The organism is Methylosinus sp. R-45379 (assembly GCF_001644125.1).
GTDB lineage: Bacteria > Pseudomonadota > Alphaproteobacteria > Rhizobiales > Beijerinckiaceae > Methylosinus.
Window position 1 is genome coordinate 1 of the sequence record NZ_LUUM01000291.1, and the last position, 57,671, is coordinate 57,671.

Genomic DNA, 57,671 nt, shown 5'->3' on the forward strand with positions numbered 1-57,671 from the left:
GCGAAGGGGAATGGCGGGGTGGGGGTGGAGTTGCTCGCTTGCAGATAGCGTCATACGCTCCACATATGATACGATCCGTCAAAGGAACGGCGACACGCCAGTTTCTCGAAACCGGCAAGTCGAAGTTCTCGGGCCTCGACGCGGAACTGGCGCGCCAGCGTCTGGCGGAACTCGACAGCGCCGCCTCGCTCGACGATCTGCCGCCGCTGCGCAGCGTCGGGCTGCATAGGCTGTCGGGCGACCGCAAGGGCCAATGGGCGATCAAGGTCAATGGGCCGTGGCGAATCGCCTTTCGTTTCGAAGGCGGCGACGCCTTCGAGGTCGAGATCGTCGATTATCATTGAGGTCATTATGGCGAAGAAGGGCGAAGACGTCTTCGAAGCGCCGGTGGGCGGTTTCCGATTCGGGCCGATCCATCCGGGGCGCACGCTGGCGGCAGAACTCGAGGCGCGGGGCTTGAGCGCTCATGCGCTCGCGCTGAAACTGCGCGTGCCGGCCAATCGGATCGGCGAGATCGTCGCCGGCAAGCGCGGCGTGAGCGCGGAGACGGCGCTGCGGCTGGGACGCTACTTTGGAAACAGCGCGGCGTTTTGGATGAATTTGCAGACGAAATATGATCTCGAAGTCGCGGAGCGCGAATTCGGCGAACGCATCAAGGCGGAAGTCGAGGCGGCGTGATCGTCGCCTCGCGCGTTCAGAGCAATTCACGGCCGACTGGCGGCGAATTCATCTAGCCTTTGGTAGCCACAGAGGGATTCGAAGGCGCTTCCGACAGAAGCTCGTCGAGCGCGTAGCGGCGCTCGGCTTTCGGTGAATTGATCGGGTGGTCCGCCTTGCAGGGCGCGCGGTCGCGCTTTCGGCCTCGCGGGGCGGAGCCGTAACGGTCATAGGGCTTGGACATCAGCGACCCTCCGAGCCGGACCCGCCGGCAAGCTCACATCCCGCCCAAATGCTCCGCCACGGCGAAAATATCCTTGTCGCCGCGTCCGCACAGATTCATCACCATCAGATGATCCTGCGGCTTCTGCGGCGCCAGCTCCATGACCTTGGCCAGCGCATGCGATGGCTCCAGCGCGGGGATGATGCCCTCGAGCTTGGAGCAGAGCTGGAAGGCGGCGAGCGCCTCCTTGTCGGTGGCCGAGAGATAGGTCACGCGGCCGATATCGCGCAGCCAGGAATGCTCCGGGCCGATGCCCGGATAATCGAGGCCGGCGGAGATCGAATGGCCTTCGAGAATCTGGCCGTCGTCGTCCATCAGCAGATAGGTGCGATTGCCATGCAGCACGCCCGGCCGTCCGCCCGCCAGCGAGGCGGCGTGGCCGTTCTCGACGTCCAGGCCATGGCCGGCCGCTTCCACGCCGTAAATCTCGACCGAAGCGTCGTCGAGGAAGGGGTGGAACAGGCCGATGGCGTTGGAGCCGCCGCCGATGCAGGCGACCAGCGAATCGGGAAGCCGACCTTCCGCCTCGAGCATCTGCTCCTTCGCCTCATTGCCGATCACCGATTGGAAATCGCGCACCATGGCGGGGTAGGGATGCGGGCCGGCGGCGGTGCCGATGCAATAGAAAGTGTCGGAGACATTGGTCACCCAGTCGCGCAGCGCCTCGTTCATCGCATCTTTCAGCGTGCGCGCGCCGGACTGCACCGGGCGGACCTCGGCGCCCAGCATCTTCATGCGGAAGACATTGGGCTTTTGCCGCTCGACATCGACCGCGCCCATATAGACCACGCAATCGAGGCCGAAGCGCGCGCAGGCGGTGGCGGTGGCGACGCCATGCTGGCCGGCGCCGGTCTCGGCGATGATGCGCTTCTTGCCCATGCGGCGGGCGAGCAGAATCTGGCCGAGCACATTGTTGATCTTATGCGCGCCGGTGTGGTTCAGCTCGTCGCGCTTGAAGTAGATTTTGGCGCCGCCCTCGCCGCCGACCGCCGCCGTGAGGCCGCGCAAATATTCGGTCATGCGCTCGGCGTAATAGAGCGGGCTCGGACGGCCGACATAATGCTTCAGCAGACTGTCCAGCTCGGCCTGGAAGGAGGGGTCGGCCTTGGCCTCCCCATAGGCGCGCTCGAGGTCGAGGATCAGCGGCATCAAGGTCTCGGCGACGAAGCGGCCGCCGAACAGGCCGAAGCGGCCGTTCTCGTCCGGGCCGTTGCGGAAGGAATTGGGGGTCTGCTCGTTCACTGTCGGTCCTCCTCGCCTCGGCTGCGGCGCACTCTTAGACCCTCCGCCGCTCCGATGAAAGCGGCGTAGATCGTCAGACAGATGCGCCGCGCGCCGCCCCGACGAAGGCAGCGATCTTCGCCTCGTCCTTCACGCCGCGCTCGCGCTCCACGCCGGAGGACACATCCACCGCCGGCGCGCCGGTGAGCCGCAGCGCCTCCGCCACATTGGCGGGATCGAGGCCGCCGGAGAGCATCCAGTCGCCGCCGCTATAGCCGCGCATCAGCTGCCAATCGAAGACGGTCCCGGCCCCGCCGGGGACGGCGGCATTCGGCGCGGGCTTGGCGTCGAATAGGAGAATGTCGGCGACCTCTCGAAAGGCCGCAGCGCTGGCGACATCCGCGGCGCCGGCGACGCCGATCGCTTTGATGACCGGCAGGCGGAAGCGCGCCTTCACGGCGGCCACGCGCTCTTGCGTCTCTTTCCCATGCAATTGCAGAAGGTCCGGCGCGAGGGCGGCCACGATGGCGTCGAGCGTGGAATCGCCGGCGTCGACGGTGAGCGCCACCTTGCGGATGCGTCCCTGCGCGACCCGGCCGAGTTCTCGCGCCGTCTCGAGCGTGATGTGGCGCGGGCTCTTCTCGAAGAAGACGAAGCCGGCCATATCCGCGCCGGCGGCGATCGTGGCCTCGAGCGTCGGCAGGGTGGACAAGCCGCAGATTTTGACGATCACGCCGGCCAAGCTTCCCTCTCGCGCCTTCCGTAACGGGGCGGCGACCCTATCATGATCCGCTCGGGCCTGAAAAACGCCATATCCTCGAGGCGAAGTCGCCGCAGCCGGCGATCTCGGCCGCCGGTTTGCGCAGTCGAGCTTTCGTGTTAGACGGAACGTTCCGACGCTGTGTTTCTCGCGCGTCGAAGCCGGGCGGCCTCCGCGCCGCTCTGTCGAAGAGCCGGTCCCTGGAAGGAACAGCTTTCTTGTCCATTCCGCTTCGCTACATCATGTCGATCGGCGGCTATATCCTCCGCCAGCATCTCGCCGGTCGGAAGCGCTATCCGCTGGTGCTGATGCTCGAGCCGCTGTTTCGCTGCAATCTCGCTTGCGCCGGCTGCGGCAAGATCGACTATCCGGACCATATTCTCGACAAGCGCCTCTCGGCGCAGGACTGCCTCGCCTCGGTGGACGAATGCGGCGCGCCGGTCGTCGTCATCGCGGGCGGCGAGCCGCTGCTGCACAAGGAGCTGCCGCAGATTGTCGAAGGCATAATGGCGCGCAAGAAATTCGCCATCGTCTGCACCAATGCGCTGCTGCTCGCCAAAAAGATCGATCAATATAAGCCCAGCCCTTATTTCACCTGGTCGATCCATCTCGACGGCGACGAGGAGATGCATGATCGCGCGGTGAGCCAGACAGGCGTCTACAAGCGCGCCGTCGAGGCGATCAAGCTGGCGAAGTCCAAGGGCTTCCGCGTCACCATCAACAGCACCTTCTTCCAGGACGCCGATCCGGCCCGCGTCGCCGATTTCTTCGACGAGGTGAAGCGCATCGGCATAGACGGCATGACGGTGTCGCCGGGCTATGCCTATGAGCGCGCGCCCAATCAGGCGCATTTCCTCAATCGCGCCCGCACCAAGGAGCTGTTCCGCGGCATTCTGAAGCGCGGCCGCGGCGGACGCGACTGGGCCTTTGTGCAGTCGGGCCTGTTCCTCGACTTTTTGGCCGGCAATCAGAGCTACCATTGCACGCCCTGGGGCAATCCGGCGCGCACCGTCTTCGGCTGGCAGCGTCCCTGCTATCTTCTGGGCGAGGGCTATGTCCCGACCTTCAAGCAGCTGATGGACGAGACCGATTGGGACTCGTACGGCGTCGGCAATTACGAGAAATGCGCCGATTGCATGGTCCATTGCGGCTTCGAGGCCACGGCGGTGAAGGACGCCGTCGCGCGTCCGTGGAAGGCGGCGCTGGTCGCTCTGCGCGGCGTGAAGACGGAAGGCGATTTTGCGCCCGACATCTCGCTCGAGAATCAGCGGCCGGCGCAATATGTCTTCGACAAGAATATCGCGACGCTGTCAGAGCTCCGAGAGGCCGAGGCTAAGGAGCGGGCCGAGAAGACGCCCACAGCGGCCTAAGGTCGCCGAAGATTTGCGGAAGTCCAGACCGGCGAGAATGAGATCGCCGATCTGGCGCGGCTCGCGGGCGAGATCGCGAAACACAGCGCGGAAATCGACGCCGCCGTCCGGCGTGACGGCGGAGGTGGCCAGTGGCGGCAGCGCCCGCGCCGCCGGATCATTGACCACGCGCACCACGGCCAGCGGCAGGCGCCGGCGCTCGGCGAATTCCGCGGCGATATGCGTCTCCATATCGACGACGGCGGCGCCGGTCCTCTTGCGCAGCGCGGCTTTGGCCTTGGGGTCGAGCACGGGCGCCTCGACGCCGGCGATGACGCCCGAGACGATCTTGCCGCCCGAGGCGCCGAGACCTTCGCTCAATATGGACGACAGCTCGGCGCTCGTCTCATAGCGCTTGCTCTCGGCGACGACGGAAGCGCCGATGACGACGTCGCCCGGCCGCAGCGCAGGATCGAGCCCGCCCGCTATGCCGAAGCTGACGACGCCGGCGAGCGCGAAGCCCTGCGTGCGCTCGAGCGCAGCGCGCAGGCCCTCTGTGTCGGCGCCGCTGCAAATCGGCACCAGACCTTCGCCCTCGGCGCAGGCGCGCTCGCTGAGCAGCCCCGTGATGATGAGGAAGCGCGGGGGCTCCACCTCATCCGGGCCGTCCAAGCGACGATTAGAGTCCGGTCTGGACAATTTTGCTGTTGCCCCTTTCGAGGTTACGATAGCGCGCGAGCGCCCAGAGCGGGAAGAATTTCGCGTAGCCGTGATAGCGCAGATAGAAGACGCGCGGGAAGCCCGTGGCGGTGAAGCGCTCCTCCTTCCACAGCCCATCCGCATCCTGATTGGCCTGCAGATAGGCTATGCCGCGGGCGACCGCCGGATGGCCGACCTCGCCAGCCGCCATCAGCGCGAGCACGCCCCAGGCCGTCTGCGAGGGAGTGCTCGGCGCCTTCTCATAGCCGCGATAGTCGAGCTTATAGCTGTCTCCGTCCTCGCCCCAGCCGCCGTCCTCGTTCTGGATCGCGACGAGCCAATCGACGGCGCGGCGCATGGCGCGATGTTCCGGCTTCAGCCCGGCGGCGTTGAGCGCGCAGAGCGTCGACCAGGTGCCGTATATATAGTTCATTCCCCAGCGGCCGAACCAGCTGCCGTCCGGCTCCTGCTCGGCGAGGAGATAATCGACGCCGGCCTTCATGCAGGGGCTGGTCTCGATCGTGTCGCCGAGCTGCGCCAGCATGGAGACGCAGCGGGCCGAGACGTCCGAGGTCGGCGGATCGAGCAGCGCGCCATGATCGGCGAAAGGAATGTGGTTGAGATAATAATATTCATTGTCGGCGTCGAAGGCGCCCCAGCCGCCATTCTTGCTCTGCAGCCCCTCGACCCATTCGCGCGCGCGGGCGATGCGCTCGTCATAGGGACGCTCGGCGCTGCCGGCGTAGGAGCGATCCATCGCCGTCACCACCACGGCGGTGTCGTCGACATCGGGATAATAGGCGTTGGCGTATTGGAAGGCCCAGCCGCCGGGGCGCACATTCGGCCGCTGCACGGCCCAATCGCCCTTCACATCCAGCACTTGCAAGGGCGCGAGCCAATCGAGGCCGGCGCGGGCGCGCGCCTCCTCCTCCTCGCCGCCGACCTCGAGCAGCGTGTGGCAGGCGAGCGCCGTGTCCCACACGGGCGAGACGCAGGGCTGGCAATAGGCCTCGTCTTCCTTGACGACGAGCAGACGTTCGATCGATTCGCGCGCGAGCTTGATGCGCTCGTCATCGGCGGGGACGCCGAGAACCTCATACATCAGCAGGCTGTTGACCATGGCCGGGAAGATGGCGCCGAGACCGTCGACGCCGTTCAGCCGCGCGGTGACGAAAGCCTCCGCCGCTTTTATCGCGCGCTGGCGCGGGCCTTTGGGAAAATAAGGATCGGCGGCGCGCAGCAGCCTGTCGATCGCGCCGAAGATCGCGACCAGCGCCGGATGCTGATGCGCGCCGGTCGGCCATTTCTTCACCTCCTTCGGCGGGGTGGTGAAGAGCTCGCCGATATGCACGCCGAGCCGATTGACCGCCTGCGGCTTCAACGTCTGCAGCACCAGCAGCGGCACGAGGACGGTGCGGCCCCAATAGGAGATCTTGTCGATATGGAAGGGAAACCATTTCGGCAGCAGCATGATTTCCACCGGCATGGCCGGCACGCCGCGCCAGGGGATCTCGCCATAGAGCGCCAGCAGCGCGCGCGTGAAGACATTCGTGCGCGCCGCGCCGCCATGGCTGAGAATCGCCTCGCGCGCGCGTTTCATATGCGGCGCGTCTATGTCGTCGCCGATCATCTTCAGCGCGAAATAGGCCTTCACGCTGGCGCTCATATCGAGGGCGCCGTCGCGGAACAAAGGCCAGCCGCCATGCGCGCCCTGAATGCGGCGCAGATAGGCTGCGATCTTGCCCTCGAGCGCATGGTCGATCGGCTCGTCGCGGAAATGGCGCATCAGCACATATTCGGCGGGAATCGTGGCGTCGGCCTCGAGCTCGAAGCACCAATGGCCGTCGCCTCTGGCGAGCGCGCGCAGCGCGCCGGACGCGCGCGCGATGCTCTGGTCGAGCGCGTCATCGCGCTTCGGCTCGATCGCAAGGGCGACGGTCATATTTTCGCGCTCCTTCGCAGTTCGGTCATCACGATCCCTTCGTCTCTTTTTTCAAAAGAATGGTCTATCCGCGTCACAGACGCGCGACGCGCAGCGCCGGAGCCTCCGCGCCGCTCGGCGGCTTGACGACGATCTCGACGTCCTGCCCCAGCGCCACCAGAAAACGCAGCAGCCGCTCGACCGAGAATTGGCGCAAATCGCCGCGCAGCATTTTGGAGACGTCCGGCTGCTTGACGCCGAGCAGGCCCGCGGCCTCCACCTGCTTGAGGCCGCGCTCCTTCATCAGCCGGCCGATCTTGCCGATGAGCTGCGCTTTGAGCGCATTGTCCTCGCGCGCGCCAGCGGCGGTTTCGTCAGGCTCGGGCGCGTTCATGGGGTCCGGGTCCTCAAAAATGCGGGAGGGGCGCAGCGCGCACCATCAACTCTCTCCTACGGCTTCCGGCTGATTGGTTCGCGCGGCATTTGCCGCCTTCCTTCTCCCCGCTCGCGGGGAGAAGGGGAACGCGCCGAACCGTTCCGCCGGAAGTCGTATCAGAACCGGTTGGTATGGTGATTTGACCATATCGTCAAGCGCCGGATCAGGCTGGCTCATCGCTTGCTACCCGATTTCACGGGTCCGCTCCGGGTCGCACGGAGCGTGGATGTTTGTTCGAAAGGGATCAGCCCATGGACGATCTGTTTGTGATTTGTCGCACAGGCCACATAGAGGACGGTCAAGCCACCGGCTTCGTCCTGATGCGCGCCTATGAGAACGGCGACAGCAATCCGTGGCCGATCATCATCACGCGCAAAGGCAACAACTTCTACGGTTTCGAGAATTCCTGCCCGCATGAGCAGATGCGTCTCGACACTTCGCCCGGCAATTTCCTCGACGAGTCGGGCAATTTCCTCGAATGCGGGCAGCATCGCTCCCAATTCGACCTCGACACCGGCCATTGCTTCATCGGCCCGTGCCAGGGCGGGAAGCTGACGCCGCTTTCGCTCGTGATCGACGACGGCGACGTCTGCATCACCGGCGTGCTGCTGGCCGACGAATGAAGACGGGCGCCGCGCCCGAGAGAGGGGCTCGGGAAGCGAGCGCCCAAGCATAGCCTGGGACTGCGAAAACTGGGGACAGGAAGGATAACCCATGACGGACATGGCGGAACTGCAAAAGCGCAAGCAGCCTCTCAATCTGGCGATCGTCTATGTCGATCCCGACGCCTTCATCGCCAATTATGTGGGCTGGCTGGAGATCACGACCTTCATCACCGCGCTGCGCGCCGGCGATGTGACGGTTCCCGCCGACGGCGTCACGCCCAAGCTCACGGACCAGCAATTGAAGGCCGCCGCGGCGGTCACTTACGGCGGCGATGCGCTATTCGCCTTCTTCATGACGGCGGCGCTCAAGGGCGACAAGGCGGCGGCCGACAAGGTCGAGGCCGCGCTCGTCGAGAGCATGGGCAAGGATTTCCCCGGCGCGACCTCGCTGTGGAGCTTCCGCACGCCGATGGATCCGCCCATCAGCCTCGAGGATCATGTCGGCGCCGCCGGCAAGAAGCTGCTGCTCGGCGACATTCCGCCGCCGCCGCTGCGCGCCAAGGAGAATTGGAACACCGGCATTCGCTTCTTCGAGCAGGCGCGCAAATCCAATTTCGTCCATGAGATCATGTATCCGCTGGCGCTGTGGAGCCGTGAGCGCTGGACGGACACATTGGAGAAGGGCATCTCCTTCCTCACCCATATCGAGGACAATGTCCCCGTGCTGCGCGAAGTGCTCGAGGAAAAGCGCAATGATCAGGCATTCGTCGCCAATTTGCTGCTGAAATTGGCGCCGGCGATCGATCAAGAGCTGACCGAGGATATGGAGGGCTTTCTGCGCTCCCTCGCCCGCCGCAATTGAGCGGGCGTGGGCGCGGCGTATGACGTCCTGTCATACGCCGCCGCTAGCCTCGCCTACTCCCGATTCGCCGCCGGCGACGGGAGATGTGGGGAGGCCGTCATGAATAATTCGCCGCTGCTCGTCTCGGTGACGATAGAGCCCAAGCTCGAACGCGATTGGGAGGAGCTCGTCGAGGCGCTCGCGCGGCTGTCCGCCGGCGCGCCCGGACTGCGCGTCTCCGATCTGGATGTGATCGGCGGAACGCAGGCGCTGCTCGAGGCGGCGAGCGAGGAGGGGCTGCGAGACATTGTCGCGCGCTTCCAGGAGCTGTCGCCCGTCGAGGCGATCATCGGCCCGCCGCGCGTCGCCTATCGCGAGCGCCTGTCGCGGCGCCAGGAAATCGATTTCACCCATAAGCGGCCCGGCCAATACGCCCGCGTGAAGCTCGTCTTCGACACGGATGGCGCGGGCGGCGAGATTTTCGAGAATCGTGCGCCGGAGAGTTCCGTTCCGGCCGAATTCGTCGACGGGGTAGAGCGCGGCGTCGTCTCTGTGGTGGAGAGCGGCGTCATTCTCGGCCGGCCTGTCGTGGAGCTGAAAGCGGCTCTGGTGGACGGCGCCGGCCATGGCTCGGATTCATCGGTGCTGGCCTTCGAGATCGCCGCGCGCGCCGCGACGCGGGAGGCATTGGCCAAAAGCAGCGAATTGCTCGAGCCGATCATGAGCGTCGAGACAGTCGCGCCCAATGACATTGCGGAAGCGGTGATCGAGGATTTGCGCGGCCGGCGCGCGCAGGCTCTGAAGGCGGAGCAGGGCGACGAGACCACGCGGATCACGGCGACCGCGCCGCTCGCGGAATTGCTCGGCTATGGCGATGCGCTGAGCGCGCTGGCCAAAGGGCGCGCGAGCCATAATCTACGGTTCGGCCATTATGCGCCGATAGCGCCCGAGGACGATACGCCCTTCCGCCCCGCGGCGTCCGCCCGGCCCAGCGCCACGGCCTGACGATAAAGATACGCCGGCCCGTAAGCTCCGGGCCGGCGAAAGTCGATCAGCGCGAGTAGAACTCGATGACCAGGTTCGGCTCCATCGGCACCGGATAGGGCACTTCGGAGGGAAGCGGCACGCGCGAGAGCTTGGCCGTCATCTTCTGATGATCGACCTCGTAATATTCCGGCACGTCGCGCTCGGCGAGACCGACTGCCTCGAGGACGATGAGGATCTGCCTGGAGCTCTCCTTCACCTCGACGACGTCGCCCGGCTTCACGAGATAGGACGGAATGTTCACCCGGCGGCCATTCACCTTGATGTGGCCGTGGTTGATGAACTGCCGCGAGGCGAAGACGGTCGGCACGAATTTGGCGCGATAGACCACGGCGTCGAGACGGCGCTCGAGCAGGCCGATCAGATTGTCTCCCGAGTCGCCCTTCAGCCGGATGGCCTCCGCATAATATTTGCGGAACTGCTTCTCGGAGATGTTGCCGTAATAGCCCTTGAGCTTCTGCTTGGCCTTGAGCTGCGTGCCGAAGTCGGAGGGCTTGCCCTTGCGGCGCTGGCCGTGCTGGCCGGGGCCGTATTCGCGACGGTTCACCGGGCTCTTCGGGCGGCCCCAGATGTTCTGTCCGAGACGGCGATCGATTTTATATTTGGCTTCGGCGCGTTTCGTCACTTGCCGGCGTCCTCTTCCTTTTCGCAGCCTCGCAAAAGCGCGAAAACGAGACGCCGCGCCCGGCCTCGGTCAGAGGCGAGCGTCGCCGAACCACGTTCCCGCGCGACGAGGCATGCCTCTCGCGTCAAAAGAACGCGCCCTCCTCTGCCGGAAACCGGCCGACAGGCCGTTCAGGAACGGCCACGGGTGCGGGCCGGCGAAGGTTTCCCCGCGCCGGACCGGGGGTGATTATCCGCGTGAGCGGCGGAAGTCAAGAAAAAGGCCGGCTCGCGAAGCGCGGGCCGGCCGAAAAAGCGAAGCCGAGAGGCGGGGCTCAGGGCCACCAGATCGGCGCGATGCCGTCGCGATAGGGCAGAACCTCGAAGCGGCGGCGGTTCGGCAGCGTCTCCTGCATGAACCAGCTGCGCTGATTGTCCTCCATCGGCTGATAGGCGAAATAGGTGGCTTCCACCATGTAGCGATTGGTCGAGCCGACCGGGACGACCGGGCCGGGATCGAGCCAGCTGCGGCGCGGAACCACCAGCGGCTGGCGCACATAAGGGATGGGGCCGGTCGCCACGACGATTCCCTCCGCGGGAATGAAATGACGATGCGCGGAGCGATGCGTTTTGGCGAGCGCCTCGCCCGCCGTCGCGAGGGCGAGAAGGCAGGCGAGTCCGGCCGACAAACTGACGAAATGACGCATCCTCATCTCCTGATTCCGATATCGACAGGATCATAACCAATCACGTCGCCGGGCGATACCGGCCGTCGCGAATGGCGCCTCATGAAAGCTGAAAGCGGTCCGACGAAAGCGCCGGACCGCCCCTAGGTAGGCGCGCTCAGTGGCGCGCCGCGCGTTTTTTCGCGGCGGGCTTGGCGGGCTCGGCGTCGCTCGCGGGGGCGGGGGCGAGGCAGCCCGGCCCCTCCGTCTTGGGGAAGGAGCGGGCCAGCGCTTTGTTGTCGCCGGCGGGCAGATAATAGATGCGGTCGAGCAGGCAGCCCATGGCGCGGCGGTCGATCGGCTTGGCGCCGGCGCCGCAGGCGATGCCGGCGATCTCCATCGACAGGCTGGCGTTGACGAGGCGCATGGCGAGGCAGGTGCGCTCGCCCGCCGCCGCGGCCGCGACGCCGCCCTCGCGCAGCGACAATTTGATCTCCGCCGCCTCGAAGGCGCCGGCGCGCGTCACCAGCGGCGTCGGCTGGCCGATGCGGACGACGCCGAGACCGGCCTGGGCGGCGTGGCGCGCCACATCGAGGAAGAAGTCGGAATTGCCGAGCTTCTCGCCGGCGGGCTGCAGAATATCGAGCCGCAGATAGGGCCGGCCCGTGTCGAAGGCGCCGAAGGCGTGCGTTTCCTGGCGCCCGCCCGAAGGAAGCGGCTGATCGAAGGTGATCCGCGGATCCTTGTCGATCTCGGGCGCCTCGAGCCGGAAGGCGGCGACGCGTTCTGCGGCGGCCGCAGGCGCAGACGTGGACGCGTAGCTGGGCGCGGCGCTCGCCTTTGGCGCAGCGGCCGGCGCGGTCGCGGCCTCCTGCTGCGGCGTGCGGACGAAGGCGAGCGAGGCCAGCAGCACCAGAAGCGCCGCGACGCCCATCGACACTGCGGCGAGATTGCCGAGCGGACGCGCCCTCAGCGGGCCGGAGCCATAGGGGAGGTCATCGCCGGAAACCGACAAACTCATGACGCTACTCCAACCGCCCGTCTCGAGCGGGCTTTACACATTACGATCGGGCCAAATGTCCCGGAAAGGACTTATCTGGCCCTGAACATTGGCGTTAAGCGTAAACATTCCGTTGAACATAGTCGCGTTTTCGCTTTTCGACGCGCCGCGGGCGTGGTTGCGCGCGGCGCGCTGCGGCCTCGGGCCAAACTTCGGCCAAGAAGCTCCGAAAGAGAGAGGAGGTCAGATACGAAGATCAGCGCGACACGAGGTCGCTCTTACCCTGCAATATCGAGGAAATAGCATGAAGATTCTCGTAACGGCGGCCGTCGTCACCTTGGTCTCTTTTCCGGCATGCGCCGAAAAGGTCGCCGTCGGCTGCCAGCTGGTGTCTCAATACAGCGAAGATCAAGTCGGTTATCTTCTGGGCGAGGCGCGCTCGGTTATCGGCGATCAGGAGACCAATCGCATCTATGGGCATTACGTCAGCCTGCGCAGCGCCTGCCAATATGATGGCAACGCCACCCGCGTGGTAAATCTCCCGCCCGCCTTGCGCGATCTTCTCGCCCAGAACGGCGTCGACATTCGCCGTTTCGCGCGGCGGCTCTGACGCCTGCGCGTCAGTGACGGCGGCCGCGCTTCTTGGCGGCCGCGGCCCCTTGGATCTGCGCCTTGCAGGCGCGGCTGAGCCCGCCGATATTGGCCTTCAGGCAGCTTTCCACCGCCGCGGCGTCCGGCACGTAGCGCTCGCAGAATTTATAGGCGTCGTCCGTGCAGGCCGAGCGCTGGCGGGCCGACCCGCGCTGCGCGGCGTCGGCCGAGGCCGCGCAGATCAGCAAGAATGTGCAAGCCAAAAGCAGCCTCATTCCCGTCATCCTCCCTTTGTCTCCCAGCCGTGATGGCTCGGGACCGTCTCGGCGCCGAATTGCCATAATTACGATAGGCGCGACGGTCCGCGCGGCAATCGGCTCCTGCCTTCATCCTAAATAGGGCCGAAATTTTCTTCCGAAGGGCGGGGGCGGCTCAGGCGGGGCTTGAATTCGCCGCGCCGCACCTATTTAATAAGCATGCTCATCAAAAGCACTGCTATAGAAAGCGCGCCTAATGCCCTCGCCGCCGCCGACCACCTTCTGCTTTCTGCTGCATGATGCAGCACGGCTGATGCGCAAGCGGTTCGAGCAGAATGCCCGCGAATTAGGCCTGACGCGCGCGCAGACCCAGGCCCTGGCCTATCTGTCGCGCAATGAGGGCGTCAGCCAGTGCGTGCTCGCCGAAATGCTCGATCTCGAGCCGATCACGCTCGGCCGCACCGTCGATCGGCTGCAGGCGCTGGGCCTGGTGGAGCGCCGGCCGCACGAGACCGACCGGCGCGTCTGGCTGCTGTTCCTCACCGCGGCGGCTTGGCCGCTCATCGAGGCCATAGCGCCTATCTCCGAGGCGACCCGCCAGGAGGCGCTGGCCGGCGTCAGCGACGAGGACCGCGCGACATTGATGCGCGTGCTGGAGACGGCGCGCGGCAATCTGATCGAGAAAATGAGCTGCTCGACGAAAAAGCCGAAGGCGCGGAGCGCGGTCGGCTGATCGACGGTCCGGGATCGGACGAGGCGTAAGCGATGCGGACGGCGCCGCCCGCAGCGTGGTGAGAGTGGAAGACGTCCATGGAACTCGTCAAATATGCGCTCAAGTTTCGGCTGACGTTCTACGTCCTGGCCATTTTGATGACGTTCCTCGGCGGCGCGGCGATCGTCTCGACGCCCAAGGACGTGTTCCCCAATGTCGACATCCCGGTCGTGACGGTCATCTGGTCCTACACTGGCCTCTCCACCGCCGAGATGGAGAGCCGCGTCACCACCTATGCCGAGCTCTCCACCTCCAACAACGTCAACGGCATTCGCAATATGGAGAGCCAGACGCTGCAAGGCGTCGCGGTCATCAAGATCTATTTCCAGCCGGATGTGAACATAGAGCTCGCCATCACGCAGGTCGTCTCGGCGATGAACTCCATTCGCGCCTTGATGCCGCCCGGCATCAATCCGCCGACTGTCGTGCGCTATTCGGCCTCGCAAGTGCCGGTCATTCAGCTCGCGCTCTCCAGCAAGAGCCTCAATGAGCAGCAGCTCTACGACATGGGCCTCTATCGCGTCCGCCAGCAGCTGACGACGACGCCCGGCGTCACTCTGCCGACGCCCTGGGGCGGCAAGCAGCGCCAGATCATGGTCGATCTCGACACGTCGACGCTGCAGGCGCGCGGCCTCACGCCGCTCGATGTCGTCAACGCCATCACCGCGGGCAATCTGGTGGTGCCCTCCGGCCTCGTGAAATTGGGCGATCTGCAATATGTCGTGCGCCTCAATTCGACGCCCGACGCGCTATCGACGCTCAACAGCATTCCGATCCGCGTGGCCGATGGCGCGCCGCTCTTGATCCGCGACGTGGCGCAAGTGCGCGACGGCAACCCGCCGCAGCAGAATATCGTGCGCGTCGACGGCTCGCGCGCCGTGCTGCTGACCATATTGAAGAACGGCAACGCCTCGACGCTCAATGTCGTCGAGAATGTGAAGGTCGGCATCGCCAAGCTGCGCGAGTCGATCCCCAAGGACACGACGATCGCCGAATTGTTCGACCAATCGGTTTTCGTCTCCAACGCAATATCGGACGTGCTGCACGAGGGCGTCATCGCCGCGGGTCTCACCGCGCTGATGATCCTTCTGTTCCTCGGCTCCTGGCGCTCCACGCTGATCGTCGTCATCTCCATTCCGCTGTCGATCCTCGCCTCGCTCGCCGCGCTCAGCGCGCTCGGACATACGATCAACATCATGACGCTCGGCGGCATGGCGCTCGCGGTTGGCATATTGGTGGACGACGCCACTGTCGCCATCGAGAATACCTATCGCCTGTTCGAAGAGGGCAAGGATTTCCGCTATGCGGTGGCGGAGGGCGCCGCCGGCATCGCCAAGCCGGCGCTGATCTCGACGCTCGCCATTTGCGCGGCCTTCGTCTCCGTGCTCTTCCTCACCGACGCCGCGCGCTTTCTCTTCGTGCCGCAGGCGCTGGCCGTCGTCTTCGCGATGCTGGCCTCCTATTTTCTGTCGCGAACGCTGGTGCCGATTTTGATGGACCAGCTGCTCATCCATGAGCATCACGCGGAGCGTGAGAGCGACGCGCGCCGCACCGGCTTCGCCGCTATTCTGACGCGCATTCAGCTCGGCTTCGAGCATGCCTTCGAGAAGCTGCGCGGCCAATATGCGCTGCTGCTGGTCGCGGTGCTGCGCCACAAGGGCCGCACGCTCGCCGCCGTCGCCGGCGTCTTCGCCTTCGGCGCCTTTCTGTTCGTCTCGGTCGGCGAGGATTATTATCCGCAGATCGACGCCGGACAGATGACCTTGCATGTGCGCGGCCGCTCCGGCCTGCGCATAGAGGAGACCGAGCGCCTGTTCCAAAAGGTGGAGGACGTCATTCGCGAGACGATCCCGCCGCATGATCTCGCTCTGATCCTCGACAATATCGGCCTGCCGCAGATCACCTATAATTACGCTTTCTCCGACGGCACAACGGTCGGCTATAATGACGGGCAGATCATGATCTCGCTCGCGCATGGCCATGCGCCGACGGCGGGCTACATGCGCAAGCTGCGCCAAGTCCTGCCGCAGCGCTTTCCGGATTCGATCTTCTATTTCCAGCCGGCCGACATCGTCACGCAGATTTTGAACTTCGGCCTTCCCGCGCCGATCGCGCTGCGCGTCGTCGGGCGCGATGCGCCCGGCAATAAGATCATCGTGCGCAAGCTCTTGGATCGCGTGACGCAAGTGCGCGGCGTCGTCGACGCGCATATTCACCAGATTCTCGACGCGCCGGAATTCTTCGTCGACATAGATCGCTGGAAGGGCCAGCAGCTCGGCGTCAGCGTCCAGCAGATCGCCAATAATGTGAATATCTCGCTGTCGTCCTCCTTCCAGGTGACGCCCAATTTCTGGGCCGATCCGGTGACGGGCATTCCCTATCAGGTCGCGGTGCAGACGCCGGAATATCGCATCGCCTCGCTCAACGCCTTCGCCAACACGCCGATCTCCGATCTGAGCGGCGCCGGCTCGGCGCAGGTCGATCTTCTGACCAATGTCGCGCAATGGAAGCGCGGCGTGGAGCAGAGCGTAGCCGATCATTCCAACACGCAGCCGACCTATGACGTCTACGCCAATATTCAGGATCGCGATCTCGGCGGCGTCGAGCGGGATTTGCGCAAGGCGATCGCGGAGATCGAGCCGGAGCTGAAGCCCGGCAACTACATTGTCATTCGCGGCCAGATCGACAGCAAAAATCAGGCTTTCGCGCGCATCGGCCTCGGCCTCGTCGCCTCCATGATCTTCGTCTATCTGCTGATGGTGGTGAACTTCCAGAGCTGGGGCGATCCTTTCGTCGTCATTCTGGCTCTGCCCATCGCCTTCTGCGGCATCGTCTTCGCGCTCTACGTCACCGGCACGACCTTCTCCATTCCGTCATTGATGGGCGCCATAATGTCGGTCGGCGTCGCTTCGGCCAATTCCATCCTGCTCGTCACTTTCGCGCGCGAGCATAGAGAGGCGACCGGCGTCTCCGCGGAAGAGGCGGCGATCGAGGCCGGGCTGACGCGAATTCGTCCGGTGATCATGACGGCGACGGCGATGTTCGTCGGCCTTCTGCCCATGTCGCTCGCGCTCGGCGAAGGCGCCGAGCAGAACGCCGCGCTCGCCCGCGCGGTGATGGGCGGCATTGCTTTCGGCACATGCTCGACTCTGCTTTTCGTGCCTTTCCTCTATTCGCTGCTGCGGCGCGGAGAGGTTCAGCCTCCGAGGGATTATCTATGACCGAGATGTCGCAGCCGCAGGGACGCGGATTCGCTTCGACCGGCGTCGGCGTGCATGAGGCGCCGCCGCCGCGTCTGCGCAAGCTCCCCTTCTTTCTTCTTCTCGCGCTTCTCGCTCTGGTGCTGCTCATCGGCCTGCGCCGTCATGCGGCGCAGGAGCATGACGCGCAGGCGTTTCAGCAGGAGCAGGCCAATGCGACGCTCAGCCTGCGCGCGACCAAGGTGACGAAAGTCGCCGGCCCCGTGCATATAGAATTGCCCGGCCAGACGCTCGCCTTCGAGCAGGCGCGCCTCTTCGCGCGCGCGACGGGCTATATCGCCGAGCGGCGCGTCGATATCGGCAGCAAGGTGAAGCAGGGCGATCTTCTCGTTCGCATTTCGGCGCCCGATCTCGACCAGCAATATGCGCAGGCGCAGGCGCAGCTCGCGCTCAACAAGGCGCAACTGCTGCAATCCAAGGCGCAGGTGGAGCAGACCAAGGCCAATCTCAACCTCGCCAAGCTCACCTACGGCCGCAGCTCGCAACTCGTCAAAAATAATTACGAGAGCAAGCAGAACAACGACATCAACGCTGCAAACGTCGAGACGCAGAACGCCAATCTGCAATCGGCGCAGGCGGGCGTCGAGGTCGCGCAGGCCAATATCGCCGCGGCGCAGGCCAATGTGGATCGGCTGAAGCAGCTCGTCGGCTTCAAGGACGTCACCGCGCCTTTCCGCGGCGTGGTGACGGCGCGCAACATAGAGGTGGGCGATCTCGTCAGCGCCGACGCCAATAGCGGCACGCCGCTCTTCTCCCTGGCGCGCGACGATATTCTGCGCGTGCAAGTGTCGGTGCCGCAATCGGAGGCGGCGGGTCTCGTCGATGGTCTCGAGTCCAAGGTCGAGGCGCCGGAGATGCCCGGCAAGACCTTCAAGGGCCGTATCGCGCGCAACGCCAATTCGCTCGCCGCCGCCTCGCGCACCCTGCTCACCGAGGTGGACGTGCCCAATCCCACCGGCGAGCTGCGGCCCGGAATGTTCGTGCGCGTCGTGCTCGATATTCCGCGCCCGCGGCCGCTGGTGAATATTCCGGCGCCGTCGATCCTCTTCGGCGCAGAGGGGCCGCGCGTCGCGGTGATCGGCAAGGACGATGTCGTGCGCCTCGCGAAGATCAACATCACGCGCGATTTCGGCACCAATGTCGATGTCGATCAAGGATTGACAGGCGACGAGACCATCGCGCTCGATCCGCCCGCCGATATTCGCGACGGCCGCAAGGTGACGATCCGCAAGTGAGCGATTCGGGCGCGAAACCCTCGCCTCTCGCCCGTCATTGCGAGCGAAGCGAAGCAATCCAGAGCCGTTGGGCGGCCCCTGGATTGCTTCGGCGCTGCGCTCCTCGCAATGACGGCCCTGTAGTTTAAAAAGAAGCGAAGCGCCGGCGGGCTCATTCAACGTCGAGCGGCGCCGTCCCCTTGGGCGCGCCATCGGCGCCGAGCGTGATCTTCTCTATGCGGGCCTCGGCCTCGCGCAGCAGCGTGTCGCAGCGCTTCTTCAGCGCCTCGCCGCGCTCATAGAGCTTCACCGAATCGTCGAGCGAGACGCTCGCCTTCTCGAGCTTGCCGACGATCTCCTCGAGCTCCTGTATCGCCTTCTCGAAGGGCAGGGCGTCTATATCGGCGTTGGCGTCGGACACGTGGGATTTCCTTCGGCGCGGCGGAGCTCATTTCCCCTCTCGTCGCGGAGAAGGGCGACGGGCGCCGCGCTCGAGCCGCCCGTCAGTCGCTCTCTACCACGAAATGCTGCGGGAAGGGCGTCGTGGCGTCGATTTGGCCCGCCGCGCCGGCCGCGCGGCGCAGATTGGGGCGCGCCAGCACGGGGCGCAGAATGGCCGGGATGACGGCGCGGTTGATATAGGCGCCGAAGCAAGTGTGCATGCCATAGCCCCAGAGGATGTAATTGCCCCAGGGACGATCGACGCGGAACTCGTTCGGCTTGTCGATCTGCAGCGGATCGAACATGGCCGAGAGATTGGAGGCGAGCACCATGGCCCCCTCCGGGATCTTACGGGCGCGGAAGGTGTTGGCGGCGATCACCGTCGAGCGGTTGGCGCGGCGGTAGATGACCGGATTGACCGGGTTGAAGCGCAGCGCCTCGAAGAGATAGGCGCCGAGCCGCGCCTCGTCGTCCGCCACCGCCGCGGCATGGGCTCCGGCGAGCGCTTCCGGCCGATCGAGCAATTGGTCGAGCGCCTGCACCGAGGCTTTGGAGATGGTCGGAATCGCGCCGATGACGAGGCCGATGAGATTGTTGCGAATGGCGAGATCGTCGAATTCCGGCGCGCCTTTCTGCAGCTCCAGCGCGCGGCCGAGCACATCGTCCTTCGTCTCGCCGCTGGCCTTGCGCGCGGCGATGGCGGCGTCGATCGCCTTGCGCAGCTCGTCGGCGGCCATCAGCGCCTTGGTCTCGATCGCCGGCTCGCCTTTGAGATCGACGAACAGCCACCAGAACAAGCTCGTCGCCCATTGGATGGCGTCGGTCTCGGCCTGGGCGGAGACGCCGAAATAGTCGGAGACGATCGCGGCCGGAACGCGCAGCGTCAGCTCCTGCGGCACGTCGATGCGCGTCGGAAAGGCGCTCGCATAGGCCTCGGCGCGCGCGCGGGCGAGCGGCGTCACCAGAGCCTCCACATCGTCGCGGCGCATGGCGAGCTTCATCAGCGAGGTGTCGTGCTGATATTGCGCCGTGTTCTGCATGCCGAGGAAGAAATTAGGGCCGCCGGTGATGGCGCGCATCTTCGGCTCGTAGACGACGGCGAAATCCTCCTCGCGGTCGAGCACCTCGATCACATCCGTGGCGCGCAAGACGAAGGCCGTGCCATTGTTCTCGTAGCTGGTGATCAGCTGCTTGCCGATTACGAAATTGGGCAGCACGGCGCGGAAGACCGCGAATATTTCGATCAGTGAGCTCGGCCGTGTGAGCGCGCCGACCAAACGTTCCTTCAGCGTTCCCTTGCCGGTGACGAGCGCGCGCGCCGTCACCGCGATCAGCGAGAAAAGGGCGACGACCGCGTCGATGAGCGTCAGCACAAAGGCGCGCAGCGCGGCGAAGATGTTCTTCAACAAGGTCATCGTCTTTTTCCCGCTGGGGTCCTCAGGTCGGATCAACCGTGCCCATGCCGATCATGCGCAGAGCGGTGAGGCTCGGCACGAAGAAATATTCGCCGCCGCGCGTCTCCACGAATTGCGGCAGACCTTCGGCGATATAAGGCGGCTTGCCCGAGTCCTGCTCCGACGGCACCACGAATTTCGCCTTGGGGCCGTTGCGGGCGTCGCCCTGCGAATGATTGCCGACGATGGGGCAGGTGTCATTGCCCGCATTGGCGTCGAGGCCATAATGAATCCATTGCTGCTGCACGAATTCGAACTGGCGGGCGAGGCTCGAGCAGACGACCAGCATCACAATGCCGTGATCGCCATCATCCGTCGCCTCCGGGCCGGAGGAGCCATAGGGCAGGCCGCGGCGAAGGATGCGGCGGCGATTATTGAGCACAGAGCCCGACGCCTGCTTCGGATCCGTCTGCACCCAAGGGTCGAGCGCGTCGCGCGTGTTCACGCGGCGCGTATGCGATGTCATCGGACATTGCTCGCCGTCGATATCCTTGCGATAGGTGAAGTCCACGAGCTCGCGCTCGCGCTCCGGCGAGTCGACCGGAAATTTCTCGTTGAAGGCCTGCCATTCGGCGTAGTCTTTCGCCTTCATCAGCGGCACGCCGTCCGACCAGCGGCCGGCCATTTTGGCGAGCAGAGTCTCGCGCGCTACATCCACCGGAATGCCGCGGAAGGCGGCGAATTTCTCCGCCTGCTCGCCGATGAACTTGCGCCAGGCGCCGACATTCTCATGCAGCTTGCGATAGGCCATGAACGTGCCGTTGCGGCTGAAGGCGAGCGGCATGGCGGAGCCCGGAATCTCCTGCGCCTCGTCTGGATAGCCGAGCAAGAACTCGCCCGCCGCCAGCGCGCGCCACACGCCATTGCCATCGACGGCGCCCTGGCCGATCGCGGCGTTCTGCAGCCTGTCGGCGGGATATTGCCCCTCGAACACAGGATCGCTGATGCCGTCGGAGAAGCCGAAATGCTCCTTGGGCGTCGGCTTGCCATTCGTGTCGAAGAGCGCCGTAATATCCTGATAGAGCGTCTGCTCCTTGCCGGGCGGATTATGGCCGGCGAGCACGCTCACGCCATTCTCTGCGGCGAGGGCGACGATCGCCTCCGTCGTCGCGTCGAGATCGGCGGCGCTCGCCGTATAATGCTGATTGAGCACGATGAGAATATGGACCGCGGCCTCCGGCGGCTTGCCCTTGTTCTGCCAGACGGTGTCCCATCCGTCTTGCCAGTGGTCGCCGCTGAAATCATCGCCCAGCATGCGCGCGCGGGCGGCCATGCCGTCGATGAACTCGTCGGGCAGGCCGCGCAGCGTGCGCGTCGGCACGCCGAGCATGAGCAGCCCATAGAAGGTGAAGGCGATATTGACGGCGATCGCCGGCGGCCGAACCGCATCGCTGGCGCTCGCGCCGGCCAGCGCCGTGGTGACGCGCGGCAGCAGCCTGGTCACGAAATGACGGCCATTGGCGGCGCGGCTCGTCTTCGAGTCGCCGCCGATGTTCAGCAGAATTGTGCGGCCTTTGAAATAGCCCTGCTTGGGATAGGCTTCGAGAATATTGCCCTGAATATCCGCGAGGTCGAGAACGACTGACATTTTCCGCCCCTAGATTCCGATTGCGCCCGGCTTTTGCGTCGGTCCTTCGACATCGCCCGGCTTGTTGGCGTCGATGAAAGCTTTGAAAGCGTCATAGAGGCGCTGCGCCGAAGCCGGATCCGAGCCGGCGGCGTCGAATTGCTGATCGATGGCGAAGCGCGTGAACTCGCGACGCAGATAGAGCGCCTTCAGCACATCCGGCAAAGTGGAGTCGGGCGCTGCGGGAAAGGGCTTCTTGCCGAAGTCGAGAATGTAGAGATAGATCGCCAGGCCCGCGGCGCCGACGCCGGCGCCGATCGCCAGCAGCGCGCCGATGAAGCCGTGCAGGAAATGCGGCAGCAGCCAGAAATAGACCAGCGCCGCGGCGACCGCGAAAATCGCCAGACCCCCGAGGCCCACCGTCTTCAGCGACACGTTCGGCAGCTTGTCCGCCGGCACGCCATGCGCCCAATAATCATGGAAGGGCATGGTCGTCTCGATCTGGCAGTCGGCGACATATTTGGCGAAGCTCGCCGCATCGCGCACGCGCGCCTCGAAGCCGAGGCAATATTTGAAGACTTTTCGCAGCTCGGCTTCCGATTGCGTCCACAGATCGCGAAGATAGGCGTCGCGCTCGGCGTCCGAGCCGGTCTTGGAGTCGAAATCGGCGGAGAAGAAGAGGAAGGGACAAGAGAGGTGATCCTGCGGCTGCGAGACCACCGGATTGAGCATGTCCTTGTATTTCTGGTCGATGGGCAGCTCGGGGCTGGCCGCGACCAGTAGCGTGTTGGGCTGCTCGCGACCATTATAGGCGACGTCGTCGATGACGACGAGACGCGCGAAATGATTGGTCGTGTTGGTCGCGAAAGGGCTCCTCTCGCCGCGCGGCATCAGCGACAAATGCTTGCGCAGCGCATGCACGGGCGAGGTCGGGACGCCATCCTCGACGATCGTCGTCGTGCTGACGGGAATGAGCGTCGTGAGGAAATAGGCTCCGCTATCGAAGGTCGGCATGACGGCCTCTTTGAAAACGTGAATTCTGTCTTGCGGACGGATGCGTCAGCGGGCGCTCGTCGCCAGCTCGCCGGCGAAGTGCAGATAGTCCTCGCGATTGATCTCGGCGTTTTCCGTATCATTGCTGGCGACCGGCGCGCGACCTTCATAGCCGAGGTCGTTCTGCACCGTGCTGAGATAGCGGACGAAGAGCGCGCGGAACTGCTCCGGCGTCGAGCCCTGCAGATTCGCCTCGAGCTTCAGCAACGCCTCGCGCACGCGCAGGGCGGCCGTCACATCGCGCTGCGCGGCGCCGGGAACGGAATTGTAATAGTAATTCGTGTCGATCTGATTGGCGCGAATGTAATTCTTGAACGGCGTGATCGGCACGGAATGCGGATATTTCGTGCTCGTGAACCAGAGCAGATCGAGGCCGTTGGGCAGGCCGTCGGCGAAGGCGTCGATATATTGGTCCCAGGTGCCGTTGAAATTGCTGCAGAACAGCAGATAGTCATTGGAGATCTGCTGCTTGCCCTGGCCGAGATCGGGCCATTGGTCGCGCTTGATGATGGCCCAGCGCGCGAAATGGATGAAGCGGAGTCCGAGAAGGCCGCCTAGGGAGGAAGGGATCGACCGCGAGATCATGAAGCTGAAGCGATTGAACCATGTCCGCCAGGGTTTCATCGGTGTAATGACGTTCATTCCATAGGCTTTGCCGGTGACGTTCGACATGATCGCGGGCCTCGAAAAAACTATTCCATTATTCCCGGCTACGGATAGCTGCATTCCGTTCAAAAGACAATATGGACGCTGGGCGCGGAGCGCTCCGACGCGCTCAAGAATGGTCGTTTATTTCCGCATGTCCCGCAATTCGAAGGATGTTCGGAAATTCGCCGCGCATCGCCCGCTCCACCTCGTCGACGGCGGCGTGCGTGGCGTCGACCGAGAGCTGCGGATCGACGCAGCAGTGGTAATTGACGACGAGCCCTTCGGCCGTCTCGCGCGCGCGAACGTCGTGGACATTCACCACTTTTCCGCCCCGCGCGGCGTGACGCGCGAGCGCATCGGCGATGGCGCGGCGCGTCTGCGGCTCGGCGTCCTGGCCGGCGAGCAGATGCGGCTCGGAAGGCTCTATATGCGTGTCGATCTCGATCGCCTCGCCGAACTCCTCGCGGATCGCCTGCTCGAGGTCCGAGGCGATCTGATGCGCGCGCCCATGCGACATGCCGCCGTCGAGCTCGAGATCCAGCGTGATCGAGAGGCGCTCGCCCACCGTCTGCGCGATGATATGATGCACCTGTATGCGGCGCCGGGCGGCGACCAGCAGAATGCGCTCGAGCACGGTCTCGTCGTCGAGCGCGATGGGGCGCGTGGCGAGGGTGATCTGCGCGCCGGGGACCGCATGGATGATGGCGGCGTTGGCGTCTTCCTTTATGCGCGCGGCGCGCTCCAGCGGCAGCGTCCGCGCGACGCCGATGACGGCCTCGCCCATCACCATGGGGCCGGCTGTGCGCAGGCGCAGGCTCTCCACCGCTATGACGCCGGGAGTGGCGCGCAGAATATCTTGTATCTGCGGCACCAGCTCCTGCGGCGCGGCGTCGAGCAGCGTCGCCACAGTGCGGCGGCCGAGCCTATAGCCGGCGATGGCGATGAAGACCGCGACGCCGAAAGCCGCGAGCGCGTCGCCCTGCGCAAAGCCGGCGCGCGTGGCCGCGAGGCCGACGATGACCAGCGCCGAGGAGACGAGATCGCTGGTGAAATGCAGCGCATCGGCGGCCAGCGCGTCGCTCTGCGTCTCCTCGGCGACGGCGCCGAGCCGCCGCGCGCGCGCGAAATCCACGACGATGGAGAGAAACAGCACGGCGAAGACGGGCCAGCCGGCGTCGATTTCGACATCCGTGTCGCCGAGCCGCTGCGCGGCCTGGCCGGCGACGACCAGCGCGAGGCCGAAGAGCAGCCCGGTCTCGATCAGCGCGGCGAGCGATTCGACCTTGCCATGGCCATAATGATGCTTCTCGTCCGCCGGCTTCTCGGCCTGGCGCACGGCGACATAGGTCAGCACTGTGGCGGCGACGTCGGCGGCCGAATGACCGGCCTCCGAGATCAGCGCCAGCGAGCCGGAGGCGAGGCCGGCCGCGAGCTTGGCGACCGTCAGCACGGCGCTGGCGGCGATGGAGGCTTTGGCGGCCGAGGCTTTGCGCGCGGCCGCGTCGGTCGAGATGTCGGCTGTGTCGGACATGGGCGGGATCGGTTGGTCGGCGCGCCCCCGCGCCGCGGGTCCCAGCCTTAACAACACAATGCGACAGGCGCAAATCTTCCGGCCTCTTTTCCGCCCGCCGGGCGCCGCTCGCCTCCACGCCGGATTTCCGCTAAGGGTAATAAGGAGGGGCGCGAGAAGGAGACGTGGAAGATGCGGCCGACGATGAGAAATGCGCTATTGGCCGCGGCCGGCGTCGCCGCCTGCGCCCTGGCGCAATTCGCATGGCCGCAGGCCGCGCAGGCGCAGGAGACGCGCGCCCAGGAGGTCGCGCCTTACGCGCGCGGCTCTTTCGAGGCCATCCGCAAGGCTCACGTCGGCCGTCCGCTCATCGTGCATTTCTGGTCTGTGACCTGCGTCATCTGCGTTTCGGAGCTCGCCGAATGGGGCAAGCTCGCCCGCGAGACGCCGGGTGTCGATTTCGTCTTCGTCAACGCCGATCCCGAGAGCGACCGGCGCCGCGCCTTGGCCCGCATGGAGAAGGCGGGGCTGAAGCAGGCCGTCAATTTCGCTTTCGCCGATCGTTTTGTCGAGCGGCTCTATTTCGAGGCCGATCGCCATTGGGAGGGCGAGCTGCCCTTCACCGCCTTCGTCGCCCCCAGTGGCGCGCTGGTGACGGAGATCGGCGCGCTGACCGATCTGAAGCTCGCGAGCTGGATCGACGGCAAGCGCTGAGGCGCCTCACTCCGCGAGCGGCTCGGTCCGTTCGCGCCGATTCCTCTCGCGCCATGCGAGCGCTTCGCTTTCCATCGCCTTCACAAAGGCGGCCTTCTCATCGGTATAATCGTGCGAATTGTCCGGGTGCAGCGCGCGGGCGCGGCGCTTCTCCCGCTCATAGGCGCGCGCCGCCTCTGGATGCGCGCGCAAATAATCGCGAAAGGCGAGGTGGCGCGCCACTCCCGGCGAATTCGCCGCGAAGAAATGCACATTGGCGAGGCGCCCACCGGCGGCGTCCGAGCAGGTGCAGAAGCGCCGACCTTCTATTCCGTAGTCGCCGTGCCATTCATAGCCGAGCGCCTCCACCTCGCTCCGCCGCGCATCGAGCTCGGCGAGATCGCTCACCACTTGGCTGTGAGGCCCGGCACGGAGGTCGAGCCGATATGATGAATGGCCTCGACCAGCGGGCCGAGAGTCTTCAGCCGCTCCGCATGCGCGGCGGCGAGCTGAGGCCAGCGCGGATCATAAGCGCTGAGAACGACTGGGAGCGGCGCGGGCATGGCGGTCGTCTCAGCGCGTCGCGCCCGGCGTCCACAGCACGTCGCCCCTGTCCTTGTTCGCATAGCGCGCGGCGACGAAGAGGAAATCCGAGAGGCGATTGACATAGCGCAGCGCCGTGGCGCCGACGGCCTCCTCCGGGGCGTTGGCGAGCGCCACCATTATGCGCTCGGCGCGGCGGCTCACCGTGCGGGCGAGATGGAGATGCGCGGCCGCCGCCGTTCCGCCCGGCAGCACGAAGGATTTGAGCGGCGCGAGGGTCGCGTTCAGCTCGTCGATCTCGCGCTCCAGCCGATCGACCTGCGATTGCACGATCGCGAGGCTGTTCTCCGACGCCGCCTCACCCGGCTTCAGCGGCGTCGCCAGCTCCGCGCCGAGGTCGAAGAGATCGCTCTGTATGCGCTCCAGCATGGCGTCGAGCGCGGCGTCCTCGCCCGTGGCGAGCCGCGCGAGGCCGATGGCCGCATTGGTCTCGTCCACCGCGCCATAGGCTTCGACGCGCAGATCGTCCTTGCGGCGACGCTCGCCGCCGACCAGGGAAGTGGCGCCGGCGTCCCCGCCGCGCGTGTAGATCTTGTCGAGGCGGACCATGTTAGGCGGCTCTTGCTCTAGTGACGAAAGGCGAGGATCGCCAGGATCAGCAGCAGAGCGCAAAATTGCAAGCCCACGCGCCAGCGCATGAGCTTTTGCGAGAGATTGCCGTCGCCGCCGCGCAGCACATTGCCGAGGCCGAGCAGCACGACAATGGCGACGACGGCGACCGCGCCCATGACGGCGATGTTGGACCAGCTGGACATCATGGGGGCCGCTCCTCCCAGAGGCGCTCGCTCTGTTACGGTTCAATGACTAATGGAGCGGGGGGCGATGGGCAAGCGGGGAGCGCGAGGCGGGGCGCGCCGGGGGATTTCGGCTCGGTGTCGGTCCGTTCCCGCTTCGATCTCGCATGTCACGGAATGATGAGAAAGGGCTGGCCCTTTTTGACCGTGTAGGCGATCAGATATTTCAGTGGTGAAGAGGCGTCTGGATTTCGGAAAATCATGTGCGGAACCTCGGCCTTGTCCTGATAGCTCTCCCCTGCCGCAAACCTCCTCGGCTCCTCGCCCGCGTACTGCGATTCCGCTACGCCCTCCAGTATGTAGTTGTGGGCGACCGAGGGATGGTGGTGAGCGGGTAATCCCACGCCCGCAGGATAGCTGGTGAGGACCAAGCGAAACTCTTCCCCCGCGCTGTTTTCATAGCGTTCGAGAGTCGTGCGGCTGATCCCGTCCGAAGAGACGATCGTATCGCTGAGCGTTTTCATTTGCGCGCTCAGCGGCTTGGTGGAAAACGCAAAGGCGGCGCCCAGCATCCCTCCTAGGAACAAGCGTCTCTTGATGTCCGCCTCGATTTTCGTGATCGCGATCTCGGATGCGTGCGAAAGCCTCATTTCGACTTCTCACCTCTGATGCGAACGGGGACATTCGACTTTTTGCGCGCGTGGAGCGCATGGAGTCGATCAGTTCGCTGCAACAGAACCCGCCGGGCCGCAAAGCGTCGCCCGGCGGCGCTTTTTTTGAAACGCCCTATTTGCAGATCTCGCCGGCATAGCGGACGAGGCCGACCAAATTTTCTGGATCACGCAAGTCGACGAGCCCGTAACTGTTGAACTGCCCTTTGTAGCCCTTCAACGTCCCACGGGTCACATTTTCCTGAATGTGGTAGGAAATCTCGATCATGAACCGACCGGGTTTTCCCGGCACGGCGGTAAGAACTGCCAGATCCTTGGTCTGAAAGGCGCCGCCGTCGTCTCGACCGAAATAATGCTCCATATCCATTTCGAGACCGGTCGGGGTTTGTCGTTGCGCGATGATCTTTCCAGCCGCCGTGTTCACGCTCCCGGTCAGCGCGGCGGAAATGATCATCGAATTGTCTCCTTCTGCAAAAAAATTCGGTATCGCTACGCCGCCGATCGTCATGCAGGCTTGGTTTCCTGCCTGGGCTTTTCCTGCCTGGGCTCCTGACGCGGCGGTCAGCGCGATCACAGCCGCGACGGCCGATCGGAATCGGATTTTCTCGAGCATGAGATTTTTCTCCTGATTGGTGCGGCTGGAACGCCGTGGCCATTCCGCAAATGGCGATCGGCGGTCGGGGCATTGCGCCCCGGCTGCTCTATAAATATAACGATCGGTATATCAGACATAGGATAACGATCGCTATCTTGTCAACGAGAAATATAGCGATCGTGATAAAAAGCCATCGAGGGCGGATGTCTACGAAGAAGGAGCAGACCCGCGAGCGCATGCGCGATGCGGCGAGTCGGAGCTTCCGCAGCCATGGGTACGCGGGGGTCGGCGTCGACGCCATCGCCAAGGCGGCGGGCGTCACGTCGGGAGCCTTTTACGCCCATTTCGGCTCGAAGGACGGCGCATTTCGCGATGCGCTGGAACAGGGACTCGACGAGGTGATCGGAGCCATTCCGCAGTATCAGAGCGAGCACGGCGCCGACTGGGTGCGAGCCTTCGCCGATTATTATCTCGGCAAGGCCCATCGTGACGATCTCGCATGCGGCTGCGCGATGACGACCCTTTCGCCCGAGGTCGCGCGATCGGGACCGGACGTCAAAGCCCTTTTCGAAACGAAAATGAAAAAGATCGCAGGCCTCGTCGCCGACGGCTTGCCGGGCGGAGACGAGGAGCAGCGACTCTCTCGCGCCTGGTCGATGCTCGGCATTTTGATCGGCGGATTGACGCTGGTGCGTTCTATGAAGAGCAATCGGCTGGCGGAGCAAATCGCCAAGTCGATACGCAGAGGCGCCGTTGACGCCGCCGCCTCGCTCCGTGCGGGGGAGGACGACTGAACGGGCGTTCGCGCTCAGTTCGACTGGATCGTGTACGACTCGTCGTGTGCGTCAGCGGCGTGACGGCCCACCACAGCGCACCCCCCTCACCGCCGCAACAACCTCTCGAAATAATCCAGCTCCTCGGCCGGGCGCTCCGGCTGGCCGAGACGGCGGCGCAGTTCCTCCTGCACGCGGCGGGCGCGCACGGCCGGCGGCAGGCCGAGCGGATCGTAATGGGCGCCGGCCTCCTGGCCGCGTTGGCGGCCGGTCGGGCGGCCGAGCGGATCGGCGCCCTCGCCGGGGCGCATTCCGGCGCGGCGGCCCGTGCGGCCGTTCTGGCCCTCGCCTTCTTCCCCCTCGCCCTGCATGCGGGAGGCGAGCTGGTCGGCCCCGCGGCGCAGCGCCTGCAGCGCGCGGCCCTGGGCGTCCACGGCGCGGCCGGTTCCCTCGCCGCCGGGGCCGAGCGCCTTCTCGGCCTCCTTCATCGCCTTGTCGGCGTCGGAGAGATCGGGCGAGGCCTCGCCGGCGCGGCGCAGCCGGTCCTGCTCATGCTCCAAGCGGTCGCGCAACGCCTTCTGCCGTCCGCGCGCATCGTCGGAGGAAGAGGATTGGCCCTTGCCGCCGCGTCGCGGCTCGCCGCCGGACTGCTGGCCGCCCGATTGCTGGCCGCGATTGGTCTCGTCGCGCAATTGCTGCTCCTCGCGCGTCAGCTTGTCGAGCTCGTCCAGCGCGCGCGACATTTCCCGCGCGCGAGGGTCGGAGCGGCCGGCCTGCGCGGGGCGAAGATTTTCCAGCACATCCTGCAGATCGTCGAGCAGGCGCTGCGCCTCGGCGAGATCGCCGGAGCGCTCGGCCTTCTCGATCTCGCTCAGCATGGAATTGAGATCGTCCGGCGTCAGCACGCGCTGATCGCCCTGCTGCGGCGCGGAGCGCTCGGCGTTCTTGCCGTTCTTCTGGCCGAGGCCGTTCAGGAATTTTTCCATCGCCGCGCGCAGATCCTGCGTCAGCTTTGCGATCTCCTCCTCGCTCGCGCCGCGCTCCAAAGCCTCGCGCAGCTCCTTTTGCGCCGCGCGCAGATCGTGCTCGGCCTGCGCGACGTCGCCTTCCTCGAGCGAGAGCGCCATGGCCCAGAGCAGATCGGCGACCTCGCGCAGATCGGCGTCGTCGCGCGCCGCTTGCAGCCGCGCCTTGGCGGCGCTCAGCCCCAGGAAGATCGAGGAGGGGGTCTCGAACAGCGCCGAGCCCAGCGACAGAGCGTCCACCGCCGTCAGCACGCGGGCGGAATGGTCGGGGTCGAGCGCCAGATTGCGGCGCTGCTCGGCGAGCGCGCGGGCCAGCGGCTTGGCGAAACGGCGCTCCGGCAGAGTGACGTCCAGCGGCGCGGAGAAGCCGTCATTGCCGCCCTCGTCATGGGCGACCAGCGTCAGCGCCACGCGCGCGCCGGCCCAGGGGTGGTCGGAGAAGTCGAGCGTCGCCTTGGCCTCGCCGAGGCCGCCGCGGGTCGGCGGCACGGGCAGGGCGAGGCGCGGCGGCGGATAGAGCGAGCGGCTCGGCCGCGCCGAGGCGGGCAGAGCGGCGACCGCCTCGCCGGCGATGACGCCATAATCATCATCGGTGCGAAAGCCGAGCGTCATGGTGCCGCGCGCATTATTGCGCGGCGGCTGCGTGATCTCGATCGTCGGCGCGCGATCCGGGATCGCCTGAATGCGGAACTCCCCGGCGCCGCGCAGCGCCAGAGCGGCGTCGCCGGCGAGCTTGAAGCGTTCCTCGGCCTCGCCGCTCGCCTGCTTCTGCTTGCCGCCCTCGATCGGCGCGAGCCCGCCGCTCGTCGTCGCGGCGCCGCGCGCGCCGAGGCTGCGCAGCACCAGCGTCGAATTCACGGGCGCCGAGATCTGCGCCCAAGGCCCTTCGGCGCGCTGCGGCACCACGATCGGCGGCCGGCCCGTATAGGCCGGCGGCTCGAACCAGGCGTCGACCCTCGCCCCCGTCGCGGAAGCGGGGCCGCTCTCCCAATCGAAGGCGGAGAGAAGCCGCGTCTCGCGATCCGGCCCGGCGACAAAGGCCGCGGCCACGGCGGCGACCAGCGCGGCCGCGCGCAGAGCGAAAGGATCGCGCTGCGGCAGGCCGGGGTCCGGCGGCGTCACCTCTATCGCCGCGAGCTTGCGCTCGAGCCGGCCGCGATGCAGCGCCCAGAGCGTGCGCGTCGTCGGATCGTCGGCGCCGCCGGCGAGCGTGTCCTCGAGCGAGGCGGCGGGCCGATGCTCCGCGCCGGGCGAGGCGTCGAGACGCGCCAGAGCTTCGCGCCGCCGCGGCGTTCCGGCGACGAGGCCGCGCCCGACGATCCACAGAGCCGCCAGCGCAAAAGCGCCGACGCCGAGCGCCCGCGCGCTCGCGCCGATCTCGAGCCAGAGGCCGGCGAAGGAGACCGCAAGGAAAATGAGAAGCAGCGTGGCCAGCCCGGCGGCGACGCGCGCCAGCCGCTCGAGCGCCAGCGCCGCCAGCGAGCGCCGCACCAGAGCCTCCAGCGTGGGCGAAGCCTCGCTGCGGTCGCTCTCTTTCTTGCGCCAGAAGCTCATAATTCTCGTCCTCGCCGGGCAATTTAGCGCGCGAGCGCCGGCCGCGCAGGCCCGTCCCGGAGGGGAGTCTACGCCGAATTCAGCAATTTGCGAAAAGCATGCGGCGAAATCGGGTCAAAGGGCCAGCGCGCCCGCAGCCGCCGCGCCGAGCAGGCAGAGGTCATGCAGCGCCAGCGCAGCCGGCGGCGGAGGGCCTTTCTCGTGCAACAGCCGCAGCGCGCCGATATTGGCGAGCGACCAGCCGGCGCCGATCGCCGCCATTCCCCCCGCCAGAAGCGCGGGCGAGGCGGAAAAGCGCAGCAGCGCGAAAGCTCCCGCCAGAGCGATGAGCCCGACGCAAAGCGTCTTCAGCGCGGGAAAGAACGTCGGCCAGCGCGCCGCCAGCGCGGCGGGGCCATACATTGCGAGCAGATGCCAAGCCATCGCTGCGCCGACGAAGCTCTGCGCCGCCCCGCAGAGGGCGAGCGACAATGGTCCGCGCAGCATGGCCGCCGCCATGATCGCCCAAGCCGCCGCGCCGGCGAGCGTCAGCAGCGCAAATCGGACTTTGACCGAATCGCGATCGTGAGCTGTAGCGTATTCCTCTCCTTCATCCTGAGGAGGTCTCGTAGAGACCGTCTCGAAGGACGAAGGAGAGGAAGGCGCGTCAGCGAAACCATGCGGCGCGCGCACCGCCAGAGCGAGCGCGAAAATCTGCAGCAGCGATGCACAGAGCAAGGTCGCCGCTCCGCCTCCCGCGAGCTCTGCGCAAAAAACCACGAGCGGCGCCATCAGCGCGGCGAGCGCGCCCCCCGCCAGCACGCTTACTCCGCCCTGAGCGGAGGCCGCTATATGGCGATAGAAGAGGCCGAAGCCCTGCGCCAGCCCGAGCCACAGCGCGCCGAGGCACAGCGCCGGGAAATGTCCGTGCGTCATGCCGAAGGCGGCGAGCAGCCCGCCGCCGACGCCGAGGCTCGCTCCGAGCGCGAAGGCGCCGCGTCGTCCGAAGCCGTCGACGAGCAGCGCCGCCGGAAAGGAGGCGAGCGCCGCGCCGATGAGCATCAGCGCCAGCGGCCAGCCGATCTCCTCCGCGCGCGGCGCGATGAGCAGCGCCGCTTGCGGCAGTTGCGAGAGCGCCAAAGCCTGCGCCAGCACGCCGAGCCCGAAGCCGAGCGCGAGCCGCAGCGTCGATGGCGCATCGTCGGTCTCGCCCATGCGTGGGCATAGGCAGAGCGTCTCGCTCGGCCGCGCGAGCAGCGGATCGAATTGGAGGCTCATGCTCGCGCATCCTCCACATCATCGTCGGCGAGCGCACGTGCGGCGGCGCCTTCGAGATCCTCATATTGACCCGCATTCAGCGACCAGACGAAAGCCGCGAGACCGAGCGCGCCGAGCAGCAGAGCGAGCGGAACGAGAAAGAGAAGGACATTCATGCGGGCGACTCCTTCTCTACGGCTATGTGATGCATGTGGTCCTTGCGCGCCAGGGCTCCCGGCTCGTCGGAGCGACGGCGGCCGGCGCGCAGCGCATTGAGCGTGACGATGAGCGAGGAGCTCGACATTGCGATGGCGGCGATGAGCGGCGTCAGCAATCCCGCCATGGCCAGCGGCGCGGCGATCATGTTGTAGAGAAGCGAGAGCGCGAGATTCTGGCGCATCAGCGCGCGCGCTCGTCGCGCCGCGTCGATCGTCGTCACAATGGGCGCGAGGCCTTCGCCGAGGAAGACGGCGTCGGCCGCCGCCTGCGCGATCTCTGCCGCGTCGATCGGCGACAGCGACACATGCGCTGCGGCGAGCGCCGGCGCGTCATTGATCCCATCGCCGATCATCAGCACTTTGCGCCCCTGCGCGCGCAGCGCCTCGAGACGCGCCACCTTATCGGCGGGCTTCATCGCGCCGCGCCACTCCGCGACGCCGAGCGTGCGCGCCGCAGCCTCCACCGGCTCCACGCGATCGCCAGACAGAATGATGACGCGCAAGCCGCGATCCACGAGCGCTTCGATGGTCTCGCGCGCGTCGTAACGCAAGCGCTGCCGCACGACGAGCGCCGCGATGCGCTCGCCGTGGCGGAAGGCGATGACGGACGCGTCCCCACGCGCCGCGCGCGCTGCGCAGTCGCGCTCGACTCCGCAAAAGCGGGCATCGCCGAGACTCGCCTCGACGCCGTCGACCATGGCCACGACGCCGGCGCCTTGCTCCTCGCGCGCGCCGTCGATCGCCGCGGCATATGGATATTCGCATGCGACTGCGCGAGCGAGCGGATGACGGCTCGAATGAGCGAGCCGCGCGGCGAGCTCGAGCAAGGTCGGCTCGATCTCCTGCGCATTGACGATGCGCGGCTCCGGCGTCGTCAGCGTGCCGGTCTTGTCGAAGACGACAGTGTCGATCTCGGCGAGACGCTCCAGCGCATCGTCGGAATTGAGCAGCACGCCAGCGCGAAACAGCGCGCCGCTCGCCGCGACTTGCACGGCGGGCGCGGCGAGCGCCAGCGCGCAAGGGCAGGTGACGATCAGCACGGCGATGGCCGTCACCAGCGCATCATGCAGCGAGGCGCCGGCCGCGAGCCAGGCGAGCAGCGCGCCGAGCGCGGCGAGATGCACCAGCGGCGCATAGAGGCGCGAGACGCGATCGGCGAGGCGCAGATAGCGCGAGCGCGCCGCCGTCGCCTTCTCCACCAGGCGTTCGATCTCGTCGATGAGCGAATCGCCGGCCGCGGCCTGCACGCGCATCGTCAGCGCGCCGTCGAAATTCAGCGCGCCGGCATAGACCGTATCGCCCGCAGAAACGCTGCGGCGGCGCGTCTCGCCGGTGACGAGGCTCTCATCGAGGCTCGCCTCGCCGGAAAGAACGACGCCATCGGCGGGAATGCGCTCGCCCGGCCGCGTCAGCACGCGATCGCCCGGCGCCAGCGCGGCGAGCGGAACGTAATTTTGCGCGCCATCGGCGGCGATGCGACAAGCGGCGGGCGCGCGCAGAGCGGCGAGATTGGCGGCGACGGCGCGCGTCTTGCGGCGCATGGCGCAATCGAGATAACGCGCCAGCAGCAAAAAGGCGAGCAGCATTGTCGCCGAATCGAAATAGGCGTGCGGCGCGTGGGTGAGCGTCTCATAGACCGACATTGCGAGCGACAGCAGCACGCCGAGCGAGATCGGCACGTCTATGTTGAGCCGCCGCGCGCGCAGCGCGGCGAAGGCGCTGGCAAAGAAGGGCTGGCCGGCGAAAGCCGTGGCGGGCAGAGCGATCAGCGCGGAGACGCCATGGAAGAAGTCGCGCGTCGCTTCGTCCATATCGCCGCCGAGCCAGACGGCCTCGGACAGCATCATCACATTCACCGTCGCGAAGCCGGCGACGGCGAGACAGCGCAGCAGGCGCCGCGCGATCTCGCGCTCCGCGCTCTCGCCGCTCTCGCGCTCGAACGGCCGGGCGCGATAGCCCATGCGTCGCAGCCTTTCCGACACGGCGGCGAAGTCGAATGTCGGCGCCGTCCATTCCAGCGAGAGGCGGCGATCGGCGTAATTCACGCGCGCCGCGACGAGATCGGGAACGGCCTTCAGCGCCGCTTCGATCTCGAAAATGCAGGCGGCGCAGGTCATGCCGTCCAGCGCCAGCTCCAGGCGTAGCGCGCCATTGCGGTCGCGCGTCGCGAGAGCGGAGAAATCGACGTCCATGGTCATGGGGCGCTCAATCGATGCGAATGCGGCTCTTGGAGCGGAACATTTCATGGCCGTCGCGCGTCGCGACCAGCACGAGATCGCGGAAGCCGGATTCGATGACGATCGGCGCCTCATAGCGGCCCGGCGCGATCTCCGCGAGATCGACGGCGACATCCTTGCGGCCATCGACCGGCGCGCGGATTTCCGCCATGAGCTTCAGCCCCGACAGGCCGCCATTTTCGTCGCGCAGCGTAACCGAGACGAGATTCTCCCAGGCGCCGCGGCGCAAAATCGTCGCCTCGACTTTCCAGTCGCGCGCGCTCTGCTCGCGGGCGCCGGCGATGTCGAGATTATAGGCGAGGCCCCTCTCATAGGCGCGGCTCACCTCCTCGCCGCGGAAGGTGGAGATGGCGGCGTAGATCATCACGCCATCGACCGTGGCGATGACGCCGAAAAACAGAACGAGCAGCGAAAGAACCTGCCAACCGCCGAGGCGACGCTGCGGCGCCGCGCGCATCAGATTTGTGTGCGACATGGCTTTTTCCTCATGGAGTCACGAATACGTCTCTCATAGTGACGGATGCGTCGCTCTCCAGCTCTTTGGAGGTGAAGAGGATCGGCGTCTGTCCCTTGGCTCTGCGCGCGCCGCGCCATGTGACGAGCACGCGCGTCTCGCGCGTCTGATCGGCGCCGACGCCGACGATCATTCGGCCTTCGGCGTCGGGCTCGACGCCGACGATCTCCACCTCGGCGCCCTCGACGCCGCTGGTCTCCAGCAGAAAGCGACGCGGCTCGGCGCTCATATTGGCGAAGCGAATCGTATAGGCGTTGCGAATGCTGCCGTCGGCCAGCGTGACGGCGAGCGGATTGCGATCATGCAGCACGGAGAGGCGCGCATCCTCGCGCGTCGCCAGCTTTGCGGACATGAGCCCGGCGATCGCCACGATGAGCGCCGCGTAGATGATGGTGCGCGCGCGCAATGGCTTGTAGACGGGCGCCTCGCCCTTGCGACGGCGCTCGCAATTCATCTGCGTGTCATAGGCGATGAGCCGCGCCGAGCGGCCGATCTTCGCCATCACCGCGTCGCAGGCGTCTATGCACAGGCCGCATTGCACGCAGCCGAGCGAGGCGCCTTTGCGAATGTCGACGCCTGTCGGGCAGACGGCGACGCATTGGCCGCAATCGACGCAATCGCCGGCCGGCGCGCCGGCGAGGCGAAGCGCGCTCGCCTGCTTCAGCGACATGCGCGGCTCGCCGCGATCATAGCGATAGGTGACATTCAGCGCATATTCGTCGGTGAGCGCGGCCTGTATGCGCGGCCAGGGGCACATATAGAGGCACACCTGCTCGCGCATATGGCCGGCGAGCATATAGGTGGTGAAGGTGAGTATGCCGATCCAAATATAGGCTTCCGAGATTCCCGGCTGGAAGGTCGCGAGCGCATAGACGAGCGTCGGCGCGTCGGCGAAATAGAGCACCCAGGCGCCGCCCGTCCACCAGGCGATGAGAAGCCATAGCGCATGCTTGGCGATCTTCTCGCGCCAAATCTTCGCCGTGCGTGGGCCGGCGTCCTTGCGGGCGCGCTCGCGCGCATCGCCCTCTATCCAACGCTCGGCGGAAAGATAGAGATCGGTCCACACAGTCTGCGGGCAGAGATAGCCGCACCATATGCGCCCGGCGAGCGCGTTCATCAGAAAGAGGGTGAGCGCGGCGAGGATCAAGAGGCCGGTGAGATAATAGACCTCCTGCGGCCAGATCTCGATGAAGAAGAAATAGAAGCGTCGATGCAGAAAATCGACGAGCACCGCTTGCGACGGGGCGTCGGGGCCACGATCCCAGCGCACGAAAGGCAGCAGATAATAGACCGAGAGAGTGAATGCCAGCAGCCACCATTTGATGCGGCGGAACTCGCCTTCGACCTCTTTCGGATAGATCGTCTTGCGTGGCGCATAGAGCGAGCCGCTCTTCGCCTTGCCCATATCGGCGCTCGTCATTTTCCTCTCCCTCACTCGCCGCCGCCGAGCGTATGCACATAGATGGTGAGCGCCTTGATCGTCGGCTCGTCGAGGCGATCCTTCCACGCCGGCATCACGCCGCCGCCGCCATTGGCGATGCGGCTCGCGATCGTCTCCTTGTCGGAGCCGAACAGCCACAGAGCGTCGGTGAGATTGGGCGCGCCCATATCGCGATTGCCCTTGCCGTCGACGCCATGGCAGACGGAGCAATTGTCATCGAAGAGCTTGGCGCCTTGCGCAGTCGCTATGCCGCCGGGAAGCTTCGCCATTGCGCGAAGCTGATCGGCGACGATGGAAATCTGCTTCGCGTCGAGCATTCCATCGCGGCCGAAGGCGGGCATGGTCTCGCTGCGCGTCTCCTTATCGGCGTCCCAGCGCACGCCATGCTCAATGGTGCGGCGAATATCGGCGAGCTTGCCGCCCCACAGCCAATCATCGTCATTGAGATTGGGATAGCCCTTCGCGCCTTGCGCGCCGGCGCCATGGCAGCCGGCGCAATTATTGGCGAAAGCGGCGGCGCCCAATGCGCGCACGGCGCTGAGCAATTGCGGCCGCGCCTCTATCTCCTCCAGCGGCGCGTTGGCGAGGCGCTCCAGCACCGGGCCGCGAATCTCGCTCAGCTGCTCCATGTCGCGCGCGACCGATGCGCGCGAATGCCAGCCGATGAGGCCCTGCGTGCCGCCGGAAAGAGTCGGCAGCGCCGGATAGGCGAGAAAATAGCCGATCGACCACAGGATGGTCGCATAGAAGGTGATGACCCACCAGCGCGGCAGCGGCGTGTCGAGCTCTTCTATGCCGTCCCATTCATGGCCGGTCGTTCTGGTCTTGGAATGCGGATCGATGCGGGCCGCGTCGCTGTGAGCTTGTCGCGTCGACATGTCTTCAGTCCTCTCGCATTGGCGTCTCGGCGGCGCGTCGGAATTTTTCGCGATTGGAGGGCCATAGCGCATAGGCCAGGACTCCGGCGAACAATGCGACGAAGAAGAAAAGGCCCGAGCTCGCTGAAAGCTCTCGCCACGATTCGTAAGTGGTCATGGCTCACCTCACATTCACTGCGGCTTTGTCGTCATAGAGCTTGAAATTCACCGAGACGCCGAGATGCTGCAGATAGGCGATGAGCGCATCCTCCTCGGTGACGCCGCTCTTGCCGGTCTGGTCATTGACGACGACATTGGGATAGCGGCGGCGCAGCGCTTCGGCGCCCGGATCATCGGGCGCGCTCTGCGCCGAAAGATCGGCCTTGGCATTGTCGATTTGCGCATCGCTATAAGGCACGCCGACGAGACGCAGCGTTTTCATCTGCTCGACGATATGCTCGGCGTCGAGCGGCGTCTGCGCGAGGAAGGGATAGCCCGGCATGATCGACGCCGGCACGACGGAGCGCGGATCGCGCAAATGGTCGCGCTGCCAATCATTGGAGTAGCGTCCGCCGACGCGCGCGAGATCCGGCCCGTTGCGCTTGGAGCCCCATTGGAACGGATGGTCATACATGCTCTCGGCGGCGAGCGAGTAATGACCGTAGCGCTCCACCTCGTCGCGCAAGGGACGGATCATCTGCGAATGGCAGGTGTAGCAGCCTTCGCGCACATAGATGTTGTAGCCGGAAAGCTCGAGCGGCGAATAGGGCCGCACGCCCTCCACTTTCTCGATCGTGTTGTGCAGATAGAAGAGCGGCACGATCTCGATGATTCCGCCGATCGAGACCAGCAGCAGGATCGCCAGCAGAAGCAGGATCGAATTGGTCTCGAGCCGCTTCTGCAGGCCGCCCGTCTGCGTGTTGCGCGCAATGTCGGACATGTCTCTCTCCTCTTATTGCGCGGGGGCGGGAAGGGGCGAGAATTCTGTGGCGCTCGCCGCCGCGGGCGCGCGCAGCGTCTTGTAGATATTGTAGACCATGATGAGCGCGCCGATGAGGAAGAGGCCGCCGCCCGCCGCGCGGATCACATATTCGGGATGCAGCGCCTCGGTGGTCTCGATGAAGGAATATTCCAAGAATCCCTGCGGCGTGTAGGCGCGCCACATCAGCCCTTGCATTATGCCGGCGACCCACATCGCCGATATGTAGAAGACGATGCCGATGGTCGCGATCCAGAAGTGCCAGTCGACGAGCTTCAGCGAATAGAGCTTGCGGCCGAAAACCCAGGGGATGAGGCAATAGAGCGCGCCGAAGGAGACGAAGCCGACCCAGCCGAGGCTGCCCGAATGCACATGGCCTATGCCCCAATCGGTGTAATGCGAGAGCGCATTCACCGCCTTCACAGACATCAGCGGCCCTTCAAAAGTGGACATTCCGTAGAAGGCCACGGAGACGACGAGCATGCGCAGCACGGGATCAGTGCGCAGCCGGTCCCATGCGCCGGAGAGAGTCATGAGGCCGTTGATCATGCCGCCCCAGGAGGGCATCCACAGCATGATGGAGAAGGTCATGCCGAGCGTCTGCGCCCAATCGGGCAGCGCCGTATAGTGCAGATGATGCGGGCCGGCCCAGATGTAGAGGAAGATCAGCGCCCAGAAATGCACGATGGAGAGGCGATAGGAATAGATCGGCCGCTCGGCGCGCTTGGGCACGAAATAATACATTATGCCGAGAAAGCCCGCGGTGAGGAAGAAGCCGACGGCGTTATGGCCATACCACCATTGGATCATCGCATCCTGCACGCCGGCCCAGACGATCACCGATCTCGGCGAGAAGACGGAGATCGGAATCTCGGTGTTGTTGCCGAGCACGAGAACCGCGACCGTCACGATGAAGGCGAGGAAGAACCAATTGGCGACATAGATGTGCGGCTCCTCGCGCTTGGCCAAAGTGGCGAGGAAGACGATGAGGTAGACGACCCAGACCACGACGAGCCAGAGGATCGCATACCATTCCGGCTCGGCGTATTCGTGCCCGCGCGTGACGCCGAGCAGATAGCCGGTGCCGGCGATGAGGATGAAGAAATTATAGCCGAGGACGACGAACCAAGGCGCGAGATCTCCGGCGAGCCGCGTGCGGCAGGTGCGCTGCACGACATAGAAGGAGGTGGCGAGCAGCACATTGCCGCCGAAGGCGAAGATCACCGCCGAAGTGTGCAAGGGCCGCAGGCGCCCGAAGTTGATCCAGGGCAGATCGAGATTGAAGGCCGGAAAGGCGAGCTCCAGCGCGATATAGAGTCCGACGGCGAAGCCGGCGACGCCCCAGAACAATGCGGCCAGTGCGCAAAAGCGGATCGGCCCGTAATTGTAATTGGGCCGTCCGTCGATGAAGGGCGCGGGCGCCTCCGCGTCGCGCAGCTCGTAGCGCTTCAGCAGTGCGAAGACGGCGACGATGGAGCCGAGCGCGAATAGAGCGGCGTGGAACGCATAGGCCGGCGTATGCGCGCGCGAGGCGACGAAGCCGGCGAACGCCGCGAAGGCGATGAAGAGAAGCGTCATCGCCGCTTCTGAAAAGGTGACGGATTTTGCGGGAGCGTCATTCGGCGCCATGGGCGGGATCCTCGCGGACTGGCGGGAAGGCGCGGGGCGCTTCGCGTGTCGCGCGCCCTGCCTTTCGTCTTTGATCACGCGTAAGAGTCTATCGCTCGCGCGGCGATGCGATTTGATATCGATCAAGAAAAGCGGCGTGCGTCCCGCGCTGCGCACAAATGTCACAGGCGAATGAAAATCGTGCGTTATTTTCCCTGGAATTCTGGGACTTTCACGCATGCGCTTCGCAGCGCGCAAACGTCAAAAAACGAGACGCGCGCTTATTTGTCGCAATGCGCGGCGCCTGCGCGCGCGTCGATACGCGCTGCGCGCAGCGGCGTTTTCGCGTCGCAATTCGCGGATGTCAGAACCAGCCGAAGCCCGGCCGCCAGATGGCGTTGCGATACCAAGGCACATAGCCGCCGGGAAATCCGTAGCGCCATTGCACGGCGTTGGCTCCCTCATAGGCCCAAGGGCCGGTGTACCAGGGACCGGCGGAGTCGTAAGGATCAAAGAGTGGCGGAATGTCGCGCCGCCACACATAGGCGCCGAGCGGCGGCAGGATGGGCGTCTCCACCGGCCGCGCGGCGATCGGCACGAGCGCCGGCTGCGCGACATAGCCGGCGGACCCTGCGTAAGTGACGCGGCACCAATCGGAGCGGCAGGAGGCGACCTCGAGCACCGCGTCCGGGGGAATGGCGAGAAGAGCGGCGAAGCTCAGGCCCGGGCCGGAGCGTAGGTTGACGAGCTCGCCGACCTTGGCGGGCTTTCCCTGCGTCTGCGACGAAAAGAGAAGAAAAGGCGCGCAGAGGCAGGAAAGGAAGAAAGAGCGCATGGAGCCTCGCTCGAAACGAATTTTCCAAAAAGATTCGACTCGAAAATTCTAGCATCGAAAGAGTGGGGGCGCGCTCGCTTTCTGTCCGCGAAACTCGCTCGCGCGGCGCACGTACGAAAGACGCGCGGAAACATGTTCCGCGCGTCTGCTCGCCTCGCCGCGTCTCGATTACTCGAAGATGCGCAGCGGAGCCGTGATGAGGCCGACCGGAGCCGCGACCGGAGCGGGCGCTATGGCGACGGCCGGAGCCGGCGCGACGGCGACCACCGGGGTGGGGGCCACGACGACCGAGGTGACGACCGGCCTCACGACGATCGGACGCGCGAGCAGCGAGCTGGCGATGAAGCCGATCTTGCCGGCATAGGCGACGCGCGACCAGCCGCCGATGTGGCCGTGCACATCGACCACCGCCTGCGGGGGAACCGCGAGGATGGGCAGGAAGTCGAGGCCGGGACCCGTGCGGAAGGCGGCGAGGTCGGTGACGACGCGCGGGAAGGCCGCGGCCGAGCCGACGGAGCCGAGCAGAGCGGCGGCGGCGAGGACGGATGCGATTTTCGATTTCATTCAAGACCTCCGTAATAGGCATGCCGTTCGGCAATCATGATGCCTCACGACGGCGCAAGTAGCGCGCGCCCGGCCGGCGTCAGGGGCGCGGCGCAAATTCACTTTCCCTCGAGGTTAACGCGGTCGCGCGCGAACTCTTAGCGAAGCGTCATATCGGCGTCGTATTGTGCGGTCGCGCACGGCGGCGCCTCGAAAAAGCGCGTTTCCTTCTGCCCATGGAGAGGCGTCGCGCGACACTCCGGCTCGACTCGGAAACAAGCGGCGACGTAAGCTCGGGCGGGGCGTCTTGCGGCGCGTCGCGGCGGAGGGTGTCATGTTGCGCATGATCGGGGCCTTGCTTCTGAAGATCGCAATCGCTTTCGCGATGTCCTGCCTGTCGCTCGGCGCCTTCGTCTCCTATGCGGCGTCGGAGCCCGCGCCTTCCGCCAAGACGCGTGTCGAGTCGACGCGCGTCGAGCAGCATGCCGCGCCCGGCCGATTTTCTGTGAGCGAGCTGCCGGCCGATCGCGACGGCTTCTCGCTTCTGACCATTCCGGCGCCGGGGCGCTACGCCATCGCCGCGCATAGCGCCTCGGGCGTGGCCATTGGGCTCGTCGATATGATAACCGGCCCCGGCGAGACGGCGGGCGCCGCGGGCCAGCGCGACGGGCGGCTCGATCTGCTGCTCGACGCCGGCGTCTACAAGCTGCGGCTCTTCGGCGCCAAGGGCGCGATGGACAAGAGCGCGGCCGGCAAGGCGCGCCTCACCGCCGAGGCGTTTCAGGAGCAGGGCGCGCGCGAGGCGCTGGCGCCCGGCAAGACATTTTCCGCCGAGCTCGGCGATCTCGCCCAGCGGAGCTATTCGCTCGAGGTGGGGGCCTCGGGCCGCGTCGGCGTGGAGGCGCTGGGCCGCGCATTGCGCGATCTGCGTCTGTGGAAGGCGAGCGGCGAGCTCATCGATCTTTCACCCGCGCGTGCGACCATCGAGACGCGGCCCGGCCGCCAGATGACGCGGCTGCGGCTGGAAGGCGCGGTCGAGCCCGGCCGCTATATCGCGATCGCCTATGGCGGCGAGCCCATCGTCTGGCCGGAGGGCGGAACAAACCAGCCCTTCCTCTTGCATCTCATCGAGCCCGCATCGCTGGCCGCGGGCGTCGCCAATGGCGTCATCGGCGCTTTCGGCTCGGCGCGCTTCGAGGCGCCGGCGAGCTATGACACATTCCGCCTGGAGCTGCCCAAGCCCGTCGCCGCCCGCCTCGAGGCGCGGCGTGGCGCCGGCGCGCCGGCGTCCGCCGCGATCGACAAGACGAGCCGCGAGCCGGTCGCGATCGTCTCGCTCGGCGGCGACGGCAAGACTTTGGGCCTCATCGAAGTCTCCGGCCTCGAGGGGCAGGCGTTCTCGCTGCGCGCATTGCGCCGGGCGAGCCGCGCGCCGATCGAGACGGAAGGACCCAATCTGGTCGCCATGGACGTCGCCGGCGAGGGGGCCGACGAGGTCCCCGCCACGGCGCTGCTGGCGCGCACGGAAAATGGCAAGACGCGCGTGCTGGCGTCGGACCTCCCGAAGATCGGCGGCGGCCGCGCCTATCGCGGCAAGTTCAATCTGCGTGGGCCGACCACTCTGCTGTTCGAGGCGACCGACAGCGGCCCGGTGGCGATCTCGGTGAAAGGCCCGCGCCTGCGCGCGATCATCGAGCCCGCTTTCGGCGCCGCCGCGGCGCGCGCCGATGGCCGCCTGCCGAGCCGCTATGATCTTCAGGCGGGCTTCTATTTTCTCTCGCTCGAGCCGTTGGAAGGCGCCGTTGGAATCGTGGATGTGACGCTCGGCCCGCCCGGCCTCGCCCCAGAGCTGCCCCCGCGGCCCTCCGCCCGCGCGGTGATTTCCTTCGGCGAGCACAAGCTCGACCGGGGCGCCTCGCATTTCATTCTCGCCAATAGCGCGCCGGGCCTGCTGACGGGTCCGCGCGTCATCGCTCTGCCGGCCGATCTCGAGAAGGGCGCCGCGCCTTTGTCGCGGCCGGCCGCGACGGAATATCTTCTGCCGGTGCGCCTGCCGCGCGGCGGCAGGATTCTCGTCATCGACGACAAGGGCGCGAGCGCGCCCGCGCAGATCACGGAAGAAAAAATCGAGAACGACAATCGCTTCGCCACCATTCGCCTTCCGGCGCGAGCGGAGCCGGGCGCGCTCGCCCTCGTCTATGCGCATGATGTGGAGACGGCCGCCGCAGAGGCGGTAAAGGAGCGCCCGCCAGCGACGATTTCCGCCGCCAAGCCCGCTTGGCTGGATCTCTCCCGCGACGAGACGCGGGAGTTTCGTTTCGATGTGGCCGAAGGCGGGCTCTATCGCGTCGAGACCTTGGGCCGATTGCAGACGCGCCTCACGCTCGGCGCCGCGCTGGCGCCGCATCTCGGCGAGGGCGAGAACAATGGCCCCGGCCATAATGCGCTGGTGACGAGCTATTTGCGCGCCGGCGCCTATCGCGCCGCCGTCACCGCGCGCGAATCCGCCGGCCATCTCGGCCTTTCGGTGAAGGCTGTGGCGATGACGACGACGGCGCCGATCAGCGGCGAAGGCGCCGCGCGCGCTGCGCTCGACGGCGGCCGCGGGGCGGTGGTGCCGATCGATATTCCCGAGGACGGATTCTATCGGCTCGATCTCACCGGGCTCGGCAAGCAATGGCGCGCGCGGCTCGAGGAGGCGGACGGCTGGCCGCTCACCACGCCCGGCCCGCTGACGCGTCTCACCCGTCGTTTCGAGAAGGGAAGCTATCGCCTCGTCGTGCTGCCGGAGGATGTCGAGGGCCGCTTCGTCGCGCGCCTGCGCAGGATTGTGACGCCGGCGCCGCTCGAGGGCCATGGCCCACATGCGCTGCCTTTCGACGCGCCGCAGAAGCTGCAATGGCGCGAGCCTCTCGCCAAAAGCGCGCCGCGCGACCCGGATGTGTGGAGCTTCGCGCTCGCCGGCGACTCGGACATTGCGCTGGATGTGAGCGAGGGCATCGTCGCGGAGATTTTCGACTCGGCGCGCAAGAGCGTCGGCAAATTCGCCGCCGGCCGCAAATTCTCCGGCAGGCTCGCCGCCGGCGCCTATCGCGTCGAGGCGCGCAGCCTCGCCCATGACGATCGGCTGGATTACCGCATCGCGCTCACATCGACGCAATTGCAGCCGGGCGCGCCGCGCTTCGTCGATCTGCCCGCCGCTCTGCCCTTCTCCATCGCGCGCGACGGCGTCGTCGATATTGCGAGCTTCGGCGACAAGGAGCTGATCGGCGCGCTCGAGGATGAGAATGGCGCCGTGATCGAGCGGCTCGAGGGACGCGCGGAAGATTGGAACGTCTCGCTCTCGCGGCGCCTGCCGGCGGGCGCCTATCGCCTGCGGCTCGACGAGCTGAAGGGCGCGCCGCAACCCGCGGCCGTGGCCGAGGAGCAGAACGCCGAAGACGAAGGCGCCGCCACGGAAGGCGAGACCGTCGCGCAGGAGACGGAGGAGCCGGCCGAGCCGGAGGGCGTCGAGATGAGCCTCGCTCTGCCCGCCTCCGCGCCGGCCGAGGCTTTGACATTCGCGGGCGTGAAGACCGTCTCCGGCGCCGGCGCGCATGAGCTGGCGCTGCCCGCTGCGCAGGAGGGGCGGCTGATGATCGTCGCCGCACAATCGACGCGCGAGACGGCGCTGTCGATCGAGAAGCGCGAGGCCGATGGACGCTGGCGCGTCATTGGCCGCGAGCGCGGCCTTGCGCCTGTCGCCGCCTGGCCGGCGGAGAGCGGCGAATGGCGCGCCAGCGTCTGGACCATCGGCGGCGCCGACGCACCCGTCACCCTCGCCGCGCGCAGCTTGGCGCGCACGCCTCGCGGCTATGGCGACATAGCGCTGGAGCCGGCGCCGATCGAAGGGCTCGCGACAAAAATCTGCGTCGGCCTCGTCGCCGCGCCCGCTTCGGCGCTGGTTTCTATCGGCTCTGCGCCGGCCTCGCTCGCCGCGGGCTCGGCGGCCGGTCGCCTGCTCGCTCCGGCTTCGGCCGGCGCGCTGGCGCCGCAATCGGAGTGCCTGTGGCTGCTCTCGCGCGACGATTGCGCCGCACGGGCGCGCGTCGCCGCCTTCGCGCCCAGCGGCGCTGAAATTCCGCTCACCCTCGGCGAGAACGACCGCGCCATTCTGCCCGCCGCCGCGCCGCCCTCCGGCAAGGCGCGGCTGTGGCTCGCGCGTTCGGCCTTCGGTCAGCCGGGCGTCTCGGCCGGACACGGCTTCGCCGTCGCGCCGGGCGCGGCTCTGGCGCTCGCCGGCAAGGAGCCGCCGCGCCTGTGGAACGCCGGCGACGCGCAGTCCCTGCGTCTCACGGCGCGCGCGATCGACGTCGCGCTCGCCGCGCCCCTTCGCGCCGGCGCGCAATTCTCCGGCGTCATTCCGCCCCTCACCGCGCAGCCTCTCGTCTTCGACGGCGCCGGCGCTCTGGCGCTCGATCTTCCGAGCGGCCTCGCCGCTTTCTCCGCGCCGGAGGAGCCGCGCGCCTTCGCCGCTTTCGCCGATGGCGCGCCGCTCTCGCGTCGCCTCGAGGGCGCCCGCGCGCTATGGCTCGTCAATCTCACCGACGCGCCCGCGCCCGCGCGCGTCGCCTCCTCGTTTGAACGCCAAGAGCCGATCACGGCGAGCCGAGCGATCAAGCGCTTCTACGGCGCCGCTGGCGAGACCGCGCATCTCGTCGAGGCGCAGCCGGGCGACCGGCTCGTCACCGCGGGTGGCGACGCGGTCTTCACCGGCGCCGATGGACGCGTGCTGCGCGGCCGCTCGCTCACGCTCGCCGGTTCGGGAGAGGCGACCATCGCCCATGCGCCCGGCCTCGTCGCCGCCTGGATCGAGCGCGCCGGCAAATCGCCTTGGCCCGCCGCTGCGCCGCGCGATGTGAGCGCGCCTTTCGCTGCGACGCTCAGCGGAGAAGCGCAGGCTTTCGCGCTCGATGTGACCGCGCCCATCGTCGTCGACATTCGCACGAGCGCGCCGGCGATTCTTGCTTTCACGCAGAATGGCGCGCGCGAGGTGGAGACATTCCCCGCTGGCGTGGAGCTGCATCGCTATGCCGCGCCGGGCCGCGCGCTCATCGAGATTTTTTCGCCGCATGACGGCGCGCTCTCCGGCGTGCTGAGCATTGCGACGACGCCGGTCATTCCGGTGACGGACGGCGTCAATGATCCGATCGCGCTCGGCCCCGCCGGCTCCGCGCTCTTCACCTTCGAGGTGACGAAGGCGGGCGAGATCGGCCTCGGCCTGCGCGCCGAGCCGGATCGCGCCGCGCTGCGTCTCCTCGACGTTGCCGGCAAGACGCTCGGAGAAGGCGCCGCGCAGATTCTGCGCCTCGAGCCCGGCCGTTATTTCGTGGAGGCGCGCGCGCCCACTGACGCGCCCGCGACGACATTGCGCCTCGCTCTGCGCGGCCTCGCGCCGCCGCCCTCCGGGCCGCCTCAGGAAGTGGCGGCGGAGTTTTTGGAAAAGGCCGGAAGGAAGAGCGGCAGATGAGCTTTCCTCATTCGACAAACGCCCTCAGTCCCATTCGAGGCTCGGCGATGAAACGCATTCTTTTTCTGTTCTCGAGTCTCACCGCCGTCATCGCGAGCGGAGCGAAGCGATCCAGCGTCGCAGGGCGGCCACTGGATCGCTTGGTGGCTTCGCTCCTCGCGATGACGGGCCTCCTTTGCAGAGGCGCGCTGTTGCGCGCGCCGCTCGCATTGCTTTTTCTCGCTGGTCTCTCCGGCTCCGCGCCGCTGCGCGCCGAGACGGCGTCCTTCGATCAATTGCGCCGCGCCGATGGCGCGCGCATCGTGCCGGACAAATTTCTGCGCAGCTTCGATCCCATCACCATCTTTTTCGATCGCGACATCGGCCCCAAGGCCGGCGGGCCGGAAGACGTGCATGAGAAATTCGCCAAGCTCTCCGGCGAGCCCGCCGGCGAATGGCGCTGGATCGGCGCGCGCGCGCTGCAATTTCGTCCCGCCGAGCTGTGGAAGCCGCTGCAGCGCGTCGATATAGAGGCGGGCGCCGCCGCGACGCGGCTCGTCGCGCTGCTGCCGACGCCCTCTTCCACCAATCCGACGGAGAGCGCCGATCCGATCGCGGATCTCGAGCAGATAACGCTCACTTTTCCCGAGCCCGTCGATATCGCCGCGCTGGCGCGCCTGTTGACGATCGAATTGCGTCCTGCGCCGGGAATTTCTCCGCTCGGCGGACAATTGCTGACGCCGAAGGACTATGACATTCGTCCGCTGGAGCGCGCCGATCGTAACGCCGCGCAGAGCGTCGCCATTCGCTTGCGCGAGTCGATTCACGACGGACGCGTCGCGATCCTGCGATTGAAGCTCGCCGACGAGCCGGGGCTCGACGATGAGATTTTCGAGTTGCGCGCGCGTTCTGCCGCGCCTTTCGCCGTCAGTGAGGCGAGCTGCGGCCGCGGCTGGAGCGACGACAAGCAGGACGGCGTGCTGCGCTGCGCTTTCGGCTACGCCGTCGCGCCGGCGTCGGCTTCATCGGAGGGCGAGGAAGAATCCGCGCCCGTCTCCAATTACCAGCCCGCCAATCGGCGCCGGCTGACGCTGAGCTTCACCGAGCAGCCGGGCGAGATCGACATTCTGCGCGCGCGCGAGGCGCTGCGCATCTCGCCGCCGGTCGACGATCTCTCCGTCGAGATCGACCGCAAGCGCCTCAACATCTATGGCAAGTTTCTCTCCGATCGCGTCTATGAGCTGACGCTGGCGCCGGGCGCTCTACGCGACGTCAGAAAGCGCGCGCTCGCCTCGCGCTTCGCGCTGCGCTTCGCTTTCGATCGCGACCGGCCGGCGCTCGCATGGGACGCCGCGCAAGGGCTCGTCGAGCGTTTCGGCCCGCAATTGCTGCCGCTGCGCGGACGCGGCTATGACCGCGCCGACATTCGCATTCATGCGATCGATCCGCTCGCGCGCGACTTCTGGCCTTTCCCCAAGAGCGGCGTCGAGACGGAGGACAGCGCCGCGCCGCCGCTGCCCGGCAATGAGCCCGCGCATTGGGGCGAGACCGATGCGCCGGAGGCCGAAGCGATCGTCGCGCGCATAAAGGCGCTGGGCTCGCCCGCCGTTTCCGCGTTGCTCGATCTGCCGATCCGTCGCAATGGCGCCGACGCCAAATTCGGCCTCGATCTGTCGAGCGAATTCGCCAAGATCGCCGGCGCTGGACAGCCGGGAACCTATCTCATCGGCCTGCGCGCCGTGGATGAGAAGAAACGCCATTGGCTGCGCGCGCAAGTGACCGATCTGTCGCTGAGCGCGATAGAGGAGCGCGCGCGCGTGCGCTTCGTCGTCACCTCGCTCTCCACCGCGCAGCCCGTCTCCGGCGCGGAAGTGCGGCTCGAAGGCGTGAAGGGCGAGAAATTCGTCACGCTCGCGCGCGGGACCACCGACAATTCCGGCTTCTTCGCTTTCGATCCCGGCAAACGCGCGGAAGCCGATGTGCGCCGCATCGTCGTGACCAAGGGCCTCGACACGCTCGTGTTGGACGCCAATGACGGCCCCTCCGAATATGCCCGCGAGAATTGGACGAAGCCGGACGGCGCCTGGCTCGCATGGACCGCGAATCCACAGGAGCCGCGCAAGGAAGAGCCACGCACGCTCTGCCATGTCTTCGCCGAGCGGCCGATCTATCGGCCCGAGGAGCCGGTACATATAAAGGGCTTCGTGCGCGCCTATCGCGATGGCGCACTGGCGATTGCGAAAGCGGGCGGAACGCTGGTCGTCTCCGGCCCCGGCAATCAGGAATGGCGCATTCCGGTGAAGCTCGACGCCGCCGGGAGCTTCTATCACAAATTCGATGCGCAGACGCCGGCGACCGGCGATTACGCGCTGCGCTTCGAGCCCGATGGCGCGAAGCCGAAGAAGAGCGAGACGAAAGGCGATGAGGCCGAGCCGAGCGAGACCGCAGAGGCCGCGGGCGAAGCGCCGCAGACGATTTCTTGCGGACAGTTTCCGTTCAAGAAAGAGGCTTATCGTCTGCCGACATTCGAGGTGGTGCTCAATGCGCCGCAGATCGTTCCACTCGACGGCGAGTTCAATGTCGATCTCATCGCGCGCTATTTCGCCGGCGGGCTGGTCGCGGAACGGCCGGTGAAATGGCGCGCCGTGCAATTTCCGCATGTGTTTCAGCCGCCGGGACGCGAGGGATTTCTATTCTCGAGCGACGCGCGCTTCTCCGGCGAGGGCAAGTTCAAATCCTCGCCAGTGCTGGAGCGCGACGCGCGCACCGACGCCGGCGGCGCCTCGCGCATGACCTTCGATACGACGATAGAGCCGACCGCGCAGCCGCGGCGCTATTCGATAGAGGCGACCGTCACCGGCGACGATGGAATAGAGGTGCGCAATGTGCAGAATGTCATCGCCGTTCCGCCTTTCGCGCTCGGCGTGAAGCTGCCGCGCTATGTCGAGCGGCCCGGCGCGGTGACGCCGGAGTTTCTCGCGCTCGATGGCAAGGGCGAGGCGGTGGAAGGACTTCCCGTCACCATGCGCTTCATCAAGCGCAATTGGGTGTCGACGCTGCAGGCCTCCGATTTCGCGCAAGGCGCCGCGAAATATGTGACGCAGGTGATGGAGGAGACGCTCCTCGAGCGCAGACTGACGAGCGCGAAAGAGGCGCAGAAAATAGAGATAGAGGCGCGCGAGGCCGGCGTTTATGTCGTGCAGCTCGAGGCCTATGATCGCATCGGCCGTCGTCAGCAGGTGAGCGTCGATTTCTTCGTGGGCGGCAATACGCCCGTGACCTTCCAGCGTCCGCCGGCCTCCACCGCGACCATCACGACCGACAAGCAAGCCTATGCGCCGGGCGAGACGGCGACGCTCATCGTCCAATCGCCGTTCCAAAACGCCAAGGCGCTCGCCATCGTCGAGCAGCCCAATGGCGTGTTCGATTATCAGCTCATCGACATCGCCAATGGCTTTGGGCGTTACACGCTCACGCTGCGCAAGGAGCAAACGCCGAAGCTCGCCGTGCATTTCCTCATCATGCGCGGACGCTTGAAGGACAGCGCGCCGGCGGCGGCCTCCAATATCGACCAGGGCAAGCCGGTGACGATCGCCGCCACCAAATGGATCGAGGTGACGCCGGTCAAGAATATCGTGACCGCAAAGCTCGATTATCCGACGAAGGCGCGGCCGGGGCAGGAGGTGGAGGTCAGCTTGCGTCTTTCCGATGATCTCGGCAAGCCGCTCGCCGGAGAAGCGACATTCTGGATGGTCGATCAGGCGGTGCTGTCGCTCGCCAAGGAGCGGCCGCTCGATCCGCTGCCGGATTTCATCGTCGAGCGCGAGACGAGGCTCGCCGCGCGCGACACGCGCAATCTCGCCTTCGGCAAGATTCCGCTGGAGGAGATTCCTGGCGGCGACGCCGGCCTCGACGAATGGGGCGCGGAAACCAATGTCAGCGTGCGCAAGAATTTCACGCCCGTGCCGATCTATCTGCCGAGCGTGAAAGTCGGCGCCGACGGCGTCGCAAAGATCAAGGTGAAGCTGCCCGACTCGCTCACCGTGTTCAAGCTGCGCGCCAAGGCGGTGAGCGGCGCCGATCGTTTCGGCTATGCGACGGGCGAGATGCTCATTCGTCAGGAGCTCGTCGCCCAGCCCGTGTTGCCGCGTTTCCTGCGGCCGGGCGATGCGTTCGATGTTTCCGTCCTCGCGCGCATCGTCGAGGGGCCTGGCGGCGGCGGCAGAGCCTCCGTCGCCGCGGAGGGGCTGATGCTGGCGAGCAATGCGTCGCAGGCTTTCAGCTGGATCGCGAACAAGCCTGCGCGCATCGATGTCGCCGCCAGCGTGCCGGAGCCAGCGCCCGGCAAGGAGAGCGTGAAGCTGAATTTTCGTGTGGAGCGCGACGCCGACCATGCGCGCGATGCGGTGGAGATCGACTTGCCGATCAGGCCGGATCGTCTGCCGGTGCGGCGCTATGAGATCGTCGAGATCGCGCCCGGCGAGAGCAAGACACTCGCGGCCGCGACCGACGCCGCGCGGCCCGGCTCCTTCCGCCGTGACGTGACGATCGCCGGCGATCCCGCTCTGGTGCGGCTCGTCGCGGGATTGAACGCGCTCGTCGAATATCCTTATGGCTGCACGGAGCAGCGCCTCTCGCTCGCGCGCTCGGTGCTGGCGCTCAAGAATTTCACGCCGATTCTCTCGGCTGCGGGGCTCGAGAGCCGTCTTTCCAGCGATGTGCGCAACACGATCCGCGCGATCGATCAAGCGGTCGACGCCGATGGGCTCGTCGCCTTCTGGCCGCGCGCGCGCGGAAATGTGTCGCTCACCGCCTGGGCCTATTCCTTCCTCGTCAGCGCAGAGCGCGCGGGCGAGCCGATCGACAAGCCGCTCGCCGATCGTCTCGCCAATGTGTTGAAGCTGTCGCTGCGTTCGGATTATCCGCGTCTGCTCTCCGGCGAGGAATTGCGCGAGCGCGTCGAGGCGCTGATCGCGCTCGCCGAGGGCGGCAAGCTCGACGAATCCTATGTCGCCGAGCTGTCGCGGCACGCCGATTTCATGGCCAACGCCAGCGTTGCGGAGCTGACGCGCGCCGCCGCGCGCACGCAATCGGGCGATCGGCGCAACGTCGACTCCTTGCTCGATTCTCTGTGGAGCCGCGTGAAGATTCTCTCTCGCAACGGCGCGCAATATTATGCGGGCCAGGCGGCGGACGGCGGCAATCCGGTGATTTTGCCCTCCGAGACGCGCTCGCTCGCGGAGATGCTGCGGGCCGTCACGATCGCTTCGCCTTCCGATCCGCGCGCGGGGCTGTTGCGCGACGCGCTGCTGCGATTGGGCGAGGGCGACGGCTGGGGCTCGACCAACGCCACCGCCGCCGCGATCGATGCGCTCGCCGAGATTTGGCGTCGTCCGCAAACGCCCCTGCAGATCGCGCTCTCGCAGGAGGGCGCGCCGCCGCGCATGCTGACGCTGGACGCCAATAATCCTGTCCTGCGCGAGACGAGCACGGCTCCTGCGGCGCTGACGATCGTCAATCGCGGACCGGCGCCGATCATGGCGCTGGTCGAGACGCGATACGAGCCGAAAGAGAGCGGCGCGAAGGCTCTGCCGGTGAGCGAAGGCTTCGCGCTGACGCGCGACATTCTGCGCGTCGGCAAGGCGGATGCGCCTTTGGAAAAAATCGCGGCGGAGAATGGCGTCGTGAAGCTCGCCATCGGCGACGTGATCGAGGAGACGGCGGAGCTCGTCAATCCGCAGGATCGCACCCATGTCGCGATCTCGCTGCCGCTGCCGGCGGGCTTCGAGCCTTTGAATCCCCATCTCGCGACGGCGCCGGCCGAGGCGCAGCCGTCGAGCGCGCCGACGCTCGCGCCGACCAGCGTCTCCTTCGGCGACGATCGCGTGTTCTACGCTTATGACCAATTGCCGAAGGGAACATATCGCTTCGCCTTCCGCGCCAAGGCGCAGACGGCGGGCGCCTTCACCGAGCCGCCGGGCGTCGTCGAGACGATGTATAAGAAAGGCCTGCAAGCGCAGAGCGCCGGCAAGCGCGTGGAAATCGCGAAGTGAAGAAGGTTCGCGAATTCTTTCTCCCGCTTTTCGGGAGAAGGAGGTCGCCCGCTCTGTTCTTATTTTTCTTCTTCATTGTTGCGCTACTCGTTCCTTCCGCTTTCTTCGTTCGCACGGCCATCGGGCGCGCGCAGCTCGTCGCGCCGCGGCCGACGCCCATGGTCTATGACCGCAACGGCGGCTTTCTCACGCAGATCGGCGCGCGTGACGCTGCGCGGATCGACTATGGCTATTGGCCATTGCGTGACATTCCGCAGCGGGTCGCGCTCGCGACTCTCGCGCTCGAGGACCGCCGCTTCGCCTCGCATGGAGGCGTCGATGCGCGGGCTCTGCTGCGCGCGGCGTGGCGCAATCTTGTCGGACGTAAGCGCCGCGAGGGCGCCTCCACCATCGCCATGCAGGTCGCGCGCATGCAAAATCCCGCGCCGCGCAGCTTTTCGGCCAAGATCACGGAGGCGGCGACGGCGGTCGCGCTCGTCGCGCGCCATGGTCACGAGGCGGTTCTCGCGCATTATCTGCGGCTCGCGCCCTATGGCAATGGCAGCCATGGAATCGCGCATGCCGCGCGCTTTTATTTCGACAAGCCGGTCGAGGATCTCTCGCTCGCGGAGATCGCTCTGCTGGCCGCTGTTCCGCAATCGCCCGGCCGCATGAATCTCTTTCGCGAGAGCGGGCTCGTCCTCGCGAGGGCGCGCGCCGCTCGCGCGCTCGCCTATCTGTCGCGCGAGACGCTCGTCGAGCCCGCGCAGATCGCGCTCGCGACAAAGCAGCTCGCGACGCTGCATCCCATCGGCGCGGCGCGGCGGCCGGATGCGCTGCATCTCTCGCTACGCTATGAGGCGCTGGCGCGGGAAGGCCTCATCGCGCCGGCCTCGCCGCATGATCCGCGCATCGGCGCGACCATCGATCTCTCATTGCAGGACAAGCTCGCGCATCTTTCGCGGCGCTATCTCGCGCTCTGGCGCTCCGCCGGCGCGCGGCAAGTCGCGCTCATGGTCGTGGAGCGCGGCGCGGGCGCTGTGCTCGCGGACATAGGCTCATCCGATTATCGCGACTGGCGCGATGGCGCGATCGATTTCACGCGCGCGCTGCGCTCGCCGGGATCGACGCTGAAGCCTTTCGTCTATGCGCTCGCATTCGAGCGCGGCGCGCTCGAGCCGACCGATCTCGTCGCCGATGTTCCAGAGGGCGCATCCGGCGTCAACAACGCCGATGGCGCGTTTCTCGGGCCGATGCTGCCGCGCCAGGCGCTCGCCAATTCGCGCAATGTGCCGGCGACCAATCTCATGCGCCGCGTCGGGCTCGAGGCCAATTTTCAATTTCTGCACGATCTCGGCCTGCATGATCTCGAGGCCCCGGCGGAATCCTTCGGCCTCTCCATGGCGATCGGCGCGCTGCCGACGCGGCTCGAGCATCTGATGCGCGCCTATGGCGCGCTCGCCGAGGATGGCGTGCTCTCCGATCTTCTCTTTGCGAAAGAGCAGCAGCGGCGCCGCTCCATTCGCGTGATGTCGAGCGACACGGCGCGGCTCGTCACATCGATGCTGGCCGATCCGCTCGCGCGTCTGCCGAGCTTTCCGCGCTATGGGCCGCTCGAATATCCTTTCGCCGTTGCGGTGAAGACCGGCACGTCGCAGGCCTATCGCGACGCCTGGACCATCGCCTACTCGCGCAAGGTCATCGTCGGCGTATGGATCGGGCGCGGCGACGCCGGCGCGATGAATCGGCTGAGCGGCGCCGCATCCAGCGCGCGGCTCGCGCATGCGGCGTTGACGCTCATTCATGGCGCGAAGGCGGGGGAGATAGAGGCGGAATCCTTTCCGCCGCCGCAGGGCCGCGTTCCGGTGGAAATGTGTCTCGCCGGCGGACGCAGCGACGGACGCTGCGGCGAGACGCTGGTCGAATGGGTGAGGCCAGAGAAGGCGCCGCCGACGCGCAGCGCAATGGAAATCGCCGCGCGGCCGGCGCCGCGCGGCGACGAGAATGTCGAGCTCGCGATCACGACGCCCGAGCATAAAACGCATGTCTGGCGCAATCCAGAGCTGCCGGTGGAGCTGAACCGTCTCGCTCTGCGTGCATCGGCGTCCGGCTCTGTGGAGCAGATACTCTGGATGGTGGACGGCCGGCCGTTCCGGCTCGCCGACGCCGACCAGCCTGTCTATTGGCCCATGCAGCCGGGAACGCACCGCATTCAAGCGCGCCTGCCGTTGCGGCCCGGCGCCTCCCGCACCGTGGAAGTGACGATCGAATGAGCGAGGCGTCTCGCTTTTTCGATATGGGCGCGAGAGGTTTACCCGGGCCGCCTTTTTTATTATGAGGCGTGCTGCGTGAGATCTCGGGGCGATGGAATCTGGCATGGCTGACGACGCGGCAGTGATGATGGCGACGGATGCCGGCGCGGCGATGTCCCGCGATATACGCAAGACCGCTCTCGATCCGAATTTCTGGTATCCCGTCGCGCGCAGCGAGGAGGTGCGCAAAGGCAAGACGCATCGCTGCGCTTTCGCCGGCGATCCGATCGTGCTGGCGCGCGGGCGTCAGGGCGTGTTCGCGCTCGAGGATTGTTGCGCGCATCGGCAAGTGCCGCTCAGCGCCGGCGTGGTCGAGGAGGAGACGATACGCTGCGGCTATCATGGCTGGGCCTATGACGCGAGCGGCGCCTGCGTGTCGCTGCCCTATGCGACCGATTGTAGCCGCGCCGCAACCGGCGTGCGCAGCTATCCGTGCCGGGAGGCCTATGGGCTCGTCTTCGTCTTTCCGGGCGATGCGGCGCGCGCGGAGCTGACGCCTTTTCCCGATGTGCCCTCGGCGACCGACAGCCGTTACAAGATTCGCTATCTCAATCGCCGCGCCGGCTGCCACTACAGCTTCATGCACGAGAATCTGATGGATATGAATCATCAGTTTCTGCATCGCCGGCTGATGGGCGGGATCAAGACCTATTTTCTCGGCAGCCGCAGAGGCGACGCCTGGGCGGAAGCGACCTACAGCTTTCGCCGCGTCAGCGGTCGGCAGCCCTTCGGCGAGAATTTCATTCTCAATCGCGGCAAATGGCGCTTGAAGCGCGCGCCGCTTTCGGCCGAGGCGCTGGCGACGCCGCCGGGCGATCGAATGGTGATCCGCACCGACTATCCCTATCAGACGCTGAAGTTCTGGACCGCGGGCGCGAGCGAGCCGGCGCTCGATCTGTGGAACTGCTATATTCCTGTCGATCGCGCGCAGAAGATCAATCACACTTTCGGCATGATCATGATCAAGCGGCCGGCGAAACATTCCTTCCTGCTCGATCTCTTCTGGCCCGCGATCGTCTGGTTCACCAATGGCATTTTCGCGGAAGATCGCTGGATCTGCGAATTGGAGCAGGCGGCCTTCGACGCGCAGGGCGAGGATCGCAATCAGGAGATATTTCCGGCGATCCTCGATCTGCGCAGCGTGCTCGTGGAGAATGGCCTGCCATTGGCGCGTGATCGCGGGTAAGGCGTCATGCGCGCAGCGGCAGATGCGACATTCGAAAGAATGCGGAGACGAGCTTCACCATCAAGCCGACGAAGCCGGAGCCGCCGTAGAAGCCGGTCTTGTTGAGCTGCACATAGACATAGGCGGGCCGGTCGGAGCGATTGGTCAATTCGCACACCAGGAAGCCTTCGCGCGCACGCATCGATTCGAATAAAATGCCTGTCGCCTCGGCGAACTCACGCAAGCGCGTGCGCACGGGCTTTGGTGCGACGGCGATCGGCGTTTCCTCGTCATTCGCCTCCGCATCGTCGGGGTGCCGCAGGCTCGTCGGGCGTAGCTTGGAGTCGATATTTTCCGTGGCGGCGATGACATTGCCGAGCGCGAAATCGCGGCTGTCGCCGGGCGCGAGTCGCTCGCACCATACCATAGTGCGGCCGGAGAGGCAGAGAATCGCCTGCCGTCCCGCATTCTCCGTCTCCTCCGCGCGATAGACATAGGGCGCGCGCGCCCAGCTCATCGTGGCGGCGTCGCATGGCGTCGAGTGTATCGCCACCTCGGCCGAGGAGCAGAGATAGGCGGGCTGCAGAAACTTCAGCGGCGGCGCGCCGTCGCGCGCCAGCTCGGAGAGATCGATCTTCTCGACGACATTGCCGTCGCCGGCGGACAGGAGAATCTGCCGCTGATCGGCGAGCGTGGTGACGCGGTTG

The 57,671-nt window shown here is 66.3% G+C and carries 48 protein-coding genes and 1 pseudogene (1 of these 49 running past the window's edge); 16 read left to right on the forward strand and 33 right to left on the reverse strand.

Annotated features, from left to right (window positions below):
- The first annotated feature begins 65 nt into the window (after positions 1-65).
- Together A1351_RS20435 and A1351_RS20440 are read left to right on the forward strand one after the other, a co-directional pair.
- A complete protein-coding gene (locus A1351_RS20435; RefSeq protein WP_024878537.1) occupies positions 66-344 on the forward strand; it encodes a type II toxin-antitoxin system RelE/ParE family toxin in 279 nt (92 codons plus the stop codon).
- A gap of 7 nt (positions 345-351) precedes the next feature.
- Entirely contained in the window at positions 352-678 is a 327-nt protein-coding gene (locus A1351_RS20440) for a HigA family addiction module antitoxin (RefSeq protein ID WP_064033783.1), read from the forward strand.
- A 256-nt stretch (positions 679-934) separates the two neighbouring features.
- Here A1351_RS20440 and trpB read toward each other — a convergent pair whose 3' ends face one another.
- Positions 935-2,182: a tryptophan synthase subunit beta gene (gene trpB, locus A1351_RS20445; protein WP_064033784.1), complete on the reverse strand. Its 1,248-nt coding sequence runs from the start codon at positions 2,180-2,182 to the stop codon at positions 935-937.
- A gap of 73 nt (positions 2,183-2,255) precedes the next feature.
- Complete coding sequence (locus A1351_RS20450; protein ID WP_026600051.1) at positions 2,256-2,903, reverse strand: phosphoribosylanthranilate isomerase; 648 nt, start codon at positions 2,901-2,903, stop codon at positions 2,256-2,258.
- Positions 2,904-3,139: 236 nt separating this feature from the next.
- Here A1351_RS20450 and hpnH point away from each other — a divergent pair, with 236 nt between their 5' ends.
- A complete protein-coding gene (gene hpnH, locus A1351_RS20455; protein WP_026600052.1) occupies positions 3,140-4,291 on the forward strand; it encodes an adenosyl-hopene transferase HpnH in 1,152 nt (383 codons plus the stop codon).
- Here the strand turns inward: hpnH and A1351_RS20460 are convergent.
- The 3 genes from A1351_RS20460 to A1351_RS20470 form a co-directional block, all read right to left on the reverse strand.
- Positions 4,232-4,969, reverse strand: a complete 738-nt coding sequence (locus A1351_RS20460) for a phosphorylase (protein WP_245291695.1) — start codon at positions 4,967-4,969, stop codon at positions 4,232-4,234. The genes hpnH and A1351_RS20460 overlap by 60 nt on opposite strands.
- The gene (shc, locus tag A1351_RS20465; protein ID WP_064033785.1) at positions 4,950-6,911 is read right to left on the reverse strand and encodes a squalene--hopene cyclase; all 1,962 of its coding nucleotides are present in this window, start codon (positions 6,909-6,911) and stop codon (positions 4,950-4,952) included. Before shc ends, A1351_RS20460 begins: the two co-directional genes overlap by 20 nt.
- Positions 6,912-6,984: 73 nt before the next feature.
- The gene (locus A1351_RS20470) at positions 6,985-7,284 is read right to left on the reverse strand and encodes a helix-turn-helix domain-containing protein (protein ID WP_064033786.1); all 300 of its coding nucleotides are present in this window, start codon (positions 7,282-7,284) and stop codon (positions 6,985-6,987) included.
- 293 nt (positions 7,285-7,577) lie between these two features.
- On the opposite strand from A1351_RS20470, the gene A1351_RS20475 reads away from it, so the two are divergent.
- From A1351_RS20475 to A1351_RS20485, 3 genes are all read left to right on the forward strand, one after another.
- Positions 7,578-7,949 (forward strand): Rieske 2Fe-2S domain-containing protein, encoded by a 372-nt coding sequence (locus A1351_RS20475; RefSeq protein WP_024878545.1) that lies wholly within the window; start codon positions 7,578-7,580, stop codon positions 7,947-7,949.
- Positions 7,950-8,040: 91 nt separating this feature from the next.
- Positions 8,041-8,793, forward strand: coding sequence for a hypothetical protein (locus A1351_RS20480; RefSeq protein WP_024878546.1), 753 nt, complete (start codon positions 8,041-8,043; stop codon positions 8,791-8,793).
- Between the two features lie 99 nt (positions 8,794-8,892).
- The gene (locus A1351_RS20485) at positions 8,893-9,777 is read left to right on the forward strand and encodes a hypothetical protein (protein WP_024878547.1); all 885 of its coding nucleotides are present in this window, start codon (positions 8,893-8,895) and stop codon (positions 9,775-9,777) included.
- A 46-nt stretch (positions 9,778-9,823) separates the two neighbouring features.
- Here the strand turns inward: A1351_RS20485 and rpsD are convergent, their stop codons facing one another.
- The 3 genes from rpsD to A1351_RS20500 all read right to left on the reverse strand — a co-directional run bounded on the left by rpsD (position 9,824) and on the right by A1351_RS20500 (position 12,105).
- On the reverse strand, positions 9,824-10,441 hold the full coding sequence (gene rpsD, locus A1351_RS20490) for a 30S ribosomal protein S4 (protein ID WP_064033787.1): 618 nt from the start codon (positions 10,439-10,441) through the stop codon (positions 9,824-9,826).
- Between the two features lie 313 nt (positions 10,442-10,754).
- Positions 10,755-11,126: a hypothetical protein gene (locus A1351_RS20495; protein WP_024878549.1), complete on the reverse strand. Its 372-nt coding sequence runs from the start codon at positions 11,124-11,126 to the stop codon at positions 10,755-10,757.
- Between the two features lie 136 nt (positions 11,127-11,262).
- Positions 11,263-12,105: a hypothetical protein gene (locus A1351_RS20500; RefSeq protein WP_024878550.1), complete on the reverse strand. Its 843-nt coding sequence runs from the start codon at positions 12,103-12,105 to the stop codon at positions 11,263-11,265.
- Positions 12,106-12,388: 283 nt separating this feature from the next.
- Between A1351_RS20500 and A1351_RS20505 the strand changes: the two genes are divergently transcribed.
- A complete protein-coding gene (locus A1351_RS20505) occupies positions 12,389-12,694 on the forward strand; it encodes a hypothetical protein (protein ID WP_024878551.1) in 306 nt (101 codons plus the stop codon).
- Between the two features lie 10 nt (positions 12,695-12,704).
- Here A1351_RS20505 and A1351_RS20510 read toward each other — a convergent pair whose 3' ends face one another.
- Entirely contained in the window at positions 12,705-12,950 is a 246-nt protein-coding gene (locus A1351_RS20510) for a hypothetical protein (protein ID WP_018266875.1), read from the reverse strand.
- 238 nt (positions 12,951-13,188) lie between these two features.
- Here A1351_RS20510 and A1351_RS20515 point away from each other — a divergent pair, with 238 nt between their 5' ends.
- The 3 genes from A1351_RS20515 to A1351_RS20525 all read left to right on the forward strand — a co-directional run bounded on the left by A1351_RS20515 (position 13,189) and on the right by A1351_RS20525 (position 18,199).
- A complete protein-coding gene (locus tag A1351_RS20515; protein ID WP_026600055.1) occupies positions 13,189-13,665 on the forward strand; it encodes a MarR family winged helix-turn-helix transcriptional regulator in 477 nt (158 codons plus the stop codon).
- A gap of 77 nt (positions 13,666-13,742) precedes the next feature.
- Positions 13,743-16,925, forward strand: coding sequence for an efflux RND transporter permease subunit (locus A1351_RS20520; protein ID WP_064033788.1), 3,183 nt, complete (start codon positions 13,743-13,745; stop codon positions 16,923-16,925).
- Positions 16,922-18,199, forward strand: coding sequence for an efflux RND transporter periplasmic adaptor subunit (locus A1351_RS20525; protein ID WP_083967435.1), 1,278 nt, complete (start codon positions 16,922-16,924; stop codon positions 18,197-18,199). The genes A1351_RS20520 and A1351_RS20525 overlap by 4 nt, the downstream gene beginning before the upstream one ends.
- A gap of 151 nt (positions 18,200-18,350) precedes the next feature.
- On the opposite strand, the gene A1351_RS20530 is transcribed toward A1351_RS20525, so the two are convergent.
- From A1351_RS20530 to A1351_RS20555, 6 genes are all read right to left on the reverse strand, one after another.
- Complete coding sequence (locus A1351_RS20530) at positions 18,351-18,599, reverse strand: exodeoxyribonuclease VII small subunit (RefSeq protein WP_018266871.1); 249 nt, start codon at positions 18,597-18,599, stop codon at positions 18,351-18,353.
- 82 nt (positions 18,600-18,681) lie between these two features.
- A complete protein-coding gene (locus A1351_RS20535) occupies positions 18,682-20,034 on the reverse strand; it encodes a cytochrome P450 (RefSeq protein ID WP_064033789.1) in 1,353 nt (450 codons plus the stop codon).
- Positions 20,035-20,056: 22 nt separating this feature from the next.
- Positions 20,057-21,661, reverse strand: coding sequence for a hypothetical protein (locus A1351_RS20540; protein WP_064033790.1), 1,605 nt, complete (start codon positions 21,659-21,661; stop codon positions 20,057-20,059).
- A 9-nt stretch (positions 21,662-21,670) separates the two neighbouring features.
- The gene (locus A1351_RS20545; RefSeq protein WP_051592628.1) at positions 21,671-22,654 is read right to left on the reverse strand and encodes a hypothetical protein; all 984 of its coding nucleotides are present in this window, start codon (positions 22,652-22,654) and stop codon (positions 21,671-21,673) included.
- 45 nt (positions 22,655-22,699) lie between these two features.
- Entirely contained in the window at positions 22,700-23,365 is a 666-nt protein-coding gene (locus A1351_RS20550) for a hypothetical protein (protein WP_024878559.1), read from the reverse strand.
- Positions 23,366-23,468: 103 nt separating this feature from the next.
- The gene (locus tag A1351_RS20555; protein WP_024878560.1) at positions 23,469-24,872 is read right to left on the reverse strand and encodes a cation diffusion facilitator family transporter; all 1,404 of its coding nucleotides are present in this window, start codon (positions 24,870-24,872) and stop codon (positions 23,469-23,471) included.
- A 171-nt stretch (positions 24,873-25,043) separates the two neighbouring features.
- On the opposite strand from A1351_RS20555, the gene A1351_RS20560 reads away from it, so the two are divergent.
- Entirely contained in the window at positions 25,044-25,565 is a 522-nt protein-coding gene (locus tag A1351_RS20560; protein ID WP_245267217.1) for a thiol-disulfide isomerase, read from the forward strand.
- Positions 25,566-25,571: 6 nt separating this feature from the next.
- On the opposite strand, the pseudogene A1351_RS20565 reads toward A1351_RS20560, so the two are convergent.
- The 5 genes and pseudogenes from A1351_RS20565 to A1351_RS24950 all read right to left on the reverse strand — a co-directional run bounded on the left by A1351_RS20565 (position 25,572) and on the right by A1351_RS24950 (position 28,165).
- Positions 25,572-26,212, reverse strand: a pseudogene (locus tag A1351_RS20565) (GrpB family protein).
- Positions 26,118-26,696, reverse strand: a complete 579-nt coding sequence (locus tag A1351_RS20570; protein WP_024878562.1) for a cob(I)yrinic acid a,c-diamide adenosyltransferase — start codon at positions 26,694-26,696, stop codon at positions 26,118-26,120. The pseudogene A1351_RS20565 and the gene A1351_RS20570 overlap by 95 nt, the downstream one beginning before the upstream one ends.
- 17 nt (positions 26,697-26,713) lie before the next feature.
- Positions 26,714-26,905 carry a twin transmembrane helix small protein gene (locus A1351_RS20575; protein ID WP_018266862.1) on the reverse strand — a complete coding sequence of 64 codons (192 nt, stop codon included), beginning with the start codon at positions 26,903-26,905 and terminating at the stop codon, positions 26,714-26,716.
- 146 nt (positions 26,906-27,051) lie between these two features.
- Positions 27,052-27,531: a cupin domain-containing protein gene (locus A1351_RS20580; protein ID WP_024878564.1), complete on the reverse strand. Its 480-nt coding sequence runs from the start codon at positions 27,529-27,531 to the stop codon at positions 27,052-27,054.
- Between the two features lie 136 nt (positions 27,532-27,667).
- Positions 27,668-28,165: a hypothetical protein gene (locus A1351_RS24950; RefSeq protein WP_134187957.1), complete on the reverse strand. Its 498-nt coding sequence runs from the start codon at positions 28,163-28,165 to the stop codon at positions 27,668-27,670.
- A gap of 185 nt (positions 28,166-28,350) precedes the next feature.
- Between A1351_RS24950 and A1351_RS20595 the strand changes: the two genes are divergently transcribed.
- On the forward strand, positions 28,351-28,941 hold the full coding sequence (locus A1351_RS20595) for a TetR/AcrR family transcriptional regulator (protein WP_024878567.1): 591 nt from the start codon (positions 28,351-28,353) through the stop codon (positions 28,939-28,941).
- 86 nt (positions 28,942-29,027) lie between these two features.
- Here A1351_RS20595 and A1351_RS20600 read toward each other — a convergent pair whose 3' ends face one another.
- The 12 genes from A1351_RS20600 to A1351_RS20655 form a co-directional block, all read right to left on the reverse strand.
- On the reverse strand, positions 29,028-31,499 hold the full coding sequence (locus tag A1351_RS20600; protein ID WP_024878568.1) for a TIGR02302 family protein: 2,472 nt from the start codon (positions 31,497-31,499) through the stop codon (positions 29,028-29,030).
- Between the two features lie 114 nt (positions 31,500-31,613).
- The gene (locus tag A1351_RS20605) at positions 31,614-32,756 is read right to left on the reverse strand and encodes a hypothetical protein (protein WP_024878569.1); all 1,143 of its coding nucleotides are present in this window, start codon (positions 32,754-32,756) and stop codon (positions 31,614-31,616) included.
- Positions 32,753-32,911 (reverse strand): cbb3-type cytochrome oxidase assembly protein CcoS, encoded by a 159-nt coding sequence (gene ccoS, locus A1351_RS20610; RefSeq protein WP_024878570.1) that lies wholly within the window; start codon positions 32,909-32,911, stop codon positions 32,753-32,755. Before ccoS ends, A1351_RS20605 begins: the two co-directional genes overlap by 4 nt.
- Entirely contained in the window at positions 32,908-35,151 is a 2,244-nt protein-coding gene (locus A1351_RS20615; protein WP_024878571.1) for a heavy metal translocating P-type ATPase, read from the reverse strand. The genes ccoS and A1351_RS20615 overlap by 4 nt, the downstream gene beginning before the upstream one ends.
- Positions 35,152-35,158: 7 nt before the next feature.
- A complete protein-coding gene (locus A1351_RS20620) occupies positions 35,159-35,665 on the reverse strand; it encodes a FixH family protein (RefSeq protein WP_024878572.1) in 507 nt (168 codons plus the stop codon).
- 10 nt (positions 35,666-35,675) lie between these two features.
- Positions 35,676-37,124, reverse strand: coding sequence for a cytochrome c oxidase accessory protein CcoG (ccoG, locus tag A1351_RS20625; protein WP_024878573.1), 1,449 nt, complete (start codon positions 37,122-37,124; stop codon positions 35,676-35,678).
- 11 nt (positions 37,125-37,135) lie between these two features.
- Positions 37,136-38,023, reverse strand: coding sequence for a cytochrome-c oxidase, cbb3-type subunit III (gene ccoP / locus A1351_RS20630; protein ID WP_024878574.1), 888 nt, complete (start codon positions 38,021-38,023; stop codon positions 37,136-37,138).
- Positions 38,024-38,027: 4 nt separating this feature from the next.
- Positions 38,028-38,180: a cbb3-type cytochrome c oxidase subunit 3 gene (locus A1351_RS20635; RefSeq protein WP_064033792.1), complete on the reverse strand. Its 153-nt coding sequence runs from the start codon at positions 38,178-38,180 to the stop codon at positions 38,028-38,030.
- Positions 38,181-38,183: 3 nt separating this feature from the next.
- A complete protein-coding gene (gene ccoO, locus A1351_RS20640) occupies positions 38,184-38,942 on the reverse strand; it encodes a cytochrome-c oxidase, cbb3-type subunit II (RefSeq protein ID WP_064033793.1) in 759 nt (252 codons plus the stop codon).
- Positions 38,943-38,954: 12 nt separating this feature from the next.
- Positions 38,955-40,610, reverse strand: a complete 1,656-nt coding sequence (gene ccoN, locus A1351_RS20645; RefSeq protein WP_024878576.1) for a cytochrome-c oxidase, cbb3-type subunit I — start codon at positions 40,608-40,610, stop codon at positions 38,955-38,957.
- Between the two features lie 343 nt (positions 40,611-40,953).
- Positions 40,954-41,424 (reverse strand): SH3 domain-containing protein, encoded by a 471-nt coding sequence (locus A1351_RS20650; protein ID WP_024878577.1) that lies wholly within the window; start codon positions 41,422-41,424, stop codon positions 40,954-40,956.
- A gap of 168 nt (positions 41,425-41,592) precedes the next feature.
- On the reverse strand, positions 41,593-41,988 hold the full coding sequence (locus tag A1351_RS20655; RefSeq protein ID WP_024878578.1) for a hypothetical protein: 396 nt from the start codon (positions 41,986-41,988) through the stop codon (positions 41,593-41,595).
- A 313-nt stretch (positions 41,989-42,301) separates the two neighbouring features.
- On the opposite strand from A1351_RS20655, the gene A1351_RS20660 reads away from it, so the two are divergent.
- The 4 genes from A1351_RS20660 to A1351_RS20675 all read left to right on the forward strand — a co-directional run bounded on the left by A1351_RS20660 (position 42,302) and on the right by A1351_RS20675 (position 56,985).
- Complete coding sequence (locus tag A1351_RS20660; protein WP_064033794.1) at positions 42,302-47,476, forward strand: hypothetical protein; 5,175 nt, start codon at positions 42,302-42,304, stop codon at positions 47,474-47,476.
- Between the two features lie 47 nt (positions 47,477-47,523).
- A complete protein-coding gene (locus tag A1351_RS20665) occupies positions 47,524-53,508 on the forward strand; it encodes an MG2 domain-containing protein (RefSeq protein ID WP_083967436.1) in 5,985 nt (1,994 codons plus the stop codon).
- A 158-nt stretch (positions 53,509-53,666) separates the two neighbouring features.
- A complete protein-coding gene (locus A1351_RS20670; protein ID WP_064033826.1) occupies positions 53,667-55,760 on the forward strand; it encodes a transglycosylase domain-containing protein in 2,094 nt (697 codons plus the stop codon).
- A gap of 103 nt (positions 55,761-55,863) precedes the next feature.
- Complete coding sequence (locus A1351_RS20675; protein ID WP_024878582.1) at positions 55,864-56,985, forward strand: aromatic ring-hydroxylating dioxygenase subunit alpha; 1,122 nt, start codon at positions 55,864-55,866, stop codon at positions 56,983-56,985.
- A 4-nt stretch (positions 56,986-56,989) separates the two neighbouring features.
- Here the strand turns inward: A1351_RS20675 and A1351_RS20680 are convergent, their stop codons facing one another.
- On the reverse strand, positions 56,990-57,671 hold the 3' portion of the coding sequence (locus A1351_RS20680; RefSeq protein WP_024878583.1) for a hypothetical protein. The gene runs 314 nt beyond the window's last position; only the last 682 of its 996 coding nucleotides appear in the window; the start codon falls outside the window, past its right edge; the stop codon is at positions 56,990-56,992.

Coding starts and splice junctions, on each gene's coding strand:
- A1351_RS20555 (WP_024878560.1), bottom strand. CDS start 24,872: ATGTCCGACACAGCCGACATCTCGACCGACGCGGCCGCGCGCAAAGCC.
- A1351_RS20670 (WP_064033826.1), top strand. CDS start 53,667: ATGGTCTATGACCGCAACGGCGGCTTTCTCACGCAGATCGGCGCGCGT.
- A1351_RS20440 (WP_064033783.1), top strand. CDS start 352: ATGGCGAAGAAGGGCGAAGACGTCTTCGAAGCGCCGGTGGGCGGTTTC.
- A1351_RS20515 (WP_026600055.1), top strand. CDS start 13,189: ATGCCCTCGCCGCCGCCGACCACCTTCTGCTTTCTGCTGCATGATGCA.
- ccoG (WP_024878573.1), bottom strand. CDS start 37,124: ATGACGAGCGCCGATATGGGCAAGGCGAAGAGCGGCTCGCTCTATGCG.
- ccoP (WP_024878574.1), bottom strand. CDS start 38,023: ATGTCGACGCGACAAGCTCACAGCGACGCGGCCCGCATCGATCCGCAT.
- A1351_RS20505 (WP_024878551.1), top strand. CDS start 12,389: ATGAAGATTCTCGTAACGGCGGCCGTCGTCACCTTGGTCTCTTTTCCG.
- A1351_RS20525 (WP_083967435.1), top strand. CDS start 16,922: ATGACCGAGATGTCGCAGCCGCAGGGACGCGGATTCGCTTCGACCGGC.
- ccoN (WP_024878576.1), bottom strand. CDS start 40,610: ATGGCGCCGAATGACGCTCCCGCAAAATCCGTCACCTTTTCAGAAGCG.
- A1351_RS20675 (WP_024878582.1), top strand. CDS start 55,864: ATGGCTGACGACGCGGCAGTGATGATGGCGACGGATGCCGGCGCGGCG.
- A1351_RS20540 (WP_064033790.1), bottom strand. CDS start 21,661: ATGTCAGTCGTTCTCGACCTCGCGGATATTCAGGGCAATATTCTCGAA.
- A1351_RS20615 (WP_024878571.1), bottom strand. CDS start 35,151: ATGACCATGGACGTCGATTTCTCCGCTCTCGCGACGCGCGACCGCAAT.
- A1351_RS20510 (WP_018266875.1), bottom strand. CDS start 12,950: ATGAGGCTGCTTTTGGCTTGCACATTCTTGCTGATCTGCGCGGCCTCG.
- A1351_RS20535 (WP_064033789.1), bottom strand. CDS start 20,034: ATGACCTTGTTGAAGAACATCTTCGCCGCGCTGCGCGCCTTTGTGCTG.
- A1351_RS24950 (WP_134187957.1), bottom strand. CDS start 28,165: ATGCTCGAGAAAATCCGATTCCGATCGGCCGTCGCGGCTGTGATCGCG.
- A1351_RS20560 (WP_245267217.1), top strand. CDS start 25,044: ATGCGGCCGACGATGAGAAATGCGCTATTGGCCGCGGCCGGCGTCGCC.
- A1351_RS20570 (WP_024878562.1), bottom strand. CDS start 26,696: ATGGTCCGCCTCGACAAGATCTACACGCGCGGCGGGGACGCCGGCGCC.
- A1351_RS20470 (WP_064033786.1), bottom strand. CDS start 7,284: ATGAACGCGCCCGAGCCTGACGAAACCGCCGCTGGCGCGCGCGAGGAC.
- A1351_RS20660 (WP_064033794.1), top strand. CDS start 42,302: ATGTTGCGCATGATCGGGGCCTTGCTTCTGAAGATCGCAATCGCTTTC.
- A1351_RS20435 (WP_024878537.1), top strand. CDS start 66: ATGATACGATCCGTCAAAGGAACGGCGACACGCCAGTTTCTCGAAACC.
- A1351_RS20635 (WP_064033792.1), bottom strand. CDS start 38,180: ATGACCACTTACGAATCGTGGCGAGAGCTTTCAGCGAGCTCGGGCCTT.
- A1351_RS20520 (WP_064033788.1), top strand. CDS start 13,743: ATGGAACTCGTCAAATATGCGCTCAAGTTTCGGCTGACGTTCTACGTC.
- A1351_RS20575 (WP_018266862.1), bottom strand. CDS start 26,905: ATGATGTCCAGCTGGTCCAACATCGCCGTCATGGGCGCGGTCGCCGTC.
- A1351_RS20545 (WP_051592628.1), bottom strand. CDS start 22,654: ATGCCGACCTTCGATAGCGGAGCCTATTTCCTCACGACGCTCATTCCC.
- shc (WP_064033785.1), bottom strand. CDS start 6,911: ATGACCGTCGCCCTTGCGATCGAGCCGAAGCGCGATGACGCGCTCGAC.
- A1351_RS20620 (WP_024878572.1), bottom strand. CDS start 35,665: ATGTCGCACACAAATCTGATGCGCGCGGCGCCGCAGCGTCGCCTCGGC.
- A1351_RS20500 (WP_024878550.1), bottom strand. CDS start 12,105: ATGAGTTTGTCGGTTTCCGGCGATGACCTCCCCTATGGCTCCGGCCCG.
- A1351_RS20600 (WP_024878568.1), bottom strand. CDS start 31,499: ATGAGCTTCTGGCGCAAGAAAGAGAGCGACCGCAGCGAGGCTTCGCCC.
- A1351_RS20605 (WP_024878569.1), bottom strand. CDS start 32,756: ATGAGCCTCCAATTCGATCCGCTGCTCGCGCGGCCGAGCGAGACGCTC.
- A1351_RS20475 (WP_024878545.1), top strand. CDS start 7,578: ATGGACGATCTGTTTGTGATTTGTCGCACAGGCCACATAGAGGACGGT.
- A1351_RS20595 (WP_024878567.1), top strand. CDS start 28,351: ATGTCTACGAAGAAGGAGCAGACCCGCGAGCGCATGCGCGATGCGGCG.
- A1351_RS20485 (WP_024878547.1), top strand. CDS start 8,893: ATGAATAATTCGCCGCTGCTCGTCTCGGTGACGATAGAGCCCAAGCTC.
- A1351_RS20550 (WP_024878559.1), bottom strand. CDS start 23,365: ATGTCGAACGTCACCGGCAAAGCCTATGGAATGAACGTCATTACACCG.
- ccoS (WP_024878570.1), bottom strand. CDS start 32,911: ATGAATGTCCTTCTCTTTCTCGTTCCGCTCGCTCTGCTGCTCGGCGCG.
- A1351_RS20480 (WP_024878546.1), top strand. CDS start 8,041: ATGACGGACATGGCGGAACTGCAAAAGCGCAAGCAGCCTCTCAATCTG.
- A1351_RS20665 (WP_083967436.1), top strand. CDS start 47,524: ATGAAACGCATTCTTTTTCTGTTCTCGAGTCTCACCGCCGTCATCGCG.
- A1351_RS20580 (WP_024878564.1), bottom strand. CDS start 27,531: ATGAGGCTTTCGCACGCATCCGAGATCGCGATCACGAAAATCGAGGCG.
- A1351_RS20650 (WP_024878577.1), bottom strand. CDS start 41,424: ATGCGCTCTTTCTTCCTTTCCTGCCTCTGCGCGCCTTTTCTTCTCTTT.
- A1351_RS20655 (WP_024878578.1), bottom strand. CDS start 41,988: ATGAAATCGAAAATCGCATCCGTCCTCGCCGCCGCCGCTCTGCTCGGC.
- ccoO (WP_064033793.1), bottom strand. CDS start 38,942: ATGTCCGACATTGCGCGCAACACGCAGACGGGCGGCCTGCAGAAGCGG.
- A1351_RS20495 (WP_024878549.1), bottom strand. CDS start 11,126: ATGCGTCATTTCGTCAGTTTGTCGGCCGGACTCGCCTGCCTTCTCGCC.